Below are 57,671 nucleotides of genomic sequence, written 5' to 3'. Positions count from 1 at the left end.
AAATTTGCAGCTTATATTTCGTTAGATAAATAAAATGATTATTTTTGTGCAACTTTTAAATAACAACCATTATATATGAGTACTACAGTTGTAAATGCTGAAGCAGAAGGAAAAACCTGGGGTGGAGGTAACCAGCCGTTAAAAGCAAGTTACGGTAAAATGATGATGTGGTTTTTCATCGTTTCAGATGCATTGACATTTTCGGGCTTTTTAGCGGCCTATGGATTTTCAAGATTCAAGTTTATCGATTCATGGCCCATAGCCGATGAGGTGTTTACACACGTACCGTTTTTACATGGTCAGGAGTTGCCTATGATCTATGTGGCGTTTATGACCTTTATCCTTATTATGTCATCGGTAACTATGGTATTGGCCGTAGATGCCGGCCATCATTTAAATAAAGCCAAGGTTACCCTGTATATGTTCTTAACCATTATTGGCGGTTTAATATTCGTTGGGTCTCAGGCCTGGGAATGGGCTACTTTTATTAAAGGTGACTACGGTGCTATTCAAACAAAAGGCGGCAACATTTTGCAGTTTGGTCATTATGTTGATGTTGATGGTGAACAAAAGTTTAAGAGAGTGGCTTTAAGAGATTTTGCCGTTGCCGATGCCCATGCCGATAGAACGGCCCATGACAGAGATAACGGATTGTGGTTTGTGTCCGAAGGCACATTACCATCTTATACTGTTGAGGAAGTTTATGCCGGTTTAATAGCTCATGAAGATGTTCTGGTAAGAACTCAAATAATAGAAAAAGGCGAAAAAACAATATTGTCCAGAGAAGAATCATTAAAACAAATAAAAGAAAACGGAAAACTGGTGGTTGAAGGAGCTAACCTTCACGTCAATGAGTATGGATCGCCGTTATTTGCAGACTTCTTTTTCTTTATAACCGGTTTCCACGGTTTCCACGTATTTTCGGGAGTTGTTATCAATGTCATCATTTTCTTTAATGTGGTATTGGGGACTTATGAAAGGCGTAAGAGTTATGAAATGGTTGAGAAAGTGGGGTTATACTGGCACTTTGTAGATTTGGTTTGGGTATTTGTATTTACATTCTTTTACCTGGTTTAATTATAAAGAAAACATTGTCATTTCCTTGAAGAAGGAAATCAAAAAAAGATTTTAAAAAAACATGGCACACGCACATAATTTAGCAATACTAAGAGGTTTAATAAAATTTAAGACCAATACCCAAAAGATTTGGGGCGTCTTGATTTTATTATCTATTGTAACAGCTGTTGAGGTTGGGTTGGGTATTGTAAAACCGGAATGGTCTCTGACAAAAGTTTTGGGAATGAAACTTTTAAACTGGATCTTCATCATTTTGACCATTGTAAAAGCTTATTATATTACCTGGGATTTCATGCACATGCGTGATGAAACCAAAGGCTTAAGACGTGCTGTAGTTTGGACAGCCATCTTCTTAATATTGTATTTAATTTTCATCTTATTACAAGAAGGGGGTTACGTATTTGATGTTTATAAAGACGGGTATATCAAAAGAGACTTTTAATACAGTACCAGTCTGTTAAAATATAGGTAAAAGGTGGTTTATAAGAACCACCTTTTTTATTTTTGCATGATTATTTAAAGACTTAATAAACAATCATTTAATGGATTTAAAGAAAGTTGGCCGTTATACAGTTTTAGGAATTTTATTCTTTCTTCCGGTAACCTTTTTGTTGCTGCTATATCCGGCTACGCATAATTATACCCCGTTGGATATTGTTAATGACGATGTTTTAGAATTAAAGCAGTTTACATCAGCTGACGGGCCGGTTTTATTAAAAGATCAGATAACAGTTTTAGGGTTTTTAGGGGAAAATCCAATGAATAAATCAACAACAGCTTTAAATTTAAAAGAGCTTGTATATGATAAATTTAAAGGCTTTAAAAAGTTCCAGGTGGTCATTGTTGTACCCAATGGAAGTGAAGACACGGCTAAACAATTAAAACAGGAAATCAGTCAATACGAAGATTTAAAGTTCTGGCATTTTGTTTTTGGAGAACCTGAAAGCATCAGGGCGTTATATAAGAGTTTAAAATCGAATACCGCATTAAACAATACGTTGGCAACAGATGAGGTATTTGTCATTGATAAAGAGTTGAACCAACGCGGACGTATTGATAATAGAACGGATGGTGAAATAGAGAAGAGCAAACCGGTTTACGGGTTAAATGCCTATAACGGTATTGAAGTCGCTGTTATTAAGAATGAAATGAGTGAAGATATGCGTATCTTATTCACGGAATACAGGCAAAAGAGAAAAGGAGAATTCAATTCAGAGATCAGACGTGCTAACGACTTAAAAGCAGAAGAAAAATAACATGAGCAAAAAAACCAATTATTCATACATAGGGATTGCTTTTATCATTCTGGTTTTCGGGATCCTGTTTGTTCCAAAAATTGTGGATAGAATAACCCAGGGGGATATTACCAGGCAAGAAAGCAGAAGTGATTATGCCGGGGATAAAAAAAACTCGACTTCCGATTTAGTTTTTATACCCGGTACCGATGGCAACAGGCAGGTTCCGGAGTTTAGTTTTACAGACCAAAACGGAAACACGGTTACCAATAAAGACTACGAAGGGAAAGTATATGTGATTGAATTCTTTTTTACTACCTGTCCGACTATTTGCCCGAGAATGAACCATAACCTGGTAAAAATTCAAAATGAGTTCAAAGATTTTGAAGACTTTGGAGTGGCCTCTTTCACTATAAACCCGGAACATGACACTCCCGAAGTACTTAAAGAATATGCTAATACCTATGGGATCACTAACCCCAATTGGCATTTAATGACCGGGGATAAAGACACTATTTACAAACTGGCAAACGAAGGGTTTTATATTTATGCCGCAGAAAATAAAGATGTGGAAGGAGGCTTTGAGCATTCGGGTAATTTTGCTTTAATTGATAAAAACGGATTTATCCGTTCCAGAAAAGATGCTTTTGGAAATGCCATCATTTATTACAGGGGTGTTACTTCGGAAGAAGAACAGGTAAATGATGAAGGAGAAAAAGAACAAATAAGCGCCTTAAAAGAAGATATTAAAAAGTTGCTAAACGAGTAGTTTTGTCATTCTGAGCAGAGCGAAGAATCTAATAATCATGAAAGGTCAGGAAGTTTCAAACGATAAAAAATACAACAAATTAATAATAATATTATCAATAGTAATTCCATTGGCAGTTGCTGCCCTTTTCGGAATTAAAATTGATGTAGAATTACCTGTTTTTTTACCACCAATTTATGCCTGCATAAATGCTGTTACCGCCCTGGTACTGGTGTTGGCTTTTATTGCTGTCCAGAATAAAAAAATAAAGTTACATGAACGGTTAATGAAGTTTGCTATTATATTATCTGTTTTGTTCTTACTTATGTATATAGCTTATCACATGACCAGTGATTCAACCAAATTTGGAGGCGATGGTATTGCCAAGTATTTCTATTATTTCATACTGCTAACACATATTGTTATGTCGGTGGCAGTTATTCCGTTTGTATTGATCACTTATGTAAGAGCCATTACTAACAACATAGAGAAGCACAAAAAGATAGCTAAAATTACATTTCCGTTATGGCTTTATGTAGCTATAACAGGTGTAATAGTTTATATTATGATTTCACCATATTATTAATGAAACTCTATTTTGTGAAGTTGGTGGAATGCACACAAATAAGAATCTCTAACATGAAAAACAGAATAGTCTTTTTTCTTTTTTCTTTTCTCTTTTTTCTCAAGGCAAATGCGCAATGTGCTATGTGCAGGGCTGTATTGGAAAGTGAGGAAACGCAAAGTGCAGCTGAAGGCATAAATGATGGCATTGTATACTTAATGGCTATCCCATATATCCTTGTGGGGGGTATTATATTCTTTATTTACAGAAAGTACGGAGCGTTAAAAAAATAATAAAAAATTTCCCATGTCTTTTTTGTAACATTTCTTTGTGATAATAGTCTAATTTTTAGGTTGGTTAGACTTATGTAATCCTCATCAAATGTTAGAAATAAAACAATTGCACAAATCCTACCCCATAGGAGATTCACACTTACATGTTTTAAAGGGAATTGATCTTTCTGTTAAAGAAGGTGAAATGGTAGCGATCATGGGATCTTCGGGGTCCGGAAAATCTACTTTGCTCAACATTATAGGGATGTTGGATCATGCAGATTCCGGTGAATACATTTTAGACGGGCTGCTAATTAAAAATCTAACTGAGAAAAAAGCGGCGGTTTACAGGAACAAATTCTTAGGATTTATTTTTCAGTCGTTCAACCTTATTAATTATAAAAATGCTCTGGAAAATGTGGCGTTGCCATTGTATTATCAAGGCATGAAGCGTAAAGAACGCCAGGAATTGGCCATGTTCCATTTAGGAAAAGTAGGGTTAACAGATTGGGCACATCATTTACCAAAAGAACTTTCCGGAGGTCAAAACCAGCGTGTTGCCATTGCAAGAGCATTAGCGGCAAACCCCAAATTATTATTAGCAGACGAGCCCACAGGAGCACTGGATACCACAACGTCTTATGAGATTATGGAATTCATTCAACAGCTAAATGATGAAGGCAAGACCATTTTAATAGTAACTCATGAAGAAGATATAGCTAATATGTGTAAACGTATTGTACGTCTTCGTGACGGTGTTATTATGGAGGATAAAAAAGTAACTCAAGTTAGAGCCAACCAGCATGTTTGATTTAGATACGTGGAGAGAAATATTGCAAAGTATGAATAAAAACAGGACCAGATCCATACTGTCTGGTTTTACCGTGGCTTTTGCTATCATGCTTTTTACCATACTTATAGGTATTGCCAATGGTTTGGAAAACACATTTGAAGAAGCTTTTGTGGATGATGCCAATAATGCCATATTTGTTCATGCAGGCAGAACAACAAAAGCGCATAAGGGCCTGCAGGCAGGCAGACGTATTCAATTTAAAAATGAAGACATAAGCCATATTAAAGATGAGTTTGAAGGAAAAGTCCAATACATTACAGCACGTTTGTTCAGGAATGTTAATGCATCCTTTAGAGGAGAAAAAAACAGTTATAGTTTAAGGGCTGTTCACCCGGACAATCAATTCCTTGAAAAAACAAAGATCAAAGAAGGCCGGTATATCAATAACAACGATTTAACGAACAAATCTAAAGTAGTTGTTATTGGGCGATTGGTGGAAGAAGACTTGTTTACCAAAACTACACCGATAGGTAAATACATCAATTTAAGTGGTATACAATATAAGGTTGTGGGGACATTTACCGATGATGGAGGCGATAATGAGGAACGTATGATATATATGCCTATTTCATCAGCTCAGCAAATATACGGTAATAACGATTATATTGATCAAATTAGTCTAACCTATAATCCGGAAATGAAGTTGAACAGTGCCATTGATTTTGGTATTGCTTTAGAAAAAGATCTTAAGAAAAAGTTTAACGTGTCGCCTAATGACCAACGGGCTGTTAGGGTATTTAATATGGCGCAACAAACCAAAGGCGTCAACCAATTTACAACAGTTTTAAGTGTGATCATTTTTATTATAGGTTTAGGGACCCTTATAGCCGGCATTGTCGGGATCAGCAATATCATGATCTTTATTGTAAAAGAACGCACTAAAGAAATTGGCATTCGAAAAGCATTAGGTGCAGCACCAAAAGCTATTGTTTCCATAATTTTAATTGAATCCATTGTCATAACGGCAATTGCAGGATATTTAGGTCTGTTGATAGGTGTAGGTATACTGGAGTGGGTTGGGCCGGGTTTAAAAGAATATTTTATAAAGGACCCCGGTGTGAACACCTCTATAGTAATAGTGGCAACCATCATATTGGTAGCGGCAGGAGCATTAGCAGGATATTTACCGGCAAAAAAAGCCTCAAGAATAAAACCAATAGTAGCATTAAGAAACGATTAAATGTTTAAGTTTTTATTTGATAGAGATACGTGGCAGGAGGTATACCAAAGTATTACCAAGAACAAGTTACGTACTGTTATTACCATGGTAGGCGTGTGGTGGGGTATTTTATTGCTTATTGGATTGTTAGGAGCTGCAAGAGGTATGGAGAATTCTTTCAACAGGGCCTTTGGGGATTTTGCAACGAACAGCGTTTTTATTTGGGGTCAAAACACCAGTAAGCCCTTTAAAGGGTTTCAGGAAGGAAGACGGGTTAGGCTTAAATTATCAGATGCAAGAAAAATTGAATCTGCTGTTGAGGGTATAGAATTTGTGGTTCCCAGAAACCAAAGTACCGGTTTTGTAGTTAATGGGGAACTTTCCGGAACATTTAATGTAGCCGGTGATTTACCGTTGCTGGATGTAGTTCAAAAAAAGAATTTGATAAAAGGTCGCTTTATCAATCAAAATGATATCGAAGGCAAACGAAAAGTAGCCGTCATTTCAGAAGACATTTACAAACAGGTATTTGAAAAAGATGTGGAGCCTATAGGCCAGTTAATTAAAATTAACAGTCTGAATTTTAAGGTTGTAGGGGTTTTTGAAGTTAAGAATTTTGGAGGTCCCCAATCTGATATTCATATTCCTTTTGACACCTTTCAACAAGTATATAATCAGGGGGATAGGATTGGCTGGATGATGATAACGGGAAAACCGGAGTATAACATCAAGCAAATAGAAGAAGACGCAAAATTATTATTGAAAAATTTAAATAAAATTCATCCCAAAGATAAAAGGGCTTTAGGCAGTTATAATTTAGGTGCTGATTTTAAAAAGGTAACCGGTTTTTTAATTGGGATGCAATTTTTAACCTGGTTTGTTGGGATAGCAACCCTAATTGCAGGTGTTTTTGCTATTGGCAATATTTTATTAATAACCGTAAAAGAACGTACAAAGGAAATTGGTGTTCGCAGAGCATTAGGAGCCACTCCTTTTGAGATCAAAAGGCAGATTGTTGTGGAAGCAGTAACTTTAACATTGGCAGCCGGACTTATGGGAATTATTTCCGGAGGGTGGATTCTGATACTTTTAGATTCGAAATACGGACAAGGTGATGATGCCACTTTAGTTAACGCCTCAGTATCATTATTCATCGTATTTATTGCCTTGTTAATATTAGTGGTGCTAGGCACTTTAATAGGATTAATACCGGCATTTAAAGCCACCAGTGTAAAACCAATAGAAGCATTAAGAGAAGAATAAAACAATCAATAAAAAATGAACAAAACAGTAAAGATTATTTTAATAATAGTGGCCATGTTACTATTAGTTTGGGTATTAAAATATTTTAAAGATGCGAACTCTAAAGATGTTGAGGAGTTTAAAGTAGAAGAACCTTTTTATACCTCTATTAATACAAAAGCGGTTGCAACCGGGAAGTTAAACCCGGAAGAAGAAATTGAATTAAAGCCGCAAATCTCGGGTATTGTAGATGAGATCTTAGTTGAAGAAGGGGACCTTGTGCAGAAAGGCGATTTAATAGCCAAAATCAGAGTGGTTCCTAATGAGCAAAGCTTGGTAAGTGCCAAAAGCAGAATAGCGTCTTCTAAATTGTCTTATGAGAATGCTAAAACATTATATGACAGAAACAAATCGCTTTATGAAAAAGGTGTGATTTCTCAGCAAGATTTTGAAAATAGTGAGTTGTCTTTTAATCAAGCCAAAGAAACACTGGCCCAGGCACAAAACGATTATCAAATTATAAAACGGGGTTCTATTTCAGGAGGAAGTTCCGCCAATACTAATATCATTGCGCAAATTTCAGGGACTATATTAGAAATTCCGGTAAGAGAAGGCGATCAGGTGATACAAAGTAACAACTTTAATGCAGGTACTACTATTGCCACGATCGCTGATATGAGCTTTATGATTTTTGAAGGGAAAGTAGATGAAGCAGAAGTTGGTAAAATTGAAGAAGGTAAAGACATAAAAGTAATTCTGGGAGCCATTGGCGAAAAAGAATTTCCTGCAAAATTAACGTTTGTAGCGCCAAAAGGGGTTGAGGAAAATGGCGCTGTACAGTTTACCGTAAAAGCAGATGTTAAAGTTGACTCTGAAGCCAATATCAGGGCCGGCTATAGTGCCAATGCAGAAATTGATATTGAATCTAAAGACAGTGTTTTAGCAATAAGAGAAGCCTTACTTCAATACAATAGGATTACTGAAAAGCCTTTTGTTGAAATCCTGAAAGGTGATGAGAAGTATAAGAAACAAAATGTGACCCTGGGATTGTCAGATGGTATCAATATAGAAATTACAGAAGGTGTTAAAGTAGGAGATAAAATAAAAGTTTGGAATAAAGTATCTGAAGATGACAAAGATGATAAAGATGACAATGATTAAAAACAGAAGACCTTTTATGAAGCATAGTTTATTACTATTTATACTGCTTATAGCCTCTTCATCTTTTGGTCAACAAAAAAAATGGACACTCCGGGAATGTGTTGCCCACGCTTTGGAAAATAATATTTCGGTTAAACAAGCTGAAAACAACCTGCTTTCAAATGAACAGGATGTCATTGCAGCAAAAGGGCAATTTTATCCGTCCTTAGGTGCCGGTATCACACAATCTATGAGTTTGGGACAGGCAGAATTGTTTCCCGGTAATTTTGTTGATAGAACATTTCATTCCACCGGTATAGGTCTTAGTGTGTCTCAAACAGTTTTTAATGGGTTTAGAAATACTTATTTATACAGACAGTCTCAAATTAATTTGGAAGCTAATGAATTTGAATTAGCCAGGATAAAAGATGATATTTCGTTAAATGTTGCCAATGCCTATTTAAATGTACTGTTCAATAAAGAGAATTTAGAAACGGCACAGGCACAATATGAATTTAGCTCAAAACAATTAGAGCAGGTTAAAGATCTGGTAGATGCCGGAGTACAACCAAAAGCAAATATTTATGATGCCCAAGCGACTTTAAGCAGGGATGCGCAGCAGGTTACCATAGCAGAGAATAACTTTAATTTGGCCCTATTGTCTCTATCTCAATTATTGCAAGTGCCGTTTAACGGGTTTGATGTTGAGATTATTGAAATTGATAAACCCTCCGAAACTATAATGTATAAAAGTATAGACCCGATTATAGAATATGCTTTTCAAAACCGTAATGAAATAAAATTTGCCGAAAAGAATATTGAAAACGCCGAAATAGGCACCAAGATCTCTAAAAGTGGTTATATGCCAAGTGTTTCGTTAGGCTATGGGTATAATACGGGGGCAAACTTTTCAAATTTAACGAGCGATAATTCTTTTTTTCAACAAATAAATGATAATAGAGGCCATAGTTTAAATTTAAATATAAGCATTCCCGTTTTTTCAAGATTTCAGAACAAAACGTCTGTTGCCAAATCTAAAATAGTCGAGGAAAATGCAAAGCTTAGTTTAAATCAAGCCAAATTGACTTTGGAATCGAATATTCAACGTGCATTTACAGATGCACAGGCTGCATTAAAAGCTTATGAAGCCGCCAAGTCTTCATTGTCATCGCAAGAATTGGCTTTTAATAATGCCAAAGAACGTTATGATATTGGTGCTATGACTGCATTTGACTTAGAACAGGCCAGAGTGCAGCTAATAAACGCCCAGGCCTCTTTAATAAATGCTAAGTATGATTTTGTTTTTAAGACAAAAGTTTTAGATTTTTACATGGGAAAAACAATAAACTATTAAATTGGCATTAATACTTAGTATAGAAACGGCTACCACCAATTGTTCGGTAGCACTTTCACGACATGGAAACACCATTGCTTTAAAGGAAGATAGCAGAAATGGCTATTCACATGCCGAAAAATTGCATGTGTTTATAGATGATGTTTTAAAGGAAGCGAACATTGACAAAAATAAGCTGGATGCTATAGGTATTAGTAAAGGCCCCGGCTCCTATACCGGATTGCGTATCGGTGTCTCGGCAGCAAAAGGTTTGGCATTTGCTTTAGATAAACCGTTGATTTCAGTGCCCACTTTAGATGCTTTGGCTCTGCAGGTAACTTGTAATAATGGGGTTATTATAGCTATGTTAGATGCCCGAAGAATGGAAGTGTATTCTGCAGTTTATGATTCAAGCTACAATCAAATAAGAGACACGCAGGCGCAAATTTTGGATGAAACATCTTTTGCCGATTATTTAGAGAAAGATAAGGTATATTTTATAGGGAACGGTGTTGAAAAGACCAGAGAAATCATCAATCATCCCAATGCTGTTTTTATTGAGGACAAGTTGCCATCTGCTAATGAGATGAGTGGATTGGCTTATGATAAATATAAAATAAGCGACACTGAAGATGTCGCTTATTTTGAACCGTATTATTTAAAGGATTTTGTGGCCATAAAGCCTAAATCTTGAAAAGAAAGACCTGCCAGGTTTTTAAAACCTGGCAGGTCTGATATTATGAAATTGGGTAAATATTATCCTTCCTTGTGTATTTCAACCTGGTGTGGATATGGAATTTCAATACCAGCTTTATCAAGTGCCAATTTGCAGCCTTCGGTAACCCCAAAATACACATCCCAATAATCAGCAATGGTAGCATAAGGCCTGACAGCAAAGTTTACGGAACTATCAGCAAGTTCAGCAACACTTACCGAAGGCGCCGGATCTTTTAATACTTTTGGATTAGACGTTAAAACATTCATTAAAACCTCTTTGGTTTGTTTAATATCAGAGTCGTAGCTAACACCAATAGTTAAATCAACACGAAGCATGCCTTCAGTTGAATAGTTAGTGATATTCCCATTAGATAAGGCTCCGTTTGGAATAATAATCTCTTTGTTAGTTGGAGAAAGAATTTTGGTTGTAAAAATTTCAATCTCTTTAACAACCCCAAGTTCGCCCTGGGCTTCAATTAAATCGCCTATTTTAAAAGGTTTGAAAATCATGATCAGAACGCCACCGGCAAAATTCCCTAATGATCCCTGAAGTGCCATACCAATGGCTAAACCGGCAGCGGCTAAAATAGCAGCAAATGAAGTGGTTTCAATACCCAATTGGGAGAGGATGGCTAAGAATAGCAAGATCTTTAAGCCCCAGCCAATTAAATTAAGAAGGAACTTTTGCAAACTCACATCATAATTGTTTTTAGACATGACTTTGCCAATGCCTTTGGTTATTTTTTTAATGATCCAGGAACCAACGATCCAAATGACAATGGCTCCAATAACTTTGATGCCGTACTCTACTATAAAGTTTTGAGCGATTTCTGCATACCTACTTAAATCCATAATTTATTGTATTTGATTAGTGTTATAAAATTAAGAACTACAGCCAACTTTTTCAACTTCAAACAGATGAAAAAAACATTAAACATGCGTTATACTATGCTGACTATTAAAGCTATTATGGCCGGCACAGCCTGAATATAAAACAGCTTTATTTTCTTTGTAGAGTAAGACCCGTAAATACCGGCAATAGTCACACAAATAAGAAAGAAAATGGCAATTTCCGGGTTGTTTTTTAAAATACTGTAAGTTAATCCCGCGGCCAAAAAGCCATTATATAATCCCTGGTTAGCTGCCAGTACTTTGGTTTCTTCCGCAAACGCTTTCGATTTTAGACCAAAGGTTTTAATGCCTTTGGGCTTTGTCCATAAAAACATTTCAAGGATCAGGAAATAGATATGTTCCAGAGCAACAACACCAATTAAAATAATACTTAACGTGGTCATTCTTTTAAAAATTCAATAGCCCTGGTAACTTCAGATACCGGTAGTTTACAAGCTTTATTTACGCAAACATAAATTAAAGTATTACCAGGATTGTATCTGTTTAATAATAAGGGCATATCGCTTTCGGAAATACTTCCTGCGATTAATTTATTGGGAACGTAAGTCCTGTTAAGCTCCGATATTTTTTGTCTGGCATCAGCACCCACTATAGCTACTTCGTAATACGGATTGGTATAATTCAACATTAAATCCAACCAATTCGAATACCCGGAAGCATAGTCCTGCATTTCAGGTTTTACATTATTTAGCATGGTCATGGCATTCTTGCTGAAATGTTCATTGTCAAAATAATGCCCCAATTTAAACAGGTTTTTAGCCATGATGGAATTACTGCCAGGAATCACATTGTCTCTATACTCAATACTTCTTGAAACCAGTGATGCATCTTCATTTGAAGTAAAGAAAAACATATTACTTTGGTCGTCAAAAAAGTGGTCAAAAGTATAATTGGTTAAATCTCTGGCCGTATTAAGCCATTTGGTGTCAAGCGTATTTTCATATAAAGTGATAAAGGCGTCAATAACCGTTACATAGTCCTCAAGGTACCCATTGAATTTACTTTCGCCTGCTTTGTAAGTATGATAAAGCCCGCCATCTTCTTTCATCATGTTATCGATAATGAATGAGGCATTTTTTATGGCAATGTCAAGATATTCCTGTTTTTCGAACACCCGGTAAGCATCGGCGTAACCTTTAAGCATTAACCCGTTCCATGAGGCCAACGTTTTATCATCTAATCTGGGTTTTGGTCGCTTGTTTCTAACTTCCAAAAGCATATGTTTCCAGGAATCAATTTTTTTATTGAGTACTTCTTTGCTAATATTATGTTTTTTTATGATAGCTGCATCGTCATCCTTTCTAATGAGTACATAATTACCATGTTCCCAAAGCCCATAACTATTGATGTTATAATAATCTGAAAACAATTCGAAATCATCGGATAAAAGGGATTGCAGCTCTTCTTTGTTCCATACATAAAACGCCCCTTCTTCCAATTCACCTTCAGCATTGTCACTATCCGCATCGAGAGACGAATAAAACGCACCTTCATCAGTGGTCATATCCCTTTCAACATACTTCAAAGTTTCTTCAACAATGTCTTTATATAATTCATTTTTGGTTATTAAATAGGCGTCGGCATATAAACTCACCAATTGACCGTTGTCATAAAGCATTTTTTCAAAATGTGGGACATGCCATTTAGCATCTACGGAATACCTTGAAAATCCGCCGCCAATTTGATCAAAAACACCGCCATAGGCCATTTTGGTCAATGTAGTATTAACATAATCCAGAAGCTTTTGATCATTGTTCTGATAAGCATATCGCAATAAAAAGTGATAATTATTAGGCATCATAAACTTAGGTGCCCTGTTCAAACCACCAAGACTGTTATCAAATAAAGTAGACCATTTTTTTACTGCGGTCTCAATGAATTCACGTTCAAACTCAGGAGCGTCTGTGTTGAGCTCAACCATGTCTAAAGACTTTAAGCCCTTTTCAACATTATCAGCTTGTTGATATAATTTATCCGGCTCATTTGAATACAGTTTAGTGATCTGTTCCAGGATACTTATCCACTGGTCTTTAGGGAAATAGGTGCCGCCCCAAACGGGTCTTCCATCAGGTAAGGCAACCACGTTTAAAGGCCAGCCGCCTCTACCGGTCATTAATTGAACCGCATTCATATAGGCTTGGTCTACATCCGGCCTTTCTTCCCTGTCTACTTTAATGTTGACGAAATGTTTATTCATAACATCCGCAACCAGACTGTCTTCAAAACTTTCACGCTCCATAACATGACACCAGTGACAGGCCGAATACCCGACACTAATAAGGATCAGTTTTTTATCAGCCTTTGCTTTTTCAAGCGTTTCATCATTCCATGCTTTCCAATCTACCGGATTGTGGGCATGTTGCAGGAGATAAGGACTGGTTTCGTTTATAAGGTCGTTAGTGTATTTATGATTTTGCATGGCGTTTTTGTTCTGGCCTTTACAGCTTAATAATGAAATTATTAAAAGCAATACTATATAGGATATCTTTTTCATAGATTTTATAAACGTATAAATATAAGACATAAAAAGGCGTTCAGGAAACTGACAGGACTAAAATAATTGTTAAAACACACAAGGGAATAATTGCTTTAATCGCCAAAGGTTACATCTGCCCATTGAAAAACAATAAAACGAACAGATAAAAAGAACGCTTCAATTTAATTGTTAATATATTTTAAATTACCCGTTAATGGCCTCAACCATCTCCACTTTACCCGGCAGCATTTGTTTAAGCATGTTTTCTATGCCGTTTTTTAAGGTAAAGGTTGACGACGGGCACCCACTACAAGCTCCCTGAAGCAAAACACTCACGTTTTTCGTGTTTTCATCGTAGGACAAAAATTGAATATTGCCACCATCACTGGCCACAGCAGGTTTGACGTATTCTTCAAGAATGTTAACGATTTCCTTAGATATGTCATCTAATGCGTCAAACTGATGGTCTTTTTGGGCATTGGTTTTTTGAAGTTTTTCAGCTGCTTCAGGCAAGACAACCGCTTTTCCACTTTCAATATAATACTTGATGAATTCCCTAAGCTCAATAGTAATATCTTGCCATTCGGATACGTCATATTTTGTTATGGATACGTAATTCTCTTCAATAAATACACTTTTTACAAACGGGAAATGAAATAATTCCGTAGCCAATGGCGACAATTTGGCGTCATCAATCGAAGTAAATTCAAATAAGGTCGTAACTATTTTTTTATTGGTTACGAACTTCATAACCGACGGGTTTGGAGTGGCTTCGGCATACACAGTCACCGGAACTTTTTTTGGAGCTTCGGCTTCATTAATTACAGTGCCACCGTCATTTAAATAGGCTTCTATTTGTTGGGCAACTTCGTCTTGCACGTCGCCCCATTCAACAATATCATAGCGTTCCACGGCAATAAAATTCCCGGAAATATAAACCTTTTTCACAAAGGGTAAATAGAATAATTGTTGGGCTAAAGGCGATGGTTTTGCTTCATCAATATTATTGAATTCAAAACTCTGATGATTCGTTATAAATTGATTTACCTCGAATTTAACTATGGCGTTATTTGATGTTTCCTGCACAGAAACCTTGAAAGTGTTCATTTCAGCTAATTTTTTACAAAAATACTAAAAGAAAACTACAGATATCCATATATTTGAGTTCTGTGTCCTAAATTTAAGACATGGAAGAATAAAGTTTTGCTTTATTCTTTTTTGTGTAATTTTTTAATAATCAAGACGTTTGTATAACACCAGACCTACTTGGTATAAAGTTTATGAGATTAAAAAATATATTAATGATAGCAATAGGGGTGGTATTCACTAATGTTGCTATTTCACAAGAAGGCTTGCCTATATATACTGATTATCTTACCGATAATTATTATTTAATTCACCCGTCTATGGCCGGAGCCGCCAATTGTTCTAAGATAAGACTAACGTCACGTCAGCAATGGTTCGGTCATGATGATGCTCCAAGATTAACAACATTGAGTATTAACGGTAGAATAGGAGACTCACCATCGGGAATAGGGGGGATTGTATATACAGATAAAAACGGGTTTCACTCACAAACGGGTGCCTACGCAACCTATGCCCATCACTTAATGTTTTCAAGAAGTGAAGTAGATCTAAATATGTTGTCGTTTGGATTGAGTGCCGGATTTATTCAGTACAAACTGGATGAAACCTCTTTTTTGTTTGATGGGCCGGATCCGTTAATAGATGGTATTGTTCAAAATGCTACTAACTTCAATATTGATTTTGGATTTTCTTATCACTTTTTAGATTTTTATGCGCATGGAGCGGTAAAGAACATGCTTAATAATGAAGGGATTAACAAAGAACCTAATGTGACCAGTAATTTAAGGCGCTATTTGCTTACTGTTGGTGGTGTTTTTGGTAAATTGGGAAGCGCCTGGAGTTATGAACCTTCTGCGATGTTACAATACAGAGATGCTACTAAAGAGGCTTCTGTTGATATAAATGCCAAAGTTTACAGGCAAATGGATTTTGGAACTATTTGGGCGGGTTTATCATATAGAAATAGTTTTGATGGTGCCGAATATATCAGTTCTAATGCTATAAACAGCCAAAGATTACAGCAAATTACGCCACTTGTAGGTGTTAATTATAAAAATTTCATGTTTGCCTATACGTATACACATCAGACCAATTCCGTGGTGTTTACAAATGGTGGGTTTCACCAGTTTACTTTAGGTTATAACTTTGGTTGCAGACGCCAACGATTTGACTGTAAGTGTCCGGCGGTTAATTACTAAAAACAGATCTGAAAAGTACTCAAGATTGTCATTCTGAATTTATTTCAGAATCTCATCCTAATTTGTTGCCAGGTGGTATGAGAGCCTGAAATACTGAAACAAGTTCAGTACATGCAAGTTCAGGTTGACAAAAATTTAACTTTTCAGACCGCTTCCTTTTTTAATCCCAGGTATATTGTTTCTTTTTTGCCTGTTCTTTAATGGCTTTGGTCATGGCATTTTCCAAACCATTGGTGTTTTTAGTCCTGGATTGCTCCGATATATATTTGGTGCGCTTCACATTTAACTCCTGGATTTTTTTCTGAATGGCCGCTCTTTCTGTTTTCTTTTTGGCAACATAGGCTTTTATTTCAGATTCAGATTTTCCCTTAAGCACTTCGGGAAGCGCTTCTTCTTTTAGATCTTCAATGACTACTTCTTCATTTTCTACGGCATCGACTAAATCCCAGGAGGCGTTTTTGTAAAAATGAGAACTCTTACTAACAGAACGTTTTACCGCATTTGCATAACCGTATACCCTGGCATTAGTGTCTTGTTGGGCTTGTTCTGCTACTTTATCCCTTCCTCTTTTACCGTAAGCTACGTAAGTTTTGTTTAATTGCTGATTCAGCATTAAAATCTTATCGTCATAAGGGGAAGCAATATGTACAGTCTTCTGATTATGGTCAATAGCCATATAATCTCCATTAGTTAATTTGGCACCATCTTTCCAGTGGGTAGAAACACCTTGATTGTAATTGCCGCAGAAAATAGTGTTGATGGTAACATCTTTTTCTTTAGCATTTACGGAAGCATCTTTGTAATGAACACTGCCTTGAGTAAAAGGTTCGTTGCCTGCAATAAAAACCAGTTTTAAATCATCCGGGTTATTACCCCAGTTTAATTGGTTTAAAGCGGTTTGAATGACTTGTCCGCAATACTCATTGCCACCATTGGTAGTTAAAGAAAAAAGCTCTTTTGAGATATCATCTAAATCATTGCTAAAAGCCAAAACTTGTCTAATATAACCTTCAGCACTATGGAGCCTGTCGTTTCCATATTCATATAATGCAATTTGCAGATTTGGTTTTTCATCGCCACATTTGGCATAAGACAGTTCATTAACTATATCCCAAAGTTGTGCTTTGGCCTGATCTATTAATCCGTCCATGCTATTACTCGTGTCTAACAAAAGGGCCACCTTAATATACTGTTTGTTCGGATGATGTTTAACTGTAACTTCAGCTAGGTCGTTTTGGGTTTGCTTTTTATTATTAGCGTTACACGCCATGAACCCAATTAAGGTTAAACTTAAAATGAATGTTTTAAGATGTGTTTTCATAGATTATGTTTTTTGATTAATAGCGTAAATCTAGGTTCAAAGTTTTTTTTAAAAAAAGCAGAATGAGTTAAGTGGCCAGGTAAATGAGTAAACAGAACCCCCTAATGCGTAAACAAGTCTTTTTCACCTTAAAAAACAGTAAAAATGATTTTGGCCATTTTATTAAACCAATGAAAGTGCGTAAGTTTATCTATTAGAAAGAAACAAATGCAGACTGCTTTAAAACATATATGGATTCTTTATTTTTTGTTCAACCCGCTTTCGTTGTTGGGCCAGAATGATATAGAGGATGCTCCAAAATTCATTGTAAGGGGTAAGGTTGTTGAAAGTGATACGCGTGACCCGATTTCCAATGTAAATATTGAAGTTAACGGAGGGAACTACACAACAACAGATATTTTTGGTGAGTTTAGGATTCAGGCCAGAAAAGGTGATGAACTAACTATCAGGCATAAAGATTTTGAAACGGTGTATTATATCATTCAAAGCAATGAACGTATTCTTGTAGAGGTAGAACCTGAGGAAGAAAAAGAACTTAAGCAAGAGAAGTTTATTAGTAAACGTTCAAAATCCAAAGCGCCTCAATTTAATTGGTATATAGATTCCGCAGAAGTATACCTGAAAAAAGATGCCAAAAAGAGTATTCAATTTGTTACTAATGCTTTAAAACTTAGTGATTCTAAAAAGGAAAATGCAGAAGCCTACGAAGTCTTAGGGGACATCAATATGTTTTGGAAGCAACCGGATCTGGCCATTTCAAACTACAATACCAGTTTAAAGAGCAATAACACCAACGAGGTTAAACTAAAATTAGCCGTTGCCTACAAGGAGAATAAAAACTACCAGGAAAGCATTGAGCTTTACAACAGTATTGGTAAAAAACGCCTATCAAATTATCAGCTGGTGACCTTGTATGAAGGGTTGGGAGATGTTTATAAAGCCATAAAACAATACGATGCTTCTATAAAAGCATATCAGGACGGGTTAAATGTAGCTCAAAAACATGTGATCACACCTAAAATAACCGATTTAAATTCTAAAATAGCTGAGGTTTATAATGAAAAAGGTGAGGTTGAAGAAGCACAGGGCCTTTTCAAAAAATCACTCAAGTTAGCAGGTAACGAAAACAAAAAAAGAGCCCTTGAAGAAAAAGTAAAAGTAGCTGATTTTGAGGGAGCAAATCTTAATTTTTCTAGTGAAATAGAGCTTAGAAAACAGGCTTTGGAAGATATTGCAGATATAGCACTAGACTCCATTTTTTTAGGTAACGAAAGCCCATTAACACCGCAAAGACAAAATTATAAAATAGGTAATGCCTATGCGCTTCAGAATGATTATGGAAATGCCATAACCTACCTAGAAAAAAGTATAGAAGAAGCCGATGAAAAAGAAGATCTTATTGTGCAAAAAGATGCCACCAGGAAACTGTCTGAGGTTTATCGTGATGCCGGACAATTTGATAAGGCCTTAATAGCCTATCAAAACTATGTAGAGGTAGTTGATAAACTCTATGTGCTAAAGGAACAGGAGATATCTCAGGCTTCAAAGTTCAGTAAGGACCTGGCAACAAAACAAAACAGAATTACCAGTTTGGAGAGTGAAAAATCTTTGGCTAACACCAGGTATCAGTTGAATACAGAAGAAACTAAGCGACAGGAATTATTGATTTATTCACTTTTTGGAGGTGTTCTACTTCTTTTAATTGTGGCTTTTTTAATGTTTAAATATATCAGGCAACAACGATTGGCCAATAATTTACTGGCTTTAAAATCGTTGCGTAGTCAAATGAATCCGCACTTTATTTTTAATGCGCTTAATTCTGTAAATAGTTTTATAGCCTCTAATGACGAACGAACCGCGAACAAATATTTATCTGACTTTTCATTGTTAATGCGAGCCGTTTTAGAGAATAGCGAAGAAGACTTTATTCCGTTGGAAAAAGAAATTGAACTGCTTCAGCTTTACACCAAACTGGAACATTTCAGATTTAAGGATAAGTTTGATTACAGTATTACTGTAGCTGATGATATCAACGTAAAGGACTTTGTAATTCCACCTATGTTGTTGCAACCTTATATTGAAAATGCGGTATGGCATGGCTTGCGCTATAAAAAGAGTAAGGGGCATTTAGAAATAGCTATTGCCCAAGCAAACGCCGATGAGATTTCCATTACTATTGCTGATAATGGTATAGGTAGAAAAAAATCAAAAACATTAAAAACTCAAAACCAGCAAAAGCAAAACTCAAAAGGGATGGGTAATATTAAAAAACGCGTATCCATTTTAAACGACATGTATAAAGACAAAGTAGATGTTTTGATAACCGATTTCCAAGGTGCCGAGGACACCGGAACAAAAGTTGTTGTAACACTTAAAAAGGATTAACGATTTCAGATTAAAACAATCAAAGTCACCTCGAGCGCAGTCGAGAGGTCTCATAATTAAAGCATATGAAACTAGATGCCATCATTGTAGAAGACGAGCAAACCAGTAGAGCCATTCTAAAGAACTACTTAAAAAAATATTGTCCTAATGTGACTATTTTAGGTGAAGCTGCCAATGTAGAAGAGGCTTTGATCCTGATTAGAAATCACGATTTAGATCTGGTATTTTTAGATGTGGAAATGCCCTATGGGAACGCTTTTGATCTGCTGGATAAGGTGGGGGATATAGATTTTGAGACCGTGTTTGTAACAGCTTATGATCATTATGCCATGGAGGCTTTGAATGCCCATGCATCCTATTATTTAATGAAACCCATTTCTATTGATGAGCTCATTAAAGCGATTGATTACGTTACCGAAATAAAAACCAAAGAAAATGCCTTACAGGATCAGGTATTAGTACCAAAAACTAATAGTGTAAACGGAAAAATAACGATTCCGCAGTTAGATGGATTCGAGATCTTAAGCACCTCGGATATTTTATATTGTAAGGCCGATGATAATTACACCGAAATCTATCTCAATAACAACAAAAAGAAATTGGTTAGTAAAACACTCAAATATTTTGAAGAGGCTTTAAATGGTGCCAGTTTTGCTCGAGTACACAAATCGTATTTAGTTAATGTTAATGAAGTGGTGAAATACGTAAAAGGAAAAGGAGGCAGTGTGGTGCTGAGTAACGGAAAAGAAATTATGGTATCTGCTTCAAAAAAAGCAGAGTTATTGTCCTATTTTAAATAGCTTTGTCATTAATCAATAAAAAATAATCATTAAGAAACATGCCAGTAATCTTACCAGTAAAAGATAAATCCCCACAGATACCAGACGATTGTTTTATTGCCGAAAATGCCACTATTGTGGGCGATGTGGTTATGGGTAACCAATGCAGTATCTGGTTTAGTACTGTAGTTAGGGGAGATGTTAACTATATTAAAATAGGCAATAAGGTGAATGTACAGGACGGTGCTGTTATTCATGGGACATATCAAACCGCTCCAACTAATATTGGTAATAACGTGTCCATTGGGCACAATGCCCTGGTACATGGTTGTACCATTCATGATAACGTTTTGGTGGGTATGGGCAGTATTATTATGGATGGTAGCGTGGTAGAAAGTAATTGCATCATTGCAGCCGGCGCTGTGGTAACTCAAAACACCAGGGTGGAATCAGGTAGCATTTATGCAGGGATTCCTGCCAAAAAAATAAAAGATATCAGCCAGGAACTGATCTCTGGTGAAATCAATCGAATAGCAGACGCCTATATTAAATATTCCGGTTGGTTTAAATGACAATTTATTGTTATCCTGAACTAGTTTCAGGATCTCATTATTAATTATTATGGCGTTACCCTTATGGGTACGCTTTTAGCAGTCGCTTTTTTCATTATGGCAAAGCAGGTTGTGGTTAAAAATCCAGATAAGTAACACTGTAATCATTTCCTAAAAGCTGGTCCAATACTTCAGGGCTCCCATTAGTATAAAATTCGATTTTGGGTTTTGAAGTTTGGGTATTACAAAGCATGTGGTTTTCTAGTATATGCTTTGTCTGTCGTGCTACCGCTTCACCCGAATCGATAATCTTTACATGCTTAGGCAATATTTCAACCAGTAAAGGCATTAAATAGGGGTAATGAGAGCAACCCAAAACCAAGTAATCAATATGCGCTTTTATCATGGGTTCCAAATAAACCGTTAAAAGGGCTTTCATGGCTTCGGAATACAATTTTCCACTTTCAATGAGGTCAACAATACCATCGCCATCTTGTTCAATAACGGTAACATTACTTGCAAATTTTCCGGATGTTTTTGAGAATAAGGCACTGCTTAAGGTGCCCTGAGTAGCTAAGATCCCAACAGCATTGGTTTTGGTTTGCAAGGCTGCAGGTTTTATAGCGGGTTCAATGCCTATAAACGGGACTTTGTACGTGTCTCTTAAATAGTCAATTGCGTTTGTAGTGGCTGTATTACAGGCTACAACAATGAGTTTACAACCTTTTTCCAATAAAAGCTCCGTGTTTTTAATGCATAAATTGATAATAGCTTCTTTCCCTTTGGGGCCGTAAGGCGCATTGATGCTATCAGCCAGATAGATCGTGCTTTCATTCGGCAAAAGACGGTGAATTTCTTTCCAAATAGAAGTACCGCCAACTCCGGAATCAAAAATACCAACTGGTTGTTTGTTCATTTATGACATTTTATTTCAAGTCGCATTCCGAATTAACTTGTGCTGAACTGGTTTCAGTATGTCGGAATCTCGTATCAAATATAATCCAAACTTTTATGATGAGAACCTGAAATATTGAAACAAGTTCAGATTAACAGATTATTAATCAGATATTGGTTTCACTAAATAAAAAAGCTGCTTTGTAAAAAGCAGCTTTTTTGAAAGTAAGTTATTTGTATTCAGGTAAATTAAATACCCAGTTCTTTTTTTACAGCATCTAAAATATCGGTGCCTTCTGCTACTATTAGCGTTGCTCTGTCTAAAACATAATCAAATCCTTGCGCTTTAGCAACCGCATTAATGGCTTTCATAGCCTCTTCTTCAACAGGTTTTAAAAGTTCGGCTCTTTTTTCTGCCAGGTTCTTTTGTGCATCTGCCTGGAATTGGGCAATACGTTGTTCAGTTTCTCTCAATTCCAAAATTCTTTTTTGGTTTTCTTCATCGGTTTTTGTGTTTGCCTCTGCTTCATATTGCTTTCTGGTCTTGTCATACTCGGTTACAGATGCCTGATAATCTGTTTGGTAGGTTTTGCCTAAAGCTTCAAGTTCAGCCTGAGCCGATTTAAAACCGGGCATGGCCGCAATTAATTCCTGGGTGTTTATATGTGCAACTTTACTTTGCGCCTGTGAAAAACTAATACTCCCTATGCATACTGCCGTTACTAATAAAATAGTTTTTAAATGTTTCATTTTTAAAATAGTTAAATGTGTTATAAATTATTACTTGTTATTGTTAATACTGTCTCTGGCTTTTTTCTTTTCCTCTAAAGCTTTTTGCCTTTCTTCTAAAATTTTCTTCTTTTTTTCTTCTAAAGCTTTTTTTCTTTCTTCACGTTCTGCTATCTTTTTCTGCCTGTTTTCTTCAATTAGCTGTTCCCTGGTTTTGGTTTCGGTTTTTGCTTCATCATCCTTTTTAACGTCTTCAGTTTTACTCTCTTCAGTATTTTCAGAAGCTTTTTTTCTGGCATCCAGTTTAGCCTGTTTTGCCTTTTCGCGTTCTTCTAATATTTTCTGACGTTTAGCCTCCGCTTCTTTTACTTTAGCTTCACGTTCAGCCAATTTTTTCTTCCTGGCTTCCTCAATAACGCTTTCTCTTTGTTTTTTCTTTTCTTCTAAAGCTCTAGCGCGTTCTTCTTGCTCTAAGTTAACTTCAGGGACCAAGTCTTCCGCCTCCGCAGCTTTACGCTCCGCTTTGGATTGGGCCTGCATTCTTTTAGCGGTTCTGGTAATACTTTTAATGACCATTGCACTTAAATCATAATGTTTTGCTGAAAACAACATGGTGCCGTCAGAAGATTTATCAAAAATAAAATCATATTTCCTGCTTGAGGCAATATCCTGCACTGCTGCAAAAATTTGATCCTGTACCGGTTGCATCAACTGCTTTTGCTGTATAAACAAATCACCGTTAGGGCCAAAGCGTTTTTGCTGATAATCCAATATTTCTTTTTCTTCAAAATAGATATCCTCTTCACGTTCCTCAATAAGTTCCTTGGTTAAAAGTGCTTTTTCATTGCTTAAGTCCTTGCGCTTTTGCTCAATACCACTCAGCTTAACTTCAATTTCATTTTTCCATTTATCGGCTTTTTGATTTAATTGAGCAACCGCTTCCTGGTATTCCGGAACATTTTCTAAAATATATTCAGTATCAATATAAGCAACTCTAACCCCGCGTTGCGCATGCGCAGATAGGCTTAGTAAAACTAATGTCAGTAAAAAAAGAACCTTGTTTTGCATCCTGTTTATATTTTATAATTTATTGACTTACAAATTCTAAAAATTAGAATTAGGTTTTCAAAATTAACGAATTTTAAGCTTAAAAATTTTAATTCTTATACAAAACATCAAACAGTTATTAGAAAATATCGTGCCAAAATAAATCCGGGTCTAAAATTGCTGCCCTATTATGAAGTGGGTTTCCCATCCGTGTTTACCCGTTTCGCCAAGTGCAGGGTCAAATCCGTGACCAAAATCTATACCTAATAAACCAAAGGCAGGCATAAAGATCCTAACACCAAAACCAGCTGAACGCTTCACATTAAACGGATTGAAATCTCTAAAGTTATTATACGAATTACCGGCTTCTAAAAAGGTCAGACCATAAATTTTTGCAGAAGCTTTTAATGTAATAGGATAACGCAACTCTAAAGAGTATTTGTTATAGATAGTACCACCATCCTGCGTTGACAAGGACTGATTTGGATATCCCCGTAATTGAATGGCTTCCCTGCCATCTAAACTATATTGTCCTAAACCATCACCTCCAACAAAATACCTTTCAAAAGGAATAATACCTCTGTAATTATTATAAGCGCCTAAGAAACCAAATTCAACTAAAGGCCTTAAAACCAGGTTTTTGGTAATTTCATTATACCATTCCCCTTTAAAGCTTACTTTATAAAACTCTAACCATTTATATTTCTCCTGGTCTATTTCTGAAATTCTATCAGAAGCATTAGTTCTTTCCAGGTCCGTACTGTTAACATTGGTCAAAATGCCCTGATTTTGATCGCGTTCTGCCTGCAAAGCTTCATAATCTACACCATTAACTAAGGAGTAGGGGAATGTAAACTTGGCGGTAGCGGAAAAACTGGAACCGCCAGTAGGGAAAATAGGGTCAAACCTTGTATTGTTTCTGCTTAGACCAATGGTATAAGACAAGTTGTTTGAATACCCGTCTCCAAATGTAAATAAGCCCGTGTTATAATTATTCAGATCATAACGCTGATAACTAATGGCATTTGAAAGTGTAAAATACTCATCCGGTACGGATAGACGCTTTGCTAAACCAAAAGTAATACCTGTAATGTTAAAACTTCTGCTTTTATCAGCCCTTCTGTTTACAAAATCATATAAGAACTGTTTGGTATGCGATAATGACGTAGAGAATTGAACGGGTTTTTTACCGCCTAACCAGGGTTCGGAAAACTGAAAACTATAGGTTTGAAAAAAACGACTGGCTTGCAATCGCAAGGCTAAACGTTGTCCGTCACCCATAGGGATAGGTTTGTAAGCTTCTTTTTTAAAGATGTCTTTCATTGAAAAGTTATTGAAAGATAATCCAAGCGTACCAATAAAACCGCCACCACCGTAACCACCTTGCAATTCTATTTGACTGGAACCGGTTTCTTTAACGGAGTATTCCATGTCAATGGTGCCTTCCACCGGATTCGGGTTATTAAAATTTGGCGAAATTTCCTGGGCATCAAAGAACCCTAATTGTCCCAGCTCTCTAACGGTTCTAACTACATCAGATTTATCATATAATTGTCCCGGACGTGTTCTAAGTGCCCTGTAAATAACATGGTCATTGGTTTTATCATTACCTACCACAGAAACACTATTAAAATAAGCCGGCTTTCCTTCGGTTATTCTGATTTCCATGTCAATAACATTGTCATCGGCACTTACTTCAACCTGACGAATGCTGGAAAACAAATACCCGTTATTTTGATATAAGTTAGTAAGGTCATTGCCATCAGGTTTTGAGTTATCAGCTATTCGTTTTTGCAATAACACACCATTGTAGGTGTCACCTTTTTCAATACGAAGCAGGTTGTGCAATTGCTGATCCGTATAAACGGTATTACCAATAAATTTAATATCACCAAACGTGTAAAGTTCCCCTTCGTTTACATCAATTTTAAGGGAAATGGTTTTATCATCGTTATAAATGATACTATCGGATATAATACGGGCATCTCTGTAACCATTCTCTTTAAATTTATCTACTACACTGGATAAATCTGCCTGATAAGCTGAATCAACAAACTTAGAACGTTTTAAAATACGTAAGCGGTTAATTTTTTTGGTGCTTTTCATGGCTTTTCTAAGCTTTTTATCACTTACAGCATTGTTGCCACTAAACTCAATGTCTTTAATTTTTACTTTTTCGCCTTTGTCAATGTTCAGTACCATATTAACACGGGCCGTTTCAACAGAATCTTTGATTTCAATCGTGTTAATATGAACTTTGGTGTTTAAAAAACCGTCTTTTTTATATTTGTTGGTTAAAAAGTTTTTGGTAGTAGTTATAAGGTTTTCGGTTACTTTAGTGCCTTTTTTAAGTTTGTTGTCTTCTATAATGCCGGCAACTTTACTTTTTTTAACACCATTAACTTTTAACTCGTTAAGCTGCGGTAAATCTGCTAACCTGATTTCCAGATAAGCCGTACTGTTTTCAATGTTGGTTACATAAACTTCAATATTGTTAAACAGTTTGGTACCCCAAAGTTTTTTAATAGCATTACCAATTTCTTCACCGGGAATATTGATCTCTTGTCCTTTTCTTAAGCCAGAAAAATTAATGATGACCTGCTCGCCAAAGCTGGTATTCCCTAAAACCGAAATACCACCGATGGTATATTTTTTGCTAGCATTATACGATAGGTCTTGCGCTTGAAGATTAAAGCAGCTTACGGTAAAAAGTAAGATTGCCAAACAGAGCTTTATATAGGTTTTAAAAGGTAAAATGTTAGTTAAGTTGTTCACTTGTTTTCCCAAATCGTCTCTCTCTTTTTTGATATTCAATAATAGCTTCATACAAATGCTCCTCAGCAAAATCCGGCCAAAGCACATTGGTAAAATACAATTCTGCATATGCTATTTGCCAAAGCAAAAAATTACTGATGCGCTGCTCTCCGCTGGTTCTGATAAGCAGATCTACATCCGGTAAATTTTGCGTGTAAAGATGCTCATTTATAATGGATTCATCAATATTACCGGGCGAAATTATATTATTTTTAACTTTAATACTAATCTCTTTAACAGTATTTAGTAATTCTTCCCTGGAACCGTAGCTTAGCGCTAAGGTTAAAGTCATTCTACTGTTGGATTTTGTTTTATCCATAACCTCTGAAAGTTCTTTAAAAACCTTGGCAGGTAATAGTTTGAGGTTACCGATGGCCGCTAATTTTATATTGTTATCCTGAAGCGTTTTTATTTCTTTTCGCAATGAAGATATCAGAAGCTTCATTAAGGTTTGAACTTCTAATTTTGGTCTGTTCCAGTTTTCGGTTGAAAAGGCGTAAAGTGTTAAATTTTTAACACCCAATTCAGCACAGGTTTCAACAGTTTTTCTAACAGCTTTAGCACCGTTTTCATGACCAAAAGCCCGCATCATGCCTTTTTGTTTGGCCCAACGTCCGTTACCATCCATGATGATGGCAATATGTTCGGGAAGTTTTTTGCTTAATATGCGTTCTTTTAAATCCATTTTTAATTCACACAGTAACACGGGTTTTCACCAAAGGTATAGGTTAATGTTATACCTGAGAATACATACCAGTCGTTATTATTTATATTGCCAAACCTGTAAGATTGTAAATTCGGGTTATCGGGCAAGCTTCCATCTAAGCCATCAGAGAACGTATAGCGTGCTCCAACTTCAATACCAAACACTATATTATCAATAAAAGTAGCTTTATAACCCAAGGTCATTGGTATTCCGAAGGCCCAACTTGAGGTGTTTTCAGATACCTGAGCACCGTTTAAAAAGTAATGATTATCGTGTTTGGCAGTAGTTATTCCGGTGTGTAAATAAGGCGTGCCAATTTTTCTTTGGGAATGTAAATTGAAGTCTTTAAAAGTAAACTCCATGCCTAAGGAGAATTCAGTAATATTGGTTGAAAACTCATAACCTCTTTGAATACGCCTGGGGTCATCCGAATTAGTGTCTATGCCTTCCAGTTTACTAAAAATCAAGGATGCTCTATACGAGTGCCTCCTGCTTCTGTTCCATTTATAAATAGCGCCAATTGCTAATTGATCCGGTGAAATGTAATTGGTGGCTCCAACATCGCCAATAAAATTACTGCCACCGGCATATATGCCAATTTCATTGATTTGCGAATAGCTAAAATGGATGCTTAAAATACTTAATACTAATACGGTTAAATGCCTCATAGAGATTCAAAAGTTTGCAAATATAATAAATAAGATCAGCCAAATGTAATTTGAACTAAATTGTATTAGTGTAAAACAGTATTTCCGGTAATTTATTGTAAAATACGGGTGTATACCAATACAAATATCAAACCAATCAACTAAATTCGTTTCTATTTAATCTAAAGAAAACATAATTCAAATTTATTGTTAATCATTTTAATACTTATTTGGTATTAATTGCGCTTGTCTTCACCCCAAAGTAATTTTTTACGAAGCGTGATCAAAAAACTCTCATCCAGCAGGTCAATCATCTTAATTTTGAAATCGGCTTTTTTAATTTTTATTATAGTACCATTATCAAGTGTTGCAATTCTGGAATCTAACGACACTAAATGTTGTTCTTCTCTGCCATATACTTTAAGTTGAATTTCGGTTGTATCCGAAATCACCAATGGCCTGGCGCTTAAATTATGGGGCGCAATAGGTGTTAAAACAAAACCATTAGTATCAGGGGCCATGACAGGGCCGCCGCAACTTAAAGAATACCCCGTAGAGCCTGTTGGCGTTGAAATGATTAAACCGTCACTCCAATAAGATGTTAAATATTCACCATTTAACAGGGTTTCAACAGTGATCATGGACGTTGTATTCTTTCTGCTGATACCTACTTCATTTAAAGCAAAATTCAAGGAAGCTATTTCTTCGTTTTCAGGGCTTGTTTCCACTGATAATAAACTGCGTTCCGATATTTTATATTTACCGTCAATTATATTTTGTAAAGCTTGTTCTATAGCATCTACCTGAATGGTTGCCAAAAAACCTAAACGACCCGTATTAAGACCAATAATAGGGATGTCAATGTCTTTTACAAAGGTAATAGCCCTTAAAATAGTACCATCACCTCCAACACTGATAAGGAAATCAAAAGAAGTATCTAAAGTGTCAAAGGTTTTAAACGAAATATAATCTTGAAAATTTGGGGATTCCTTTTTTATAATATTAAAAAATTCGGTTTCAATATAGGCGTCCATATCCTTTTTTAACAAGTAGCTAAACAAAGTTTCAACAGAAGTTGTTGTTGTTTTGTTATAAAATCTTCCAAAGATGGCAACTTTCATTTCTTTAATTGTTTTAAACCTTTACGGGCTTACATATTTAAATACTTATTTAAATAATCGGACCGGTCCTTTAAACTTTCAATATAAGTGTCTTCTTCATGACCGGAAGCTATATTGTAACTGTACCTGCGGAATGTTTGAATGATGTCGTTTAAACTGGTATTCCCTATTTTCAGGGTTACCTGTACCACATCGTTCTTTATTTTCGATACAAAAGCGCCTAATAATTTTGCGTTATTGGATTCTACAATCTGGCTGATTTCACTAAACGAATAATCGTTGATACCTTTTTCAACTACTAAGACGGCTCCCGCTACATGAAAGAAAGGCGACTCATTAAAAAGGCTAATGATATCGTTTAGTTCATAATACCCTAAATAATTATTCTTTTCATCTAAAACAGGCATGATATTAGATGAATTTTTGGCAAAAGCTTCTAGAACATCCAGCCAAAGGGTGTTGTCTCTAACGTAAAAATCTTCAATGGCATAAAGGTATTCACTAACGGGTTTGTTACTATCAAAGCAATGCACATCCGTTTCAAAAAGAACACCTATAAAAACGCCATTTAAATCTTTAACAGGGATATGTGAATAGGTGAGTTGGTTAAACAGTACTTGCAGGTCTGATACACTACTTGTGCTTTCAACCGGTTTTATGTCGTTTATAATGTAATCCCGTAATTTCATGGTGTTATCAAATACCTATGCAAATTAATTAAAAAAATAGCATTTAAGCCTTTTCCGGTTTGTATTTTTCTTCAGTAAAAAATAAAACTTGGTTTCACCTCCGAAGTCACTTCGTTAATCCCACGTTTTTAAATGAAAAAATTCACATACTTTTGTCATTTAAAAAATGATTCATGACCAAGTTAAGTGTAAATATTAATAAGATTGCTACTTTAAGAAATTCACGAGGTGGCGATGTGCCCAATGTGGTTCAATTTGCAAAGGATGTACAACGGTTTGGAGCAGAGGGTGTCACCATTCATCCCAGGCCGGATGAGCGCCATATTCGTTATCAGGACGCACGTGACCTAAAATCTGAAGTTTACACGGAATATAATATTGAGGGTAACCCGATACCATCGTTTATAGACCTGGTTTTAAGTGTGAAACCAACTCAGGTTACCTTAGTGCCGGATGCCGAGGACGTCATTACCAGTAATGCCGGTTGGGATACTGTTAAACATAGAGATTTTTTAGTTGATGTGATTAAGGAGTTCCGGCAACATGGTATTCGTACGTCTATTTTTGTAGATCCGGTCTTGAAACAAATTGAAGGTGCCAAAGCAACAGGAACCGATAGAATAGAGTTGTACACGGAATCTTTTGCACACCAATATGGTTTGGGGAATAAAGAAGCTGTAAAACCATATGCTGCGTGTGCTGAGCTGGCAAATACCCTGGGTTTAGGTGTTAATGCCGGGCATGACTTGTCATTAGACAATATCCGGTTTTTTAAAGACAATATTCCTGGGCTTTTAGAAGTATCCATTGGGCATGCGTTGGTGGCCGAAAGTTTGTATCTGGGAGTTGAGAACGTGATCCAGATGTACTTAGGGAAACTAAGTTAGTGGCAGTATTCAGTATACAGTATTCAGTATGCAGTGCTCAGTAGGCAGTAGAGGAATTGAGCTTAACAAATCTAAAATCGTAATTCGTAAATCTGGAATATGATATTACATTCAAACATAATAGGAGAAGGACAACCCTTCGTGATTCTTCATGGGTTTTTAGGTATGAGTGATAACTGGAAAACACTTGGGCGACAGTTCAGCGAACAAGGGTTTCAGGTGCATTTGGTTGATCAGCGTAATCACGGACGTAGCTTTTGGGCTGATAATTTCAGCTATGAAATTCTTGCCGAGGATTTAAAAAACTATTGTGATGCCCATAGCTTGAGAGATATTATTATCCTGGGGCACTCTATGGGAGGAAAAACGGCTATGTTGTTTTCTGCGTTATATCCTGAGTTGGTTTCCAGGTTATTGGTAGCTGATATTTCGCCTCGATTCTATCCGGTGCATCACGATACTATTTTAGAAGGTTTAAGTGCTCTTAATTTTGATGAGATCAAAAGCAGAGGACAAGCGGATAAAGTTTTGGGAGACTATGTGCCCGATTTTGGTACGCGTCAATTTTTACTCAAAAACCTGTATTGGGTTGAAAAAGGCAAATTAGGCTTACGAATAAACCTGGAGGTTTTAAAAAATGAAGTTTCCGAAATCGGGGAACCTTTACCATCTTATTTACGATTTGAAAAAGAGACTTTGTTCTTAAAAGGCGATAGATCAGAATATATTGGTACGGAAGATGAAAATTTAATTTTGAATCAATTTCCAAAAGCGGACATGGTGACTATAGCCAATTCCGGGCACTGGTTACATGCCGAAAACCCTAAAGACTTTTTTGAGGCGGTTATAAAGTTTGTCTTATATATATGAAAAAGACTCAGCTACTAAGAAACTTATGGTACGGTTTGACTTCAAACCAAAGGTTTTTGATCAGAAGGTTGTATTACCTGCCTCAGGATGTGTTTGATAAGCTTGCGGGCAGAACTCATAAATATGTGCCTCCTAGGGGGCTTATATATACAGGGTCTGCTATAAGTGCTAAGCGTTATTTAAGACAAGGAGAACTGCAATTACAACTTTTAAAAGAAGAAATAGACTTAAAACCTTCAGATAAAATATTGGATATAGGTAGCGGCGTTGGCAGGACTGCTATTGCTTTAACGTCTTATTTAGATAAAACCGGTAGTTATGATGGTTTTGATGTTGTAAAAAAAGGAGTAGATTGGTGTAATTCCGGTATAGGAAATGACTTTTCCAATTTTAACTTTAAGTACGTGCCCTTATTTAATGATTTGTATAACACCTCAAAAAATAGTTCACTGGATTTTGAATTTCCATACGAAGAAAAAACGTTTACTAAGATTTTTACATTTTCTGTTTTTACACATATGCCATTAGATGAAATTCAACATTATTTTTCGCAAATGCGAAGCGTGCTGACTGACGACGGATTGTGTTTTTCAACATTTTTTTTATATGATTCTAATGATGAAGATTATGTGGCCACCAGGAAAGATTTTAATTTTCCAATTAAAGGAGAGGATGGTTTTAGGCTTATGAGTGAGAATGTAAAGTCGGGTAACATAGCCATTCATAAAGCTAAGCTTGATGAGATGTTGAAAAGATCAAATCTAAAAAAAGTAAAAGTAATTGATGGTTTTTGGAAAGATGACGTGCGAGATGCATCAAAGAAAGAGTATCAAGACATCGTTGTATTTAAGAAAGCCTAGTATAAACTATGTCTCCAAGGTGAAATCATAACCATTGCTTGTATATTGATTGCAAATAGGACATCTACAAGTTTTTTCAAGGCGGTTATAACCTTTGTAAATTGATATTTTGTAACTTGTAACTATCAAATTTATTCAAATGAAACTCTTAATCAAACTTTTGCTGAATGCACTGGCAGTATTTGTAATAGCTCATGTGTTGAACGGCGTTCATGTTGATGGTTATCTTACGGCATTAGTTGTCGCTGTGGTTTTATCAGTCCTAAACCTGTTTGTAAAACCGGTTTTGGTCATTTTTACGTTGCCTATTACCATTGTAACATTGGGCTTATTCCTTTTGGTTATCAATGCATTAATTATCCTGCTGGCAGATAAATTAATAGACGGTTTTTCAGTAAGCAGTATCTGGACGGCCATTCTGTTCAGTATTCTGCTTTCAGTGTTACAATCTATACTTCATTCGCTTTTAAAAGAAGAGAAAAAATAGCTTATACCGGTTGCCATTTGAGATTACTGTAAAAGAAAATGATGATTTTTTTCTTTAATACAAATTAAAAAATAAAGCATAGCCTTAGTTACGGTTTCTTTTTTTAATGAAGAAGAAAGGGAAAAAGGGCGTTTTATTGCATTAATTTCAAAGGGTAAATGGTATTAAAATCAGCTTGTTAAAAACTTTGTTGGGATGTAAAAATGTATTACTTTTGCATCCCAATTTTAGTCGCAAAAAATGCTTTGAGGTTTGGTCTCAAAGTTTCGATTGAAATTGTCATTCCCATGAAAGTGGGAATCCATAAAAACTGTTAATTGCCTAAGGGCTATATATCATTTTAAAAATGAACATTACAAGAGAAAACGTTGATGCATTAAATGCGGTAGTAAAAGTGGATATTGCTAAAGAAGATTATAGCGATAAAGTTGAAAAGATCTTATCAGACTATCGTAAAACAGCTAATATTCCTGGATTCAGAAAGGGGCATGTGCCCATGGGCATGGTAAAAAGACAATATGGAAAAGCTGTATTGGTAGATGAGGTAAATAAATTACTGCAAGATGCTTTAAATAAATATTTAACAGAAGAAAAGTTAGATGTTTTAGGGCAACCATTACCAAGGCCACAAGATGACATTGATTGGGATGCAGACGGATTTACTTTTGAATTTGAATTAGGTTTGGCACCGGAATTTGAAGTGAAACTAAAAGGAAAAAAAGCTATTACGCAATACAACATTATTGCAGATGATAAAATGATTGATGAGCAAATAGAACGTATTCAAAAACAATACGGGAAATTAGTCTCTCAGGATGCTGTTGAAAAAGACAGTGAAATCACAGGTGCTTTTAAGAATGAAGAAAAAGAGATAGATAACACGGTAACGATCACACTGGATAAATTTAAAGGTAAAACAACCGAAAAGAAATTTATTGGTGCTAAAGTTGGAGATGTTATCACTCTAAAAACTAAAGGGCTTTACAGTGATGAGCATGAATTAATGCACGCGTTAAAATTAGGACACGATGAGGTGCACGGATTGGATATTGAAGTGACCTTTACGGTTTCTGAGATAAACAAACGTGAGTTGGCAGATCTTGACCAGGAATTGTTTGATAAATTGTTTGGAAAGGATACTGTAAAGACCGTTACCGAATTAAAAGCTAAAATAAAAGAAGATGCCGAAAAGCAATTTGTTCAGCAGGCAGATCAGAAGCTTTTAAATGATGTTACCGAGTATTTAGTTGAAAGCACGACATTCGATTTACCTGCTGAGTTCTTAACAAAATGGATGGCAACGGCCGGCGAAAAAGAATTAGACGAAGCGCAAGCCAAAGAAGAATATGAAAAGTCCGAAAAAAGCCTGCGTTATCAACTAATTGAAGGTAAACTCATTGAAGAGAATGATATCAAAGTAACCATGGATGATATTAAAAATCATGCCAGGGACATGATCAGGGGTCAAATGGCTCAGTTTGGTCAAATGAACCCTTCAGATAAAGAATTAGATGATATTGCAGCGAGAGTATTATCAAACCAGGATGAAGCGCGTCGTATTTCCGAGCAATTGATCAGCCAAAAACTATTAGAACTTTACAAAGAAAAAGCGAATCTTAAAGTTAAAGAATTAAGTTACGAAAACTTTGTTAAAGAAGTGTATGGCGACAAATAATTAAGAGAATAATTCATTATATTTAGGCGCTTAAACCAACAGGTTTAAGCGCCTTTTTGTTCAAAAAGATATCTTTTTGAAACAGATTTTTATTTTATCTTGATGTATATCAGGAGTTTAATCATAATAAAGTATTAAAACAACTATGGATTACGCAAAAGAGTTTGAGAAATTCGCTATAAAAGACCAGGGCATTAGCAGTACGTACTATAACAAAATAATTAGTAGTATGTATCCCACTAACTTAACGCCAAATATCATTGAGGAACGCCAAATGAACATTGCTATTTTCGACGTGTTTTCTCGTTTAATGATGGATAGAATTATTTTTATGGGCACGGCTATCAATGACCAGGTGGCTAATATTATTCAGGCTCAGTTATTGTTTTTAGAAAGTACAGATCCCAGCAAAGACATTCAAATTTACATTAACTCGCCTGGGGGAAGTGTGTATGCCGGTTTGGGAATTTATGATACCATGCAGTTTATAAAACCGGATGTAGCCACTATTTGTACAGGTATGGCAGCTTCTATGGGAGCCGTATTACTATGTGCCGGTGAAAAAGGAAAACGTAGTGGATTAACACATTCCAGGGTAATGATCCACCAACCTTTAGGCGGGGCTCAGGGGCAGGCCAGTGATATTGAGATCACAGCCAGAGAGATTTTAATTTTAAAAGAAGAGCTCTATAAAATAATTAGTAAGCATACCGGACAGGAGTACGACAAAATCTACGAAGATAGTGATAGAGATTACTGGATGAAAGCCGATAAAGCCAAAGAATATGGTATGATTGACGAGATTTTATCCAGAGATTAAATAAAAATTCGTAATTTTAATTAATTGTTATAAAGGGATTTACAATTAATTGTTCTCAAAAACTGAATTAGATTAATGGCAAAAGAAGAATTAGAATGTTCGTTTTGTGGTAGAAAAAAACCTGAAACTAACTTGTTAATAGCGGGTTTAGATGCTCATATTTGTGACAGATGTATTGAGCAGGCACATGGTATTGTACTTGAAGAGTCTAAGCAAAGCGACAGCAGCGATTTATCGGCTGAATTAAAGCTTCGTAAACCACAGCAAATTAAAGCATTTTTAGATGAGTATATTATTGGTCAGGGCGTGACTAAAAAGGTAATGTCCGTGGCGGTTTATAATCATTATAAACGTTTGCTACAACCACTGTCTCAGGATGATATTGATATTCAAAAAAGTAATATCATTATGGTTGGGCAAACAGGAACGGGAAAAACCTTAATGGCTAAAACCATTGCCAGGATGTTAAACGTTCCGTTGGCCATTGTTGATGCTACTGTTTTAACCGAAGCCGGTTATGTAGGTGAAGATGTAGAAAGTATTTTAACACGTTTGCTACAAGCTGCTGACTATAACCTGGAGAAAGCTGAAAAAGGTATTGTTTTTATAGACGAAATAGACAAGATTGCCCGTAAGAGTGATAACCCGTCCATTACCAGGGATGTTTCCGGTGAAGGTGTGCAACAGGCACTTCTTAAACTTTTGGAAGGAACGGTTGTAAATGTACCACCTAAAGGCGGAAGAAAACACCCCGACCAAAAATTCATAGAAGTTAATACGGAGAATATTTTATTCATTGCAGGCGGCGCATTTGACGGTATTGAACGTGTAATTACCAAGCGTTTAAATATGCAGGCGGTTGGGTATAGTGCTTCAAAATCTGATGAGGTGATAGACCAGGATAATTTATTGCAATATATCATTCCGAAAGACCTGAAAGACTTTGGCCTGATTCCTGAAATTATAGGGCGTTTACCGGTATTAACGCATATGGACCCATTGGATGCCAATACGTTAAGGGCCATTTTGACAGAGCCTAAAAATGCCATCATCAAACAATACAAAAAGTTGTTTGCTATGGATGACATTGAGTTTACCATCACTGACGGTGCGTTGGAGTTTATTGTTAATAAAGCCATCGAATATAAATTAGGGGCCAGGGGCTTACGCTCGCTTTGTGAAGAAATTTTAACAGATGCTATGTTTGAGTTACCCAGTTCCGATGAAAAGAAACTTAATGTTACTAAAACATATGCAGAAGATAAATTAACTAAAACAACTTTAAAGAAATTAAAAGCAGTTTCTTAAGAGAAGATTTAAAAGTTTAGACATAAAAAAACCACGCTTTATAAAGCGTGGTTTTTTATTTTTTATGGATGTTAATTAATAATAAACATTATGGATTAGTTCTTGTTCCTTGTTTAAAACAGTTTAAAAGTATACTTATTTATTAAGGCTCCCAAACGTTTTTCCTGCTTTTAGATGATTAGACGAAATACTCGTTCAAAAACTTTTACGACTGTAATTGGTCGATAATTTATTCTAAAATTACAAACTCAACACGTCTGTTAGTTTGGTGATCATCCTCAGAGCATTTTTTAGACTTACAATCAATTAAAGGTTTGGTCTCACCGTAACCTTTAGAAATTAATCTGTTCTTATCAATACCCAGGTTTTCCAAATAATTTAAAGCAGACCAGGCGCGTTTGTCAGATAGTTTTAGGTTATAGGTATTGTTGCCTCTAATATCGGTATGTGCATTAATGGCTATCTTCATTTTAGGGTGCTCTCTAAGTACTTTAACTATTTTATTTAAAGAAATGGTTGATTCTTCTTTAATGGTGTATTTGGCATAGTCAAAATAAATATTCTCCAAAACAATATGCATTTCATCTTCAACCTTGGCAATGACCGGCTCGGTCGTATTAAGTTCAAAGGTTTCCTTATAAGTAGTGTCATAACCTTTGTTGGCTAAAAACTTAAATGCACCATTAACAAAACCATCTTTTTCAGTGGTTACGGTATAGGTTTCAAAAGGATTGATATTTTCAAATTTAAATACACCATTTTCATTGGTCATTTGTTTGCCTACAACATTATTATCTTCATCCGTAAGTACAACAAGGGCATTTGGTAGTTTAATTTTAGTTTCCAAATCTAAAACCTGACCTTCTAAAGATTGAGCAATACCATTGTTCACAGCAGTGTAAATATCATAGCCACCTTTGCCACCGGGCCTGTTAGAGGATAGATACCCTTTAGTCTCCGTTACAAAGAAGAAGGCCAGTTCGTCATACGCCGTGTTAATGGTATTTCCTAAATTTCTGGGGGCTTTATACTTATTGTTTTTAAGGATCTTGCTCATGAAAAGATCGTGACCTCCCAATCCTGAATGTCCGTTAGATGAAAAGAACAAGCGTTTCCCGTCTACCGATAGCGAAGGGTATTTTTCATCTGATGTGGTATTAATAGAATGTCCTAAGTTCACAGGGGTATCTAAAGTACCGTCCTCACTGACTTTGGACACAAAAATATCATAGCCCCCTATAGAACCTTCCATATTGGAAGAGAAATAAAGTAAAGTACCATTTTTATTTAAATAGGGCGTTTCAATAGATATTCCTTCTTTGTTGATGCTTAATAATTCATTTTCAAGCCAATTACCATGGGAATCTGTCTCTAAAGTAGCTCTGTAAAGTTTAAATTCCAGTGAGTTTTCTTTACTGCTCCGGGTATAATACACCGTTTTTTGGTCCGGAGAAAATGTAAGCTGGTCTTCACTGTCATTAGTGTTCAATATCCTTGAAAATAACAGGGGTGCACTTAATTGTCCGGTTTTTGATACGTCCAGACAGAATAGCTCCTTATAAGCTTCATTGGTGTTAGGATCTATTTTAGCAAGTCCGCCAATCTTTTTTGAGGATACCGTGATGAGTTTGTTTCTGAAAAGCCCTGATGCAAATTCAGAGTATTTTGTATTTGCTCCGGCATCTAAAACTTCAAAATTAAAACCATTGGCATCAATGTTAACACTGGTTTCAGTTCCGGTATTTGAATTAAATAAGACATTATTTTTAGCAGGGCTATTAGCTACAATGGCGGTTTGTGCAATAACCATATTTGTAGCCAAACATAAGATTACCAATAGCTTAGCTTTCATAATTTGAGGGTTTTTAGGATTAATTAGCTTATAAATATAAAAGCAAAATAGAATGACATCCCAATTTCTTAGACCAATAACAGGATAATTCGTTAAGTAATTCTCTACAAGGCGTTTGACAAGATTTTACAGATGAATTTATACATTTAGCCTTAAAAGCTCATCTATATAATCCCTGGTGTTGGAAAGCCTTGGTATTTTGTGTTGCCCCCCTAATTTATTGTTTTGTTTTAACCAGTCATGAAATAGTTGCTCACGGGCTATATTTATTTTGGGTTTGTTGAGTGTGATATTGTTGTAGCGTTTGGCTTCATAATCAGAATTGAGTGCTTTCAGGGCATTATCAAACAACTCATTAAAATAGTGAATGTCATTTGGAGGGGTTTTAAATTCAATCAACCATTCATGGGCACCTTTCTCTTTGCCTTCCATAAAAATAGGTGCTGCGGTAAAATCTACAATTTCTGCTTTGGTACGTTTACATACTTTTTTAAGGGCCTCTTCAGCATTCTCAATAATAAGTTCTTCTCCAAATACATTAATATGGTGTTTGGTTCTGCCGGATATTTTTATGCGATACGGATTCAGGGATGTAAACCTAATGGTATCCCCGATTTTATAACGCCATAAACCTGCATTGGTGGTGATTATGACAGCATAATTCTGATGGAGTTCCACCTCGCTTAATGGAATAGCCTTTTCTTCGGAAGTGCCATATATATTCATAGGGATGAATTCGTAAAAAATCCCATAATCTAACATTAATAATAATTCGCTGGAATTGTTTTGGTCCTGAATGGCAAAAAAGCCTTCCGAAGCATTATAGATCTCGTAGTACCTAAAATGATGTTTTGGCAATATTTTTTTATACTGGTCCTTGTAAGGGGTAAAGCTTACGCCACCGTGAAAATAGACTTCCAGATTGGGCCATATATCAAATAAACTCTCTTTGCCGGTGGTTTCCAGTACGTTATTCAATAACACTAACATCCAGGAGGGTACGCCAGCTAAACTGGTCACATTTTCATTTATGGTTTCATCAACAATGGCTTGCATTTTATATTCCCAGTCACTCATTAACGACACCTTATTACTGGGCGTACTGCTAAATTCTGCCCAAAAAGGCATGTTGTCAATCAAAATAGCCGATAGATCACCAAACGCAGTGCCGTTTTCTTTATATAATTCTTTGCTGCCTCCTAAGCGTAAACTTTTCCCGGTAAAGAGTTGTGAGTCTTCATTATTATTTAAATACATGCAAAGTAGATCCTTGCTGGCTGCATAGTGGCAATCTTCTAAAGATTCCTGACTTACGGGAATGAATTTACTCTTCGCCCTGGTAGTACCGCTGGATTTTGCAAACCACTTAATGGGGCTGGGCCAAAAAAGATTGTTTTCACCACGCCTGGAACGTTCAATAATGTCTTGCCAGCCATCATAGTTTTTTATAGGAACCCGTTCGGCAAATGTCTCGTAGTTTCTAATGGAAGCAAAATCGTACTGTTTTCCAAGTTCAGTGTCTTTAGCATATTCCACCAGGTTATGAAGCAATTCAATTTGTACTTCGTTGGGATATTTTAAAAACAATTCAATTTGATGAAAACGTTTCTTAAGAAACCAGGATGCAATAGAATTTACTAAAGGAATTGGCATATTTATTCTATCTTTAAGATTTTAAAAATAATACTTTTTTTCATGTTCTACCAAGGTGTTTTAACAAAAATGGAAACGGAGTTTGCAAGCCCTATTCAGTACTATTTAGTGTTTGAAAACGATTTTATTAATATGAACCAGTTGCTGAATAAGCGCATTACCATGCAATTTGTTAAGTATCAGTGTTTACATTGCGGATTGGACAAACCTATTTACCGTCAGGGCTTCGACAAACAGTGTTTTTATGAAGCGCCTCAGGCCGCTGATTGGGTGATGCGACCGGAATTAAGTAAAGCCCATTTAGGCATTGAAGAACGTGACCTGGAATTTGAAAAGAAAACACAGTTGCAACCACATATTGTGTATTTGGCAAATTCGAGTAATGTGAAAGTTGGTGTGACTAGAAAGAACCAGGTGCCTACACGTTGGATTGATCAGGGTGCCCATGAAGCTATAGAGATTGTTGAGGTGCCTAACAGGTATTTGGCGGGTATTACCGAAGTGGCTTTAAAAGATCAGGTGTCTGATAAAACCAATTGGCGTAAAATGCTCAAGAATGAGATTGAAGATGAGAATTTAGTAGAATGGCGGGAGCGTTTAAAAGGTTTTATTCCCAGTGAAGTAAGCGATTATTTTATTGAAAGTAATACGGAAACCAATTTGGAATTTCCAGTAAGTAAATACCCTGAAAAACCAAAAAGCTTAAACATAGTAAAAGAACAAACATACTCCGGTAAATTGGTTGGTGTTAAAGGACAATACCTGATCTTTGAAGACGAAACTGTTTTTAATGTCAGGGCCAATGAAGGACTTGTAGTTAAGCTTAATTTAGATTAACAGGTTGATCCTGAATCTTCTGCTGTTATAATGACAGACCCTAAGTCATTTCGACCGAAAGGGAGAAATCACATAATTTAATTATAAGTTTTTAAATACCCTCCTCAATCCTACCTCATTTCGGCAAGTTCTATGCATCGCATTTCGATATGACAGAGAATTTTCAATAGATATCTGTTGTCCACAGGATAATACAACTTAATTAACCGTATCCTTTTTCTTTTTACGTAACAACCCACCCAAAATATTTTTAACCTCGTCTTTTATGTTGTGGGTGGAGTCAACCTTTGTTATTGATTTGTTATCGGTGATTGAATCTCCCTTTTTAGAATTTTCATCACCTAAAATACCACCTAATAGATCTTTTACTTTGTCTTTACCCTGATTGAGCAGTTTTTGTTTTTCAATCTCTATAAGCTGTTTAGTTAAGTTAGAAACCGCATTGTTTAGGTCGGTTTTAACAGTAGGCGCAGTGTAGCTACCGCCAATGTTAGCTGTAATAGGTATCGAAATATTGTTGGTTTCTTCAGAATTTATTTTACCAATAAGCCTGTTTACTTCGCTGCCTAAATATTTGGCCGGTACATTGAAAACGGCATTATAATCTATGGTTTTGTCAAACTTATGATTACCCGAAACGGTGATGGCAATATCGTCGTATTTTAAATCGAAGGGTTTTACACTCACACCGCCATCTGCAAATTCTAACTGGGTTTTTACATCTTTTAGGTCCAGCTTATCAAAATCAATAAAGTTTAAGGAACTTTCTAAAGCATTGAATAAGGCTCCTTTATTGGCATTGATTTTAGTAGTCAGTAATTCCGCTAAAGCCATCCCGGAAACTGTGGATAATTCAGGGGAAAACTCATTATCTAAATCTCCCGATATATGTATGGTTGAATTTAATTTTCCCTCAAACAATTTAGCTATCGGGGCTAAATTTTGAAGCAATGCCATGTTGTTGAATGATTGCGAAATATCAAACCCGTCAATACCCAGGTTCAGATCAAAAGTCGGGGTTTTTTCTTTTGTTGAAACATTTCCAATAACAGCAATAGAACCGTCAAATAAACCTGAGGTCACATCTTTAAATGTAGCTTTTTGGTCTTTAATGATCAAAGTTCCGGTAACATCCTTTAAGTTTAAATTATCATAAACAACGGTATTGGCATTGGCATGAATGGTACAGTCTAAAAAGGCCGGAATTTTTAGAGATTCGTCATCATCAGTCGTTTTGTTATCCTCTAAAGCGGCTTCATCCTCTGTCATAAAATCACTTACTTTGAATAAATTGGAGTTCACATTAAAGTCACCCTTTAACTTATTGTCGCTCAATAAAAATCCAAGCAAATTTTTAATGGTTCCGGTCGCATTCAAATCACTGTCACCGGTTTTAGCATTGAAATTTTTTAAGGAGGCTGTTTCCGGGGTAAAGGCCATCTCAGCGGAAGTAATATGAATAGGATTTACAATGTCTTCCGAAGAAAATACAAAGTCTGAAATGGTAGCATTGCCATTGGTTTTGATACGTTCGTATGCATTGGTTTCAATAGCCTTCATATCAAAAGTCGTATTTATTTTTCCTTTTAAGATGCCACTTAGGGTTTTATCAAATTCAATAGGATATACCTTGGTGATATTAGCTAAATTAAGAGTACCGTCAAGGTTAGCGTGTACGAACATATTTTCGGTTAAATTCTTTAAAGTGGCAGACGACCTGAAACTATCTTCATCAATTTTAAAATTAAGCTTTTCTATGGCAACATAAGTGTCATCAGCATTGCCGGTGGTATTTTTTATGGACGTATTAATTGAAATTTGCTCTACACGTTTTGGTAAATCGGGATATTTAAAAGACGCATTATTTGAGGTAATATTGATATCCAGGTTTGGAATGGTTTCATCCGAGCTTAAACCTTTGATCTGTCCTTTTACCTTAAAATCGCCCGTGGTAACAATGTCATCCAAATTTTCGGTATAAGCTCTGGGCATCACAGCAAGAAAATCTTTAAAAGATGCTTGCGGATTTTCAAAAGTAATGTCTATTTGCTGGCCATCTTCTACCTGTTGTACCGAGCCGTCAAATTCAATAGGAAGTTTATTGATAAAACCAATATTATCTTTAAAAGTATAGATGCTTTTCTCCAGATCCAAACCTATAACAGCATCCAGTGTTAAAGCATTGTTCTCTAAATAATGGATACTGTCCATGGTGAAACTGATGTTGGCTTCACTTTCTGTGTTCATTTCAGACGTGTCCGCCGAAAACGTCCCGTTACCACGATGATTCAATTCAGAAAGGTGAATTAACATATTAGAGGCTTCATCCAAATAGGTTAAAGCACTGTTGTTAATGTTATAGTCTTCAATGCTAAATGAAAAACCGGAGCTTTCCCGGACATCAGTTTCGGTGCTATCGGTTTTTACAATATCGTAATTGGTATTCCCGAATTTGTCAGTCTTTAAAGTTAAAAGTGCCTCGTCAATTTTAAAGGAATTAACCACAATAGGCGTTTCATCGGCCTTTTTAAATAATTCTTTAATGGGCATTGTAAAAGCGATGCTTTTAGCCGTGGCCAAAGTTTCGTCTTTAAACGGCTCAAAATTGGTAATCACCAAATCAGACACATTAACCCGGGCCTGTGGAAAGTTTTGAATAAAACTCAGGCTTACACCGCTAAATTCAACTTTGGCATTCAGGTTTTTATTGATATAGCGTTTAACGATATCGGTTATTTGTGATTGAAACGCGAAGGGGACAGCAATTAAAAGAGCTACTATAATAAGAAGAGTGATTCCAACAATTTTTAAAACTTTTCGCATAAAGCATACTTTTGAATAAATATACGGCAGTTGGAAAGATTTGGTTTGAAACCGATTAAAATTTAACCCAAAATTAACCCGTGTTATAACAAGTCGATCTCCTCGTTCACCTTTAATTTAAAGCGTTTTCTGAACAGGAACACACCTAAATATAAAAAGGGCGTATCTGCAGCTGCTACCAGTACTTTAAAGAGGAATCCACTGAATAAAAGGCCGAGAAACCGGTCCCACGCAATGATTTCAAATAGGCATAAAAGACCGAGTACTGTGAAGGTGTCCACAAATTGTGAAAACCAGGTTGAAAAGTTATTACGCAGCCAAAGGTGTCTGCCTTGTGTTAATTGTTTCCAGAAATGATAGATCTGTATGTCCACAAACTGGGCAAATAAATAAGCCATCATACTGGCTAAAACAGCAAGGATAGTGTTTCCAAAAACCGTGTCAAACATGTCGTTGTCAACGGGAGACCATGGTGTGGCCTGCACCAGGCTGGAAGCAGAAACAATTAAAAGCGAAAAGAAAGAGGCAAAAATACCTGTGACTACCACCTGGTTCGCCCGTTTTTTACCGTAGATCTCACTAATGAGATCGGTAATTAAAAAAGTAATGGGATAAGGCAAGATACCTACGGAAATTTCAAAAAGTTTACTGCCGAAGATCTCAACATCCACCGGATACCAATAAAAAAACTTTTGAAAAATTAAATTTGAAACAACCAGAGAGGTAATAAAAAGCGCTCCTAAGAGCATGTAGATTCTTTGGGCGGCTAGTTTATCTTTTTGTGTCATAAATTAAAAAGTAACGATCTGTTGCAGGGTCAATATACGCAATTTTTAATTTTCCTATCTCAGTTCGGGAGTTACGCCAAAGGTGTGATTGTACCCGGACAACCTCAGTATCAATATTCAGGACAATTTGTGAATAAATACCTTCTGTAAAAAGAAAAGAAAACATTAACTTTTTTTATTTTGCCCTTTCTATGATGTCATCTACCACATTTTATATAGCCCTGGGGAGCAATAAAGGTGATAAGCTTAAAAACCTGCAATTAGCGGTTGATGCTATACATGCCGAAGTAGGGAATGTTAAGTTAATTTCAAAGGTTTATAAATCGCCGGCTTTTGGTTTTGAAAGTGATGATTTTCTGAATGCCTGTTTGGTTTTAGATAGCTATTTAAAGCCTCAAAACGTGCTGGAAGTATTATTAAAAATTGAAAAATCATTAGGGCGTACCCGTAAGACAGGTAAAGGATACGAAGCACGCACCATAGATTTGGATATCATTTTTGCAGGAGACGCTGTGATTGATATCAAAACCTTGCAGGTACCGCATCCCGAAATGGCAAAACGCAGGTTTGTGTTACAACCACTCTATGATATTGCTTCAAAAGTAAAGCACCCTAAATTAAACAAAGAAGTATCAGTTCTGTTGGAGGCGTGCGAAGACGACTCGGTTCTGGAACCTATTAAGATCTGGTTAAAAAACCCGAGGAAGGCTTATGATTTTTCCAGGTTTAATTATATAGCTATTGAAGGCAATATAGGTGCCGGTAAAACGAGTTTAGCAACTATGATATCACAGGATTTTAATGCCAAACTTATTCTGGAAAGGTTTGCAGACAACCCGTTTTTGCCAAAGTTTTATAAAGACGCCGCCCGATATGCATTTCCATTGGAAATGTCTTTTTTAGCAGACAGATACCAGCAAATAAGTGATGACCTGTCTCAGTTGGATCTATTCAAAGACTTTATTGTAAGTGACTATGATGTGTTTAAATCGCTTATCTTTTCCAAGATCACTTTACAGGAAGATGAGTTCACCCTATACCGGAAGTTATTCTATCTAATGTATAAGGATATTGCCAAACCGGAATTGTATGTGTATTTATACCAGAATACAAAGCGGTTACAGGAGAACATTAAAAAACGCGGCCGAGATTACGAGCAGGATATTGAAGATGATTACCTGGAAAAAATTAATGAAGGCTATTTGGAGTTCTTAAAAACCCAAAAAGACTTTAACGTGAAGATCATTGATATCTCCGATAGAGATTTTGTAAAAAACCGTGCCGATTATTTATGGATTTTGAGCACCATCTGTGGTGAGTGATAGTCGAAAGACAAGAATGACAAAAAGGATACAACAATCAAAACACTTTATACAAGACAGTCAAAATACGTCCTTTATTATTTTCCACAAAATGTTCGTTCAAGGTTTTTTGATCTTTAATTTTAAAATGGAACGGTGATTCTGATAGATTAACGCCGCTGTTTTGTTTTAGCCTGATGCCTTGTCCGGAAATGATGTCTTTGTTGGCGATAAAGTTCCCTATGGGAACATGCTCTGTTAAGATGATGTATTTGTAACCTCTTAATTTCTTGAGGATTTGATGTATTTCAGTATTTGACAAATGCTGAAGAACTTGTCGCAGGATCACACAGTCGGCATGCGGCAGGTCATCTTTTGAAATGTCCAGACAATGGAACTCTAATTCGTCTGCTTTAAATTGAGCCTTATTCCTTTGAATCAGTTTTTCAACAATATCAACGGCAATATAGGTTTTGGTATGGGATGTTAGGTGCTTACCAATATTGAAATCGCCACAACCTAGATCACATACGACCAAAGGTTCAGAAAAAGAATCCAAAAAATTAATAACAGCCTCTAAATAGGGTTTTACGATGTTATTGTCATGGGAGCCGTAACCGGAATAAAAATCAAAATCCTTACCACCCCAAAGATGTTGCTCATAGATCTGATCCATAACATCCTTTGTTAGCCACGGTGTTTTTGATTTTTTGGTCACCTGATAAAGTGTTTTATTGGGATTTGGAATTTAGAGATTGGAATTTTTTAATTTGCTAAACACATCCCAAATCATAACACCTGCACTCACGGAAATATTTAAAGAGTGTTTGGTACCGTATTGCGGGATTTCAATCACCACATCACTGGTGCTGACCACATCCTGAGCCACTCCTTTAACTTCATTGCCAAAAACCAGGGCGTAAGTTGTTTGAGGCTCAGGTATGAAGTCGTTTAACATCGTGGCATTTTCGGCTTGTTCAATAGCACACACTTTCACACCTTGAGACTTTAGTCTTGTAACCAGGTCCGGAGTATTTTCAACATATTCCCAATCTACGGTATCGGTACTGCCCAAAGCCGTTTTATGAATATCTTTATGCGGTGGTGTGGCCGTAATACCGCAGAGGTAGATCTTTTCAATTAAAAAGGCGTCACTGGTTCTAAAGACAGATCCGATGTTGTTTAAGCTTCTGATATTATCCAGTACAATGATTAAAGGTGTCTTTTTAGCCGTTTTAAAATCGTTGACGCTTAACCGGTCCAGTTCGCTGTTTTTAAGTTTGCGCATAAAAAAAATCTTGTGCCACAAATTCACGAATCATTAAATAAAATATTTGTGTATTCGTGGCTAATCAAATCATGATAATTAAATATGACTTAGGTTTGTTCCACTTTATAAAAGGCGGAATACTGTTTGTATTAGTGCTCTTGCGACTTGGTAAAAATAATATTTAAAACTCACTTTGTCATGCTGAGCGAACCGAAGCATCTTTTTGTTTGCCTTCAATGAGATTCTTCACGCTGTTCAGAATGACATTTTGTTAAAATCTCGTACTAATTGTAGATAACTTCCAGCAGGTCTATTTCAAAAAAAATCAAAATTATACTACATTAGCAATCTTACATCTGAAGCAAAAATAATATTTAAAAACCACTTTACCATTGGTAGATTCCCGCCGTTGCGGGAATGACAATAGAGACATGACGAAAAAAGCAAAAAAAGAAACCCCGTTAATGAAGCAATACAATGCTATTAAAGCAAAGTATCCGGATGCCTTATTGTTGTTTCGCGTGGGGGATTTTTATGAAACCTTTGGGAAGGATGCGGTAAAAACAGCCGGTATTTTAGGTATTATTTTAACCAAACGCGGTGCTGGGAGTGAAAGCGAAACGGAGTTAGCCGGTTTTCCTCACCATTCTTTAAATACGTATTTGCCTAAACTGGTTAAGGCCGGAGAACGTGTGGCTATTTGTGATCAGCTGGAGGACCCAAAACTTACTAAAAAGATCGTAAAGCGCGGTGTGACCGAGCTGGTAACACCCGGTGTAGCACTTAATGATGAGGTACTCGTCTCTAAATCCAATAACTTTTTGTGTTCGGTATATTTTGATAAAAAATACATTGGGGTGTCATTTTTAGATATTTCCACAGGGGAGTTTTTAACGTCCCAGGGCAATGCCGAATACATTGATAAACTGCTTCAGAATTTTAACCCCAGTGAAGTCCTGGTGTCTAAACAGAAACGCAGTCAGTTTAATGACACTTTTGGAACCGATTTTCATACCTTTTATTTGGAAGATTGGGTATATCAGACCGATTATGCCTATGAAACCCTCACCAAACATTTCAATACGAAAACGCTGAAAGGCTTTGGTATTGAAGATCTGTACGAAGGGATCATTGCCTCGGGATCCGTTTTGCATTATTTAGGGGAGACACAGCACCATAGATTGCAACACATCACCTCTATTTCCAGGATTGCTGAAGACGATTATGTGTGGATGGACAAGTTTACCATCCGGAATTTAGAGCTGTACCATTCTACCAATAACAATGCGGTGACGCTTTTAAATGTTATTGATAAAACCTTGTCGCCCATGGGCGGGCGTATGCTCAAGCGTTGGTTGGCCTTACCTTTAAAGCATTTGGATAAGATCAGGCAACGGCATGAGGTGGTGGATTTTTTAACCAAACAGGATGCTACCCATCAAAAAATTCAACATCATATAAAGCATATTGGCGATCTGGAGCGCCTTATTTCAAAAATTGCCACGGCTAAAGTAAATCCGCGTGAGGTCATTCAGCTTAAAAACTCTTTGGAGGCTATTGTGCCTATAAAAGCATTGGCTTTTAATTGCAGTAATGAATCCCTTAAAATCATAGGTGATAACCTTCAGGGGTGTGAGGTGCTTCGTGAAAAAATTAAGGAAACTTTAAATGAAGAGGCTCCGGTAAACGTTTTAAAAGGGAATGCCATAGCCTCCGGATTCTCTTCGGAGCTTGATGAATTACGAGGCCTGTCTAAATCCGGGAAGGATTACCTCGATAATATGCTGGAGCGTGAAAGCGAACGCACCGGAATCCCTTCCTTAAAAATTGCGTCCAATAATGTATTCGGGTATTATATTGAAGTCCGAAATACCCATAAAGACAAGGTGCCGGAAGCATGGATCAGAAAGCAAACCTTGGTAAGTGCCGAACGCTATATCACCGAAGAGTTAAAAGAATACGAAGCCAAGATCTTAGGTGCTGAAGATAGAATTCAGGCCCTGGAGCAGGAACTGTTCACTGATCTGGTGGTTTGGATGAACCAGTATATCAAGGCGGTTCAGCAAAATGCGCATTTAATTGGGCAACTGGATTGTTTATGTGGTTTTGCACAATTGGCCAAAGATAATAACTATGTGAATCCTGTTATTGATGAGTCCTTTGACCTGGATATTAAAGATGGGCGCCACCCGGTTATAGAAAAGCAATTGCCATTGGGCGAATCCTATATTGCCAATGATGTGTTTTTAGATAGGGTGGACCAGCAGATCATTATGATCACCGGGCCTAATATGTCCGGTAAATCGGCCATATTACGTCAAACGGCTTTAATCGTATTGCTGGCACAAATTGGAAGCTTTGTGCCGGCGAGATCGGCCAGAATTGGTCTGGTGGATAAGATCTTCACCAGGGTTGGTGCCAGTGATAATATCTCTATGGGCGAATCCACTTTTATGGTAGAGATGAATGAAACGGCTTCTATTTTGAATAATATCTCAGACCGAAGTTTAGTGTTGCTGGATGAAATTGGCCGTGGGACCAGTACCTACGACGGTATTTCCATTGCCTGGGCCATCAGTGAATATTTGCATGAACACCCCTCAAAGCCTAAAACCTTATTTGCCACGCACTATCATGAACTTAATGAAATGACCGAAACCTTTGAACGCATCAAGAACTTCAATGTGTCGGTAAAAGAATTAAAGGATAATGTACTGTTCCTGAGGAAACTTGTGGCAGGCGGCAGTCATCATAGTTTTGGTATTCACGTAGCCAAAATGGCGGGGATGCCACAACAGGTGTTGCGTCGTGCCAATAAGATTTTAAAGAAGTTAGAGCAATCGCATTCCAGTGAAGAACTTACTGATAAAGTAAAAACGATTCCAAACGACATGCAATTGAGCTTCTTTAATTTGGATGACCCCTTGCTCGAAAATATCAAAGACGAAATATTACATACGGATATTGACACGCTTACACCGGTGGAAGCCCTTATGAAACTCAATGAAATTAAGCGTATGTTAGTGAAGAAAAAGCAGGCCTAAAATAAATTGCATTTATTTTGTCAAAAGGCTTTGCAATTCCTAGAAATAGTTTAAATTTGCATCCGCAATCGGGAGATTGTAAGCCTGCTTGCCGCAGGTAAGTTCATAGAACAAGACTGCGAAAGTAGCTCAGGGGTAGAGCATCACCTTGCCAAGGTGAGGGTCGCGGGTTCAAATCCCGTCTTTCGCTCTGATACTTTCTTAAGTTCAGAATATACCAGGATGCTGAAGTGGTGGAATTGGTAGACACGTTGGACTTAAAATCCAATGGCCATTATGGCCGTGCGGGTTCAAGTCCCGCCTTCAGTACAGATAAAAAGCCGGAACAGTTGTTCCGGTTTTTTTGTTTTCGGAGCGAACGAAACTTGTTTCAGTTCGCGGAGAAAATAAAACAGTTGGCCCGTAGGGACGGCTTTTTTCAACATGTTGAGACGGGGACTCGTAGTTGGCAATTCCTTCCTTCAGGATAGACTGGGACAAATCAGAATTATTTGATTTGTTCCTTTTTTATTCCCTTTAAAACCTTTGTTAATACTGGCAATCTTTAAAAGTATCGGATTTATATCAGCGGTTCGAACTTTGTTTTTCTCAAACTGGAACTTTTCCGGGAACATCGAACCGATCAACTGTCTCTTTCTTTCTAGGTCACTTGTATTGAACAGGATATCGAATTTGTTCAATCTTTTAAGGCCTTCTTTATAGATTTTTTGTTTGTTAAGTCTGTTATTGATAATAATTTTATAAAAAAAATAATCTAAAGTTGGTTTTATCATAATCTAAACTCTAAATAAGAGCATCGTAAACTTTACAAAAAACACTCTATAATTTTACTCTGAAGATAAAATTTGGAGTGGTTCTAAGTCCAATAACGGATTCTTCAATAATCTCAAACTCAGAGTTTTCATTTTCATCCAAATCAAAAATTTTGTCGATATTGTTCTTTCTATTGTATAGATTAAGAACAGAAATCCCCATTCTTGCTTTCACCGTCTTTTGTTTATTCAGATAGAGGTTGTATATAAAACTAGCGTCAAGTCTATGGTAACTGGGCAAACGCCTATTGTTTTGGCTTGAAAATATAAGGGAGCCTTCTGGTTGACCTTCTTCATTTATAGTTGTTTCAAAACCCGAGGGCATTGAAAATGGTTTTCCTGAGGCATATTGCCAGCCCACCGAAAATTGAAATTGTTTGTACTTATAGGTATTAGAAAAAGATAAACTGTGGCGCTGATCAAAATTGCCAGGAAAACTATTGTTTTGAATACTATTGAAGTCAAAATCGGTTTTGCTAAGAGAATAACTTAACCAGGTTCGGAAATTTCCAATGCGCTTTTTTAACAATACATCAATGCCGTATATGTTGCTTTTTCCAGAGGCATAATCGTCATCGGTTACAGAAGCATTAAAACCCTTAGTAAGCGAGGTTAAGCCTTTTATATGCTTATAATATCCTTCAATATCAATTTTCCATCCTTTTTTGGTAAATGATAATCCTGAAGTAATTTGTTTGTTGTTAAGTATAGGGATATTGTCATTGTTGGCTAAAGCCCAAATCTCATTGTTTAGCCCCAAGTAATTAAAATCAAAGGAGATTAACTGGCTTATAGCTTGGTTTTTTATTTCTCCAGAAGCTTTGAACATTAAGGCTTTATTTATTTTATAGTTAACAAACAACCTTGGTTCTACTAAAAATTTAGTGTTTTCTGAAAATAAACTTGATCGTATTCCGGGCCGGATGTACCAATTTTTATGTTGAAACTGATGTTCTATATAAACCGAATTAACTGATTCTGTGCGACTCTGTGATTCCCTGATTGAGGCATTTTGCCCATATCCAATATTATAATCTACTCTATATCTGTTATAGTCTAAACCAAAAATAAATATGTTATTGGAGTTGATTTTTAATTGGTTGTGTAGACTTGCTCCAGAATCTTTAATTTGGTTATCTCGAATTACATTTTCATCAGAATTGCCTTCTAGAGATTGCTCATTAAACTCATAAAAAGAATTGTAATTGGAAAAATGAATGTCACTTTGGAAACTCCAATTGGGATTGAATTTCTTATCCCATTTCATACTAAAACCGTTATTCTTTAGATTCAATATGTCTCTTGCAATGCTGCCATTATTGTCTTCATTGGCATAATCTAATTCATTATTAATAAATAGGCTGCTTATACTAAGTTTACTGTTTTTAGAAATTTGCCATAAAGCTTTAATATTAAAATCTGTGAATTTAAATGTATCGTCCAAAATATTTAGTTCCTCTTCTTCTTGAATTTCGTTCTTATCATTTATTCTAGTATTTTGAAAAACCTTATTACTAATTCTATTAAATGTAATTGAATTTAAATTGGATAATGAATTTCGGGCCGATATGATGACACCAAGTTTGTTTTTAATAATTGGAGTTTTTATAAAAGCATCTGAATGCAATAAATTGGCTCCAATCCCCAATGTGGTTTTCTCAGGAATTTCTTTAGTGGTTTGTATATCAATAACGCTTGAAATACGTTCACCATATTTTGCACTGGTTCCACTTCTGTAAACGTTTACTTGCTCAGTGATATAGGGGTTGAATGCAGAAATCATCCCAAATAAATGCCCTTGGTGGTAAGTTTTTATGCCATCCCATAATATCAGGTTTTGATCGGGAGTGCCTCCCCTAATATGTAAATTTGAGGCTGATTCCGTAGGACTTGAAATGCCCGGTAGCATTTGTAAACTTTGCAATACATCGGGTTCTGTGAGACCCGGTAGAACATTTAGCCTGGCGGGCTGCAAATTGATGGAGCCATCTTTCTTGTTCTGGTCAAATCCCGAGGTAAGGTATTCTGTGACAATTAAAACTTCATCTAAATTATGGATGACCGCCGTTTCTTCTAGGGAGCCTTTTTTTTTTAGAACAATGTTCTCATCGTCTATGAATATTATTTCTAAATCCAATGTCTCTTTTAAGATATCAAGAAAACCTTTTATTGTGGCTTCACCAGAGTATGAAAAGGTTTCTCCTTTTAAGATATCACTATTGTATGAGAATTTCACCGAAAATCTGTTTTCCAGATCTTCAAGAATATCAATTAAAGATGAGTTTTTATAGTCTAATGTGTGTTCTTGAGTATATGCAAGTACAAAATTCAAAAAACATAAGATGGTAATTACAAAGCGTTTCATTAATAGGGTAGAATGTAAATACTGTTCTTATCTTTAAACTCATAAGGAATATCCATGGCGGTAAAGATGGTCTTGAGGGCTTTTTCTAAGCTGTTATGCGAAAATTGCCCAGAAAAATAGGCAGGTCTTAAATTGGATTTACCTTGAATGCTTACCCCAAACTGACGTTCTAATTCAGAAACCACCTCAAAGATTGAGATTTTGGTAAATGAACTTTTGTCTTCTAACCAAACTGGGCTTGTTTTGTTAAAATTAGATGCTTCTAATGTGTCTTTTTGAAGGGTTACTGCATCGCCTTTGTTTAAAATAATAGGTGTTTTATTTTCAATTAAGACTTCTACTTTCCCCTCAAAACAGGATACGCTGTAAAGACTATCTCTGGAGTTCACGGTGAATTTAGTTCCTAAAACTACAACTTGCCCTTCTTTTGTATTTACAGTGAATGAGGCCCCTTTTTTAACCTCAAAAAAAGCTTCTCCCTGTAATTTTAACGTTCTGTTTTTCTCCCAATTAAATGATTTAAACGAGATTTTAGAACCGGCATTGAGATTTACTTTTGAGCTATCTGGCAAAATAAATGCCATTTGCTCTGTTGCATTGGTCTTGAAGTTAGAATAATCGAAAAACAAAAAATAACCAAAGCATAAAACCAATGCTGCAGCAATTCCATACGACCAATTTAAAATCAAACGCCTGGTACCATGGTTTTGATTTTTTGATTTTTCGATTTTTTTTAAGGTTGCCTCAAAATTATAATTTAAGTCATAAGACGGGAATTCTGCGTTATCTAAGGAATCAATAATCTCGGAATACTCCTTGTAGGCCTCAGAACCCTTGAAACTTTCAAGTTCTTTTTCTGAAAGCTCATTGGCAAGCCAGCGTGCTAAAAAAGTATCGTCAAACTGTTCCTCCATAATTTAAACTTAAGTGTTTTTTATTTAGAACTTCTAATTTCCAAAAAACCCTACTTTATATTTTATAATTTTTTACATCCTTTCTTAAACTGACCAAAGCTGCATGCATTCTTTTTTCAACGGCCTTGACCGAAAGCCCCAATAATTCTGCTATTTCGCTGTACTTTTTTTTATCTATCCTATTTAGCAAAAAGACTTCACGTTGTTTTTCCGAAAGGTTATTAATAGCCCTATTTAGCTCATTTTGAAATTCTTTTTTTCGCAAAACAAATTCTGGGTCTTCATTATTTTGAGCGCTGTTTTTAGTGTTCTGATATTTTAGAACTACTTTCTGATGCTTTACCTCATTTAGAAAAGAATTTTTAGCTAAAGTAAAAAGATAGCCCTTAACAGTTTCTAAAGAAACTTTGGAGCAATTATTCCATAATTTAACAAATGCATCTTGGGTTAAATCTTCAGCCAAATCCAAATTCCCACATTTAGAATAAATGAAATTCCGAATCATTTTAGAATAGTCCTTAAAGACTTTTTCAAAAATATAATTCTGGCAAATAGAATCTGGCTTAGGGGTCATTTAGAAAAAAATATTAAGCAAACATAATTCTTTTTTTCAAAAAAAAGGTAGGGTAAATTTTGTGCTGGTTGTTTTAAACTAAATTTTGAAGGAAATTATGTTGAGCTTAATTGTCATTATTGGTCTTACGGTTGCAATTACAATTTATGGTGCAATAGAGTATAGGTTGCATCAAAAATATCTAAGTGCAATTCCAATACGTATCCATATTAACGGTACAAGAGGAAAATCTAGTGTTACCCGATTAATTGGAGCTGGCCTAAGAGCAGGTGGACTCAAAACCATAACAAAAGTAACAGGCACTTTTCCAAGGATAATACTTCCAGATGGTAGTGAAGCTGTGGTTCACAGAAAAGAAAAGGCTAATATTTTGGAACAACTGGATATTATAAAATATTGCTCACAACAAAAAGCAGAGGTGTTAATTATTGAGTGCATGGCCCTTCAGCCTATTTATCAAAAAATCACAGAACACCAAATGGTAAAAGCGAACATAGGTGTTATAACTAATATTAGGCTAGATCATCTTGATGTTATGGGCCCCACCCTTGATGATGTTGCCAAGGCCATTTGTAGGACTATTCCAAAGAAGTCTCAATTATTCACTTCAGAGAATAGGTATTTGGGCTATATGAATAAGGTGGCAAAACGAAGAAAAACAACAATTAGAAAAAGTGAGGCGGCTTCTATATCGAAAACGGATATGCAAGGGTTTACCTATATAGAGCATAAAGATAATGTGGCCCTTGCCCTGGATATTTGTTCAGAGTTAGGTGTAGAAAGAGCATCTGCATTAAAGGAAATGAAGCGCAGCATACCAGACGAAGGGGTGTTAAGACGCTACACCATAAATGCAGAAGATAAACGTATTTTTTTCTACAATGCCCTAGCGGCCAATGATCCGGAATCAACATTAATGATATGGAAGTCCATCAAAGAGCAATGTGATCCTGATGAACATATCATGATTGTTTTAAATACAAGAAAAGACCGTCAAGATCGGGCTGTTCAATTAGTGAAAATGATTGCTTTGTTAGATTATGGAAGTGTAGGCTTGATCGGTGAATCATTGGATAATGTATTTCAAATGTGCATTAAAAAGGGTGTTCCAAAAGAAAAAATACACGCTATTGGAGAGAAGTCAACTCATGATCAATTTATAGATATATGTCATGCTTCTCACTGTAAAACCACGGTTTTAGCAATTGGAAATATGGGAGTAGGCGGCGCAGAATTAGCCCAATATTTTGAGAAAAAGCATAAACAAAATTAAAATGTCTTTATGATAGAATTATCTGTTACACTTGGAATAATAATAAGTTTATTCTTTATAGAAAAATTTGGAATGGCCGCTGGGGGTATAATCGTACCGGGTTATGTAGCCTTGCAATTGGCCACAATAGATCGCCTTGTAGGATTGATAATAATAGCGTTCATTACATTCCTGATAATCAAGTTTATTTCAAGGTTCACATTTTTGTTTGGAAGGAGACAAATGGTAGTTTCATTATTAATAGGAACTATTCTTTCAATAGTTTCCCATCATTTTTTAGTGTTCAATACACCTAGTTCGACGGTTGAACTTAGTGCTATTGGTTGGGTGATTCCCGGCTTGATAGCCCATTGGGCGGCAAAACAAGGATTTGCCAAAACCATGGCAATGCTCACCGTGACTTCTGTGATTGTAAGACTACTGGTGATTATCTGTTTTCTTGGAGAAACCTTACCTGAACTTTATTAACCTACTATTTGTTATGAATAATATTTCCATAAGATCAACTCTAGTGCTCAGTATTCTTGGTGCCTTAGCCATTGCACTTTTAATTATTGTTGAAAGCTCCAAGAGCTTTAAAGAGCAAAGGTATTTTAAACAAAAGATGAAAGCTGCCGGATTGGCAGCAAAAGGGATGCATCATTTAAAAAATACATTTTTTCCTGATGAAATTGCCATAGATAATATTAATGACCCTAATAATACCGGGATTATTGGGCAACAGTTCTCCCAACTTACTTCTGGTAGGGGGTCATTGCCAATTAAACTATCTACCACAAACCCAAACTTTGCGGCCATGATTATCGAGCAAATTAAAGAAGCTGGTCTGAAAGAAGGTGATAACGTTGCATTATGCTTTACAGGCTCTTTTCCAGCGCTTAATTTGGCGGTTTGTACAGCTCTTGAAACTCTTAAGCTGAAACCGATTTTGGTGACATCGGTAACATCGTCTTCATGGGGTGCAAATGACCCAAACTTGACATGGCTTGATATGCATAAGTCACTCTATGAAGCCAATGTGGTTTCATTCTTACCAAGGGCATCATCCATTGGTGGTAATCAAGATTTAGGACGGACTTTAAGTATTGAAGGGCGGGAATTGGCTGTGAATGCTATTTTTCGAAATGGGATTCCTTATATAAACGAAGGGAGTTTGGAAAAGAGCATTGCCAGACGCATGGAGATTTTTGAAACTGAGTCTGGTGATAACGTAAAATTATTCATAAATGTTGGCGGCGGAGTGGCTAGTCTGGGGAGTAACGCTAATGCTAAAACGCTTCCGTCGGGTTTTAAACAAAACGCCAAACTCAGCGATTTTCCAGATAAGCTTGGGGTGCTTTATGAAATGACGCGAAAAGGCGTTCCAACAATTAATCTTTTAAATATTGGCAGGTTAATGTCTAGGTATGATTTACCAAGAGACCCAGTTCCGTTGCCCGCTATAGGAGAAGGTCTTTTGTACAGGGCTTACAAGTATGATCTACCCACTGTAATAGTTTCAACAGTTGTTTTTCTAACACTGATAATTGCCGTTATGTACTATGATAAAAAACAAAACGCT

The 57,671-nt window shown here is 36.2% G+C and carries 51 protein-coding genes and 2 tRNA genes (1 of these 53 only partly in view); 31 read left to right on the top strand and 22 right to left on the bottom strand.

The genetic code is table 11. The features are described 5' to 3' along the window. The first annotated feature begins 75 nt into the window (after nt 1–75). The 12 genes from Q0983_RS09450 to tsaB all read left to right on the top strand — a co-directional run bounded on the left by Q0983_RS09450 (nt 76) and on the right by tsaB (nt 10,318). On the top strand, nt 76–1,077 hold the full coding sequence (locus Q0983_RS09450) for a cytochrome c oxidase subunit 3 (RefSeq protein ID WP_299551890.1): 1,002 nt from the start codon (nt 76–78) through the stop codon (nt 1,075–1,077). 61 nt (nt 1,078–1,138) lie between these two features. Then, nucleotides 1,139–1,519 carry a cytochrome C oxidase subunit IV family protein gene (locus Q0983_RS09445; RefSeq protein WP_299551887.1) on the top strand — a complete coding sequence of 127 codons (381 nt, stop codon included), beginning with the start codon at nt 1,139–1,141 and terminating at the stop codon, nt 1,517–1,519. Between the two features lie 100 nt (nt 1,520–1,619). After that, nucleotides 1,620–2,333, top strand: a complete 714-nt coding sequence (locus Q0983_RS09440; RefSeq protein ID WP_299551884.1) for a hypothetical protein — start codon at nt 1,620–1,622, stop codon at nt 2,331–2,333. 1 nt (nt 2,334) lies between these two features. Continuing rightward, nucleotides 2,335–3,081, top strand: a complete 747-nt coding sequence (locus Q0983_RS09435) for an SCO family protein (RefSeq protein ID WP_299551881.1) — start codon at nt 2,335–2,337, stop codon at nt 3,079–3,081. A 37-nt stretch (nt 3,082–3,118) separates the two neighbouring features. Then, nucleotides 3,119–3,646 carry a DUF420 domain-containing protein gene (locus Q0983_RS09430; RefSeq protein WP_299551878.1) on the top strand — a complete coding sequence of 176 codons (528 nt, stop codon included), beginning with the start codon at nt 3,119–3,121 and terminating at the stop codon, nt 3,644–3,646. Nucleotides 3,647–3,699: 53 nt separating this feature from the next. Beyond that, nucleotides 3,700–3,918 (top strand): hypothetical protein, encoded by a 219-nt coding sequence (locus Q0983_RS09425; protein ID WP_299551875.1) that lies wholly within the window; start codon nt 3,700–3,702, stop codon nt 3,916–3,918. Between the two features lie 88 nt (nt 3,919–4,006). Further along, a complete protein-coding gene (locus Q0983_RS09420; protein ID WP_299551872.1) occupies nt 4,007–4,708 on the top strand; it encodes an ABC transporter ATP-binding protein in 702 nt (233 codons plus the stop codon). After that, nucleotides 4,701–5,930 (top strand): ABC transporter permease, encoded by a 1,230-nt coding sequence (locus tag Q0983_RS09415; protein ID WP_299551869.1) that lies wholly within the window; start codon nt 4,701–4,703, stop codon nt 5,928–5,930. Before Q0983_RS09420 ends, Q0983_RS09415 begins: the two co-directional genes overlap by 8 nt. Further along, nucleotides 5,931–7,172, top strand: a complete 1,242-nt coding sequence (locus tag Q0983_RS09410) for an ABC transporter permease (RefSeq protein ID WP_299551866.1) — start codon at nt 5,931–5,933, stop codon at nt 7,170–7,172. 15 nt (nt 7,173–7,187) lie between these two features. Beyond that, a complete protein-coding gene (locus tag Q0983_RS09405) occupies nt 7,188–8,312 on the top strand; it encodes an efflux RND transporter periplasmic adaptor subunit (protein WP_299551863.1) in 1,125 nt (374 codons plus the stop codon). A gap of 16 nt (nt 8,313–8,328) precedes the next feature. Then, nucleotides 8,329–9,645 carry a TolC family protein gene (locus tag Q0983_RS09400; RefSeq protein WP_299551860.1) on the top strand — a complete coding sequence of 439 codons (1,317 nt, stop codon included), beginning with the start codon at nt 8,329–8,331 and terminating at the stop codon, nt 9,643–9,645. 1 nt (nt 9,646) lies between these two features. Further along, a complete protein-coding gene (gene tsaB, locus Q0983_RS09395; RefSeq protein ID WP_299551857.1) occupies nt 9,647–10,318 on the top strand; it encodes a tRNA (adenosine(37)-N6)-threonylcarbamoyltransferase complex dimerization subunit type 1 TsaB in 672 nt (223 codons plus the stop codon). Between the two features lie 62 nt (nt 10,319–10,380). Here the strand turns inward: tsaB and Q0983_RS09390 are convergent, their stop codons facing one another. The 4 genes from Q0983_RS09390 to Q0983_RS09375 all read right to left on the bottom strand — a co-directional run bounded on the left by Q0983_RS09390 (nt 10,381) and on the right by Q0983_RS09375 (nt 14,836). Continuing rightward, nucleotides 10,381–11,193, bottom strand: coding sequence for a mechanosensitive ion channel domain-containing protein (locus tag Q0983_RS09390; protein ID WP_299551854.1), 813 nt, complete (start codon nt 11,191–11,193; stop codon nt 10,381–10,383). 89 nt (nt 11,194–11,282) lie between these two features. Then, nucleotides 11,283–11,636, bottom strand: coding sequence for a DUF1304 domain-containing protein (locus tag Q0983_RS09385; protein ID WP_299551851.1), 354 nt, complete (start codon nt 11,634–11,636; stop codon nt 11,283–11,285). Further along, nucleotides 11,633–13,747 carry a thioredoxin domain-containing protein gene (locus Q0983_RS09380; protein ID WP_299551849.1) on the bottom strand — a complete coding sequence of 705 codons (2,115 nt, stop codon included), beginning with the start codon at nt 13,745–13,747 and terminating at the stop codon, nt 11,633–11,635. Before Q0983_RS09380 ends, Q0983_RS09385 begins: the two co-directional genes overlap by 4 nt. 186 nt (nt 13,748–13,933) lie before the next feature. Continuing rightward, entirely contained in the window at nt 13,934–14,836 is a 903-nt protein-coding gene (locus tag Q0983_RS09375; protein ID WP_299551846.1) for a NifU family protein, read from the bottom strand. A 173-nt stretch (nt 14,837–15,009) separates the two neighbouring features. Between Q0983_RS09375 and Q0983_RS09370 the strand changes: the two genes are divergently transcribed. Then, nucleotides 15,010–16,014, top strand: a complete 1,005-nt coding sequence (locus Q0983_RS09370; RefSeq protein ID WP_299551843.1) for a type IX secretion system membrane protein PorP/SprF — start codon at nt 15,010–15,012, stop codon at nt 16,012–16,014. 160 nt (nt 16,015–16,174) lie between these two features. Here Q0983_RS09370 and Q0983_RS09365 read toward each other — a convergent pair whose 3' ends face one another. After that, nucleotides 16,175–17,335, bottom strand: coding sequence for a vWA domain-containing protein (locus Q0983_RS09365; RefSeq protein ID WP_299551840.1), 1,161 nt, complete (start codon nt 17,333–17,335; stop codon nt 16,175–16,177). A gap of 207 nt (nt 17,336–17,542) precedes the next feature. Here Q0983_RS09365 and Q0983_RS09360 point away from each other — a divergent pair, with 207 nt between their 5' ends. From Q0983_RS09360 to Q0983_RS09350, 3 genes are all read left to right on the top strand, one after another. Then, nucleotides 17,543–19,720: a histidine kinase gene (locus tag Q0983_RS09360; protein ID WP_299551837.1), complete on the top strand. Its 2,178-nt coding sequence runs from the start codon at nt 17,543–17,545 to the stop codon at nt 19,718–19,720. A gap of 65 nt (nt 19,721–19,785) precedes the next feature. Beyond that, nucleotides 19,786–20,520, top strand: a complete 735-nt coding sequence (locus tag Q0983_RS09355; protein WP_299551834.1) for a LytTR family DNA-binding domain-containing protein — start codon at nt 19,786–19,788, stop codon at nt 20,518–20,520. Nucleotides 20,521–20,558: 38 nt separating this feature from the next. After that, entirely contained in the window at nt 20,559–21,071 is a 513-nt protein-coding gene (locus tag Q0983_RS09350; RefSeq protein WP_299551831.1) for a gamma carbonic anhydrase family protein, read from the top strand. Between the two features lie 115 nt (nt 21,072–21,186). Here Q0983_RS09350 and murI read toward each other — a convergent pair whose 3' ends face one another. From murI to Q0983_RS09310, 8 genes are all read right to left on the bottom strand, one after another. Next, nucleotides 21,187–21,966 carry a glutamate racemase gene (gene murI / locus Q0983_RS09345; RefSeq protein WP_299551828.1) on the bottom strand — a complete coding sequence of 260 codons (780 nt, stop codon included), beginning with the start codon at nt 21,964–21,966 and terminating at the stop codon, nt 21,187–21,189. A gap of 227 nt (nt 21,967–22,193) precedes the next feature. Then, nucleotides 22,194–22,694: an OmpH family outer membrane protein gene (locus Q0983_RS09340; RefSeq protein WP_299551826.1), complete on the bottom strand. Its 501-nt coding sequence runs from the start codon at nt 22,692–22,694 to the stop codon at nt 22,194–22,196. Nucleotides 22,695–22,724: 30 nt separating this feature from the next. Next, nucleotides 22,725–23,741, bottom strand: a complete 1,017-nt coding sequence (locus Q0983_RS09335) for an OmpH family outer membrane protein (RefSeq protein WP_299551823.1) — start codon at nt 23,739–23,741, stop codon at nt 22,725–22,727. Between the two features lie 150 nt (nt 23,742–23,891). Next, nucleotides 23,892–26,546: a POTRA domain-containing protein gene (locus tag Q0983_RS09330; protein WP_299551821.1), complete on the bottom strand. Its 2,655-nt coding sequence runs from the start codon at nt 26,544–26,546 to the stop codon at nt 23,892–23,894. Continuing rightward, complete coding sequence (locus Q0983_RS09325) at nt 26,479–27,219, bottom strand: isoprenyl transferase (RefSeq protein ID WP_299551818.1); 741 nt, start codon at nt 27,217–27,219, stop codon at nt 26,479–26,481. Before Q0983_RS09325 ends, Q0983_RS09330 begins: the two co-directional genes overlap by 68 nt. A gap of 2 nt (nt 27,220–27,221) precedes the next feature. After that, a complete protein-coding gene (locus Q0983_RS09320; protein WP_299551815.1) occupies nt 27,222–27,908 on the bottom strand; it encodes a DUF6089 family protein in 687 nt (228 codons plus the stop codon). A gap of 215 nt (nt 27,909–28,123) precedes the next feature. Continuing rightward, on the bottom strand, nt 28,124–29,008 hold the full coding sequence (locus Q0983_RS09315; protein WP_299551811.1) for an NAD kinase: 885 nt from the start codon (nt 29,006–29,008) through the stop codon (nt 28,124–28,126). Between the two features lie 29 nt (nt 29,009–29,037). After that, nucleotides 29,038–29,697, bottom strand: coding sequence for a CBS domain-containing protein (locus Q0983_RS09310; RefSeq protein WP_299551808.1), 660 nt, complete (start codon nt 29,695–29,697; stop codon nt 29,038–29,040). A 173-nt stretch (nt 29,698–29,870) separates the two neighbouring features. Between Q0983_RS09310 and Q0983_RS09305 the strand changes: the two genes are divergently transcribed. From Q0983_RS09305 to clpX, 7 genes are all read left to right on the top strand, one after another. Beyond that, nucleotides 29,871–30,584, top strand: a complete 714-nt coding sequence (locus tag Q0983_RS09305) for a pyridoxine 5'-phosphate synthase (protein WP_299551806.1) — start codon at nt 29,871–29,873, stop codon at nt 30,582–30,584. A 99-nt stretch (nt 30,585–30,683) separates the two neighbouring features. Next, the gene (locus Q0983_RS09300; RefSeq protein ID WP_299551803.1) at nt 30,684–31,454 is read left to right on the top strand and encodes an alpha/beta fold hydrolase; all 771 of its coding nucleotides are present in this window, start codon (nt 30,684–30,686) and stop codon (nt 31,452–31,454) included. Next, nucleotides 31,451–32,314, top strand: coding sequence for a class I SAM-dependent methyltransferase (locus Q0983_RS09295; RefSeq protein WP_299551800.1), 864 nt, complete (start codon nt 31,451–31,453; stop codon nt 32,312–32,314). Before Q0983_RS09300 ends, Q0983_RS09295 begins: the two co-directional genes overlap by 4 nt. Before the next feature lie 139 nt (nt 32,315–32,453). Continuing rightward, nucleotides 32,454–32,801 (top strand): phage holin family protein, encoded by a 348-nt coding sequence (locus tag Q0983_RS09290; protein ID WP_299551797.1) that lies wholly within the window; start codon nt 32,454–32,456, stop codon nt 32,799–32,801. A gap of 346 nt (nt 32,802–33,147) precedes the next feature. Further along, on the top strand, nt 33,148–34,476 hold the full coding sequence (gene tig / locus Q0983_RS09285; RefSeq protein ID WP_299551794.1) for a trigger factor: 1,329 nt from the start codon (nt 33,148–33,150) through the stop codon (nt 34,474–34,476). Nucleotides 34,477–34,621: 145 nt separating this feature from the next. Next, nucleotides 34,622–35,296, top strand: coding sequence for an ATP-dependent Clp endopeptidase proteolytic subunit ClpP (gene clpP, locus Q0983_RS09280; protein ID WP_299551791.1), 675 nt, complete (start codon nt 34,622–34,624; stop codon nt 35,294–35,296). A gap of 75 nt (nt 35,297–35,371) precedes the next feature. Further along, entirely contained in the window at nt 35,372–36,604 is a 1,233-nt protein-coding gene (gene clpX, locus Q0983_RS09275; protein WP_299551788.1) for an ATP-dependent Clp protease ATP-binding subunit ClpX, read from the top strand. Between the two features lie 229 nt (nt 36,605–36,833). Here clpX and Q0983_RS09270 read toward each other — a convergent pair whose 3' ends face one another. Together Q0983_RS09270 and Q0983_RS09265 are read right to left on the bottom strand one after the other, a co-directional pair. Then, a complete protein-coding gene (locus tag Q0983_RS09270) occupies nt 36,834–38,456 on the bottom strand; it encodes an OmpA family protein (RefSeq protein ID WP_299551785.1) in 1,623 nt (540 codons plus the stop codon). Nucleotides 38,457–38,594: 138 nt separating this feature from the next. Beyond that, nucleotides 38,595–40,109: a GH3 auxin-responsive promoter family protein gene (locus Q0983_RS09265; RefSeq protein WP_299551783.1), complete on the bottom strand. Its 1,515-nt coding sequence runs from the start codon at nt 40,107–40,109 to the stop codon at nt 38,595–38,597. Nucleotides 40,110–40,151: 42 nt separating this feature from the next. Here Q0983_RS09265 and Q0983_RS09260 point away from each other — a divergent pair, with 42 nt between their 5' ends. Continuing rightward, nucleotides 40,152–40,946 carry a DUF2797 domain-containing protein gene (locus Q0983_RS09260; protein ID WP_299551780.1) on the top strand — a complete coding sequence of 265 codons (795 nt, stop codon included), beginning with the start codon at nt 40,152–40,154 and terminating at the stop codon, nt 40,944–40,946. Between the two features lie 198 nt (nt 40,947–41,144). On the opposite strand, the gene Q0983_RS09255 is transcribed toward Q0983_RS09260, so the two are convergent. Both Q0983_RS09255 and Q0983_RS09250 read right to left on the bottom strand, forming a co-directional pair. Continuing rightward, on the bottom strand, nt 41,145–43,769 hold the full coding sequence (locus tag Q0983_RS09255) for an AsmA family protein (RefSeq protein WP_299551777.1): 2,625 nt from the start codon (nt 43,767–43,769) through the stop codon (nt 41,145–41,147). A gap of 83 nt (nt 43,770–43,852) precedes the next feature. Continuing rightward, nucleotides 43,853–44,557 carry a queuosine precursor transporter gene (locus tag Q0983_RS09250; protein WP_299551774.1) on the bottom strand — a complete coding sequence of 235 codons (705 nt, stop codon included), beginning with the start codon at nt 44,555–44,557 and terminating at the stop codon, nt 43,853–43,855. Between the two features lie 191 nt (nt 44,558–44,748). Between Q0983_RS09250 and folK the strand changes: the two genes are divergently transcribed. After that, nucleotides 44,749–45,879 (top strand): 2-amino-4-hydroxy-6-hydroxymethyldihydropteridine diphosphokinase, encoded by a 1,131-nt coding sequence (folK, locus tag Q0983_RS09245; protein ID WP_299551771.1) that lies wholly within the window; start codon nt 44,749–44,751, stop codon nt 45,877–45,879. Nucleotides 45,880–45,916: 37 nt separating this feature from the next. Here folK and Q0983_RS09240 read toward each other — a convergent pair whose 3' ends face one another. Continuing rightward, the gene (locus Q0983_RS09240) at nt 45,917–46,576 is read right to left on the bottom strand and encodes a methyltransferase (RefSeq protein WP_299551769.1); all 660 of its coding nucleotides are present in this window, start codon (nt 46,574–46,576) and stop codon (nt 45,917–45,919) included. 30 nt (nt 46,577–46,606) lie between these two features. Beyond that, nucleotides 46,607–47,146 (bottom strand): RNA methyltransferase, encoded by a 540-nt coding sequence (locus Q0983_RS09235; RefSeq protein WP_299551766.1) that lies wholly within the window; start codon nt 47,144–47,146, stop codon nt 46,607–46,609. Nucleotides 47,147–47,559: 413 nt separating this feature from the next. Here Q0983_RS09235 and mutS point away from each other — a divergent pair, with 413 nt between their 5' ends. From mutS to Q0983_RS09220, 3 genes are all read left to right on the top strand, one after another. Further along, a complete protein-coding gene (mutS, locus tag Q0983_RS09230) occupies nt 47,560–50,172 on the top strand; it encodes a DNA mismatch repair protein MutS (protein ID WP_299551763.1) in 2,613 nt (870 codons plus the stop codon). A gap of 118 nt (nt 50,173–50,290) precedes the next feature. After that, nucleotides 50,291–50,362 (top strand) — tRNA-Gly (locus Q0983_RS09225). 34 nt (nt 50,363–50,396) lie between these two features. Further along, nucleotides 50,397–50,481, top strand: a tRNA-Leu gene (locus Q0983_RS09220). Between the two features lie 510 nt (nt 50,482–50,991). On the opposite strand, the gene Q0983_RS09215 is transcribed toward Q0983_RS09220, so the two are convergent. Genes Q0983_RS09215 through Q0983_RS09205 form a run of 3 tightly spaced genes read right to left on the bottom strand, consistent with a single transcriptional unit; the run spans nt 50,992 to nt 54,837 of the window. After that, nucleotides 50,992–53,349, bottom strand: a complete 2,358-nt coding sequence (locus tag Q0983_RS09215; protein ID WP_299551761.1) for a TonB-dependent receptor plug domain-containing protein — start codon at nt 53,347–53,349, stop codon at nt 50,992–50,994. Next, on the bottom strand, nt 53,349–54,263 hold the full coding sequence (locus tag Q0983_RS09210; protein WP_299551758.1) for a FecR family protein: 915 nt from the start codon (nt 54,261–54,263) through the stop codon (nt 53,349–53,351). The genes Q0983_RS09215 and Q0983_RS09210 overlap by 1 nt, the downstream gene beginning before the upstream one ends. A 55-nt stretch (nt 54,264–54,318) precedes the next feature. Then, the gene (locus tag Q0983_RS09205; RefSeq protein WP_299551755.1) at nt 54,319–54,837 is read right to left on the bottom strand and encodes an RNA polymerase sigma-70 factor; all 519 of its coding nucleotides are present in this window, start codon (nt 54,835–54,837) and stop codon (nt 54,319–54,321) included. Between the two features lie 97 nt (nt 54,838–54,934). On the opposite strand from Q0983_RS09205, the gene pgsB reads away from it, so the two are divergent. The 3 genes in view from pgsB to pgsW are tightly spaced (at most 13 nt apart) and all read left to right on the top strand, a layout consistent with a single transcriptional unit that may run on beyond the window. Beyond that, nucleotides 54,935–56,110: a poly-gamma-glutamate synthase PgsB gene (pgsB, locus tag Q0983_RS09200; protein WP_299551752.1), complete on the top strand. Its 1,176-nt coding sequence runs from the start codon at nt 54,935–54,937 to the stop codon at nt 56,108–56,110. Between the two features lie 9 nt (nt 56,111–56,119). After that, nucleotides 56,120–56,578, top strand: coding sequence for a poly-gamma-glutamate biosynthesis protein PgsC (pgsC, locus tag Q0983_RS09195; protein WP_299551749.1), 459 nt, complete (start codon nt 56,120–56,122; stop codon nt 56,576–56,578). Nucleotides 56,579–56,591: 13 nt separating this feature from the next. Then, nucleotides 56,592–57,671: the 5' portion of a poly-gamma-glutamate system protein gene (gene pgsW / locus Q0983_RS09190; protein ID WP_299551746.1), read on the top strand. 33 nt of this gene lie beyond the right edge of the window; the window shows 1,080 of its 1,113 coding nt (coding positions 1–1,080); its start codon is at nt 56,592–56,594; its stop codon lies off the right edge, out of view.

Origin of the sequence: Seonamhaeicola sp., assembly GCF_028281565.1 — a bacterium.
Classification (GTDB): domain Bacteria; phylum Bacteroidota; class Bacteroidia; order Flavobacteriales; family Flavobacteriaceae; genus Seonamhaeicola.
Note: the sequence above shows the minus strand (reverse complement) of the source record. Positions and strands in the feature narration are given on the sequence as shown.

Coding starts and splice junctions, on each gene's coding strand:
- Q0983_RS09450 (WP_299551890.1), top strand. CDS start 76: ATGAGTACTACAGTTGTAAATGCTGAAGCAGAAGGAAAAACCTGGGGT.
- Q0983_RS09445 (WP_299551887.1), top strand. CDS start 1,139: ATGGCACACGCACATAATTTAGCAATACTAAGAGGTTTAATAAAATTT.
- Q0983_RS09440 (WP_299551884.1), top strand. CDS start 1,620: ATGGATTTAAAGAAAGTTGGCCGTTATACAGTTTTAGGAATTTTATTC.
- Q0983_RS09435 (WP_299551881.1), top strand. CDS start 2,335: ATGAGCAAAAAAACCAATTATTCATACATAGGGATTGCTTTTATCATT.
- Q0983_RS09430 (WP_299551878.1), top strand. CDS start 3,119: ATGAAAGGTCAGGAAGTTTCAAACGATAAAAAATACAACAAATTAATA.
- Q0983_RS09425 (WP_299551875.1), top strand. CDS start 3,700: ATGAAAAACAGAATAGTCTTTTTTCTTTTTTCTTTTCTCTTTTTTCTC.
- Q0983_RS09420 (WP_299551872.1), top strand. CDS start 4,007: ATGTTAGAAATAAAACAATTGCACAAATCCTACCCCATAGGAGATTCA.
- Q0983_RS09415 (WP_299551869.1), top strand. CDS start 4,701: ATGTTTGATTTAGATACGTGGAGAGAAATATTGCAAAGTATGAATAAA.
- Q0983_RS09410 (WP_299551866.1), top strand. CDS start 5,931: ATGTTTAAGTTTTTATTTGATAGAGATACGTGGCAGGAGGTATACCAA.
- Q0983_RS09405 (WP_299551863.1), top strand. CDS start 7,188: ATGAACAAAACAGTAAAGATTATTTTAATAATAGTGGCCATGTTACTA.
- Q0983_RS09400 (WP_299551860.1), top strand. CDS start 8,329: ATGAAGCATAGTTTATTACTATTTATACTGCTTATAGCCTCTTCATCT.
- Q0983_RS09390 (WP_299551854.1), bottom strand. CDS start 11,193: ATGGATTTAAGTAGGTATGCAGAAATCGCTCAAAACTTTATAGTAGAG.
- Q0983_RS09385 (WP_299551851.1), bottom strand. CDS start 11,636: ATGACCACGTTAAGTATTATTTTAATTGGTGTTGTTGCTCTGGAACAT.
- Q0983_RS09380 (WP_299551849.1), bottom strand. CDS start 13,747: ATGAAAAAGATATCCTATATAGTATTGCTTTTAATAATTTCATTATTA.
- Q0983_RS09375 (WP_299551846.1), bottom strand. CDS start 14,836: ATGAACACTTTCAAGGTTTCTGTGCAGGAAACATCAAATAACGCCATA.
- Q0983_RS09370 (WP_299551843.1), top strand. CDS start 15,010: ATGAGATTAAAAAATATATTAATGATAGCAATAGGGGTGGTATTCACT.
- Q0983_RS09365 (WP_299551840.1), bottom strand. CDS start 17,335: ATGAAAACACATCTTAAAACATTCATTTTAAGTTTAACCTTAATTGGG.
- Q0983_RS09360 (WP_299551837.1), top strand. CDS start 17,543: ATGCAGACTGCTTTAAAACATATATGGATTCTTTATTTTTTGTTCAAC.
- Q0983_RS09355 (WP_299551834.1), top strand. CDS start 19,786: ATGAAACTAGATGCCATCATTGTAGAAGACGAGCAAACCAGTAGAGCC.
- Q0983_RS09350 (WP_299551831.1), top strand. CDS start 20,559: ATGCCAGTAATCTTACCAGTAAAAGATAAATCCCCACAGATACCAGAC.
- murI (WP_299551828.1), bottom strand. CDS start 21,966: ATGAACAAACAACCAGTTGGTATTTTTGATTCCGGAGTTGGCGGTACT.
- Q0983_RS09340 (WP_299551826.1), bottom strand. CDS start 22,694: ATGAAACATTTAAAAACTATTTTATTAGTAACGGCAGTATGCATAGGG.
- Q0983_RS09335 (WP_299551823.1), bottom strand. CDS start 23,741: ATGCAAAACAAGGTTCTTTTTTTACTGACATTAGTTTTACTAAGCCTA.
- Q0983_RS09330 (WP_299551821.1), bottom strand. CDS start 26,546: ATGAAGCTATTATTGAATATCAAAAAAGAGAGAGACGATTTGGGAAAA.
- Q0983_RS09325 (WP_299551818.1), bottom strand. CDS start 27,219: ATGGATTTAAAAGAACGCATATTAAGCAAAAAACTTCCCGAACATATT.
- Q0983_RS09320 (WP_299551815.1), bottom strand. CDS start 27,908: ATGAGGCATTTAACCGTATTAGTATTAAGTATTTTAAGCATCCATTTT.
- Q0983_RS09315 (WP_299551811.1), bottom strand. CDS start 29,008: ATGAAAGTTGCCATCTTTGGAAGATTTTATAACAAAACAACAACAACT.
- Q0983_RS09310 (WP_299551808.1), bottom strand. CDS start 29,697: ATGAAATTACGGGATTACATTATAAACGACATAAAACCGGTTGAAAGC.
- Q0983_RS09305 (WP_299551806.1), top strand. CDS start 29,871: ATGACCAAGTTAAGTGTAAATATTAATAAGATTGCTACTTTAAGAAAT.
- Q0983_RS09300 (WP_299551803.1), top strand. CDS start 30,684: ATGATATTACATTCAAACATAATAGGAGAAGGACAACCCTTCGTGATT.
- Q0983_RS09295 (WP_299551800.1), top strand. CDS start 31,451: ATGAAAAAGACTCAGCTACTAAGAAACTTATGGTACGGTTTGACTTCA.
- Q0983_RS09290 (WP_299551797.1), top strand. CDS start 32,454: ATGAAACTCTTAATCAAACTTTTGCTGAATGCACTGGCAGTATTTGTA.
- tig (WP_299551794.1), top strand. CDS start 33,148: ATGAACATTACAAGAGAAAACGTTGATGCATTAAATGCGGTAGTAAAA.
- clpP (WP_299551791.1), top strand. CDS start 34,622: ATGGATTACGCAAAAGAGTTTGAGAAATTCGCTATAAAAGACCAGGGC.
- clpX (WP_299551788.1), top strand. CDS start 35,372: ATGGCAAAAGAAGAATTAGAATGTTCGTTTTGTGGTAGAAAAAAACCT.
- Q0983_RS09270 (WP_299551785.1), bottom strand. CDS start 38,456: ATGAAAGCTAAGCTATTGGTAATCTTATGTTTGGCTACAAATATGGTT.
- Q0983_RS09265 (WP_299551783.1), bottom strand. CDS start 40,109: ATGCCAATTCCTTTAGTAAATTCTATTGCATCCTGGTTTCTTAAGAAA.
- Q0983_RS09260 (WP_299551780.1), top strand. CDS start 40,152: ATGTTCTACCAAGGTGTTTTAACAAAAATGGAAACGGAGTTTGCAAGC.
- Q0983_RS09255 (WP_299551777.1), bottom strand. CDS start 43,769: ATGCGAAAAGTTTTAAAAATTGTTGGAATCACTCTTCTTATTATAGTA.
- Q0983_RS09250 (WP_299551774.1), bottom strand. CDS start 44,557: ATGACACAAAAAGATAAACTAGCCGCCCAAAGAATCTACATGCTCTTA.
- folK (WP_299551771.1), top strand. CDS start 44,749: ATGATGTCATCTACCACATTTTATATAGCCCTGGGGAGCAATAAAGGT.
- Q0983_RS09235 (WP_299551766.1), bottom strand. CDS start 47,146: ATGCGCAAACTTAAAAACAGCGAACTGGACCGGTTAAGCGTCAACGAT.
- mutS (WP_299551763.1), top strand. CDS start 47,560: ATGACGAAAAAAGCAAAAAAAGAAACCCCGTTAATGAAGCAATACAAT.
- Q0983_RS09215 (WP_299551761.1), bottom strand. CDS start 53,349: ATGAAACGCTTTGTAATTACCATCTTATGTTTTTTGAATTTTGTACTT.
- Q0983_RS09210 (WP_299551758.1), bottom strand. CDS start 54,263: ATGGAGGAACAGTTTGACGATACTTTTTTAGCACGCTGGCTTGCCAAT.
- Q0983_RS09205 (WP_299551755.1), bottom strand. CDS start 54,837: ATGACCCCTAAGCCAGATTCTATTTGCCAGAATTATATTTTTGAAAAA.
- pgsB (WP_299551752.1), top strand. CDS start 54,935: ATGTTGAGCTTAATTGTCATTATTGGTCTTACGGTTGCAATTACAATT.
- pgsC (WP_299551749.1), top strand. CDS start 56,120: ATGATAGAATTATCTGTTACACTTGGAATAATAATAAGTTTATTCTTT.